49 protein-coding genes and 2 riboswitches (2 of these 51 cut by a window edge) are annotated in these 57,671 nt (G+C 35.4%); of the genes, 12 read left to right on the top strand and 37 right to left on the bottom strand.

Annotation, left to right across the window (positions count from 1 at the left end; all coding sequences use genetic code 11):
* The 3 genes from RBH94_RS08170 to RBH94_RS08160 form a co-directional block, all read right to left on the bottom strand.
* On the bottom strand, window positions 1–797 hold the 5' portion of the coding sequence (locus RBH94_RS08170; RefSeq protein ID WP_307880460.1) for a hypothetical protein. The gene continues 286 nt to the left of window position 1, outside the view; only the first 797 of its 1,083 coding nucleotides appear in the window; its start codon is at window positions 795–797; its stop codon lies beyond the left edge, outside the window.
* Between the two features lie 63 nt (window positions 798–860).
* Window positions 861–1,598, bottom strand: coding sequence for a hypothetical protein (locus RBH94_RS08165; protein ID WP_307880459.1), 738 nt, complete (start codon window positions 1,596–1,598; stop codon window positions 861–863).
* Window positions 1,585–2,160, bottom strand: coding sequence for an RNA polymerase sigma factor (locus RBH94_RS08160; RefSeq protein ID WP_307880458.1), 576 nt, complete (start codon window positions 2,158–2,160; stop codon window positions 1,585–1,587). Before RBH94_RS08160 ends, RBH94_RS08165 begins: the two co-directional genes overlap by 14 nt.
* Before the next feature lie 373 nt (window positions 2,161–2,533).
* On the opposite strand from RBH94_RS08160, the gene RBH94_RS08155 reads away from it, so the two are divergent.
* From RBH94_RS08155 to RBH94_RS08145, 3 genes are read left to right on the top strand one after another with little or no spacing between them, the layout of a single operon-like run.
* Window positions 2,534–3,976, top strand: coding sequence for a circularly permuted type 2 ATP-grasp protein (locus RBH94_RS08155; RefSeq protein WP_307880457.1), 1,443 nt, complete (start codon window positions 2,534–2,536; stop codon window positions 3,974–3,976).
* Between the two features lie 21 nt (window positions 3,977–3,997).
* Window positions 3,998–4,924, top strand: a complete 927-nt coding sequence (locus tag RBH94_RS08150) for an alpha-E domain-containing protein (RefSeq protein ID WP_307880456.1) — start codon at window positions 3,998–4,000, stop codon at window positions 4,922–4,924.
* Between the two features lie 10 nt (window positions 4,925–4,934).
* Window positions 4,935–5,885, top strand: a complete 951-nt coding sequence (locus tag RBH94_RS08145) for a transglutaminase family protein (RefSeq protein WP_307880455.1) — start codon at window positions 4,935–4,937, stop codon at window positions 5,883–5,885.
* Window positions 5,886–5,891: 6 nt separating this feature from the next.
* On the opposite strand, the gene RBH94_RS08140 is transcribed toward RBH94_RS08145, so the two are convergent.
* From RBH94_RS08140 to rsgA, 9 genes are all read right to left on the bottom strand, one after another.
* Window positions 5,892–6,869 carry a polyprenyl synthetase family protein gene (locus RBH94_RS08140; protein ID WP_307880454.1) on the bottom strand — a complete coding sequence of 326 codons (978 nt, stop codon included), beginning with the start codon at window positions 6,867–6,869 and terminating at the stop codon, window positions 5,892–5,894.
* 47 nt (window positions 6,870–6,916) lie between these two features.
* Window positions 6,917–7,957: a 23S rRNA (adenine(2503)-C(2))-methyltransferase RlmN gene (rlmN, locus tag RBH94_RS08135; protein ID WP_307880453.1), complete on the bottom strand. Its 1,041-nt coding sequence runs from the start codon at window positions 7,955–7,957 to the stop codon at window positions 6,917–6,919.
* A 209-nt stretch (window positions 7,958–8,166) separates the two neighbouring features.
* A complete protein-coding gene (gene queA, locus RBH94_RS08130) occupies window positions 8,167–9,216 on the bottom strand; it encodes a tRNA preQ1(34) S-adenosylmethionine ribosyltransferase-isomerase QueA (protein WP_188223979.1) in 1,050 nt (349 codons plus the stop codon).
* 95 nt (window positions 9,217–9,311) lie between these two features.
* A complete protein-coding gene (locus RBH94_RS08125) occupies window positions 9,312–10,535 on the bottom strand; it encodes a 3-phosphoshikimate 1-carboxyvinyltransferase (RefSeq protein ID WP_307880452.1) in 1,224 nt (407 codons plus the stop codon).
* A gap of 33 nt (window positions 10,536–10,568) precedes the next feature.
* Window positions 10,569–10,895 (bottom strand): nucleotide pyrophosphohydrolase, encoded by a 327-nt coding sequence (locus RBH94_RS08120; protein WP_307880451.1) that lies wholly within the window; start codon window positions 10,893–10,895, stop codon window positions 10,569–10,571.
* Window positions 10,895–12,844 (bottom strand): transglutaminase-like domain-containing protein, encoded by a 1,950-nt coding sequence (locus RBH94_RS08115; RefSeq protein ID WP_307880450.1) that lies wholly within the window; start codon window positions 12,842–12,844, stop codon window positions 10,895–10,897. Before RBH94_RS08115 ends, RBH94_RS08120 begins: the two co-directional genes overlap by 1 nt.
* 5 nt (window positions 12,845–12,849) lie before the next feature.
* The gene (locus RBH94_RS08110) at window positions 12,850–14,766 is read right to left on the bottom strand and encodes a DUF3857 domain-containing transglutaminase family protein (protein WP_307880449.1); all 1,917 of its coding nucleotides are present in this window, start codon (window positions 14,764–14,766) and stop codon (window positions 12,850–12,852) included.
* Window positions 14,767–15,016: 250 nt separating this feature from the next.
* On the bottom strand, window positions 15,017–15,469 hold the full coding sequence (gene dtd / locus RBH94_RS08105) for a D-aminoacyl-tRNA deacylase (protein ID WP_307880448.1): 453 nt from the start codon (window positions 15,467–15,469) through the stop codon (window positions 15,017–15,019).
* A 3-nt stretch (window positions 15,470–15,472) separates the two neighbouring features.
* A complete protein-coding gene (gene rsgA, locus RBH94_RS08100; RefSeq protein WP_307880447.1) occupies window positions 15,473–16,423 on the bottom strand; it encodes a ribosome small subunit-dependent GTPase A in 951 nt (316 codons plus the stop codon).
* Window positions 16,424–16,511: 88 nt separating this feature from the next.
* Here rsgA and RBH94_RS08095 point away from each other — a divergent pair, with 88 nt between their 5' ends.
* The gene (locus tag RBH94_RS08095) at window positions 16,512–16,964 is read left to right on the top strand and encodes a hypothetical protein (RefSeq protein ID WP_307880446.1); all 453 of its coding nucleotides are present in this window, start codon (window positions 16,512–16,514) and stop codon (window positions 16,962–16,964) included.
* 13 nt (window positions 16,965–16,977) lie between these two features.
* Window positions 16,978–17,646, top strand: a complete 669-nt coding sequence (locus RBH94_RS08090; RefSeq protein ID WP_307880445.1) for a hypothetical protein — start codon at window positions 16,978–16,980, stop codon at window positions 17,644–17,646.
* A 55-nt stretch (window positions 17,647–17,701) separates the two neighbouring features.
* On the opposite strand, the gene RBH94_RS08085 is transcribed toward RBH94_RS08090, so the two are convergent.
* The 4 genes from RBH94_RS08085 to RBH94_RS08070 all read right to left on the bottom strand — a co-directional run bounded on the left by RBH94_RS08085 (window position 17,702) and on the right by RBH94_RS08070 (window position 21,695).
* The gene (locus RBH94_RS08085) at window positions 17,702–18,784 is read right to left on the bottom strand and encodes a bifunctional 3-deoxy-7-phosphoheptulonate synthase/chorismate mutase type II (protein ID WP_307880444.1); all 1,083 of its coding nucleotides are present in this window, start codon (window positions 18,782–18,784) and stop codon (window positions 17,702–17,704) included.
* Window positions 18,785–18,872: 88 nt separating this feature from the next.
* Window positions 18,873–19,724 carry a prephenate dehydrogenase gene (locus RBH94_RS08080; RefSeq protein ID WP_307880443.1) on the bottom strand — a complete coding sequence of 284 codons (852 nt, stop codon included), beginning with the start codon at window positions 19,722–19,724 and terminating at the stop codon, window positions 18,873–18,875.
* A 2-nt stretch (window positions 19,725–19,726) separates the two neighbouring features.
* Window positions 19,727–20,872 carry a pyridoxal phosphate-dependent aminotransferase gene (locus RBH94_RS08075; RefSeq protein ID WP_307880442.1) on the bottom strand — a complete coding sequence of 382 codons (1,146 nt, stop codon included), beginning with the start codon at window positions 20,870–20,872 and terminating at the stop codon, window positions 19,727–19,729.
* Window positions 20,865–21,695, bottom strand: a complete 831-nt coding sequence (locus tag RBH94_RS08070; protein WP_307880441.1) for a prephenate dehydratase — start codon at window positions 21,693–21,695, stop codon at window positions 20,865–20,867. The genes RBH94_RS08075 and RBH94_RS08070 overlap by 8 nt, the downstream gene beginning before the upstream one ends.
* Window positions 21,696–21,981: 286 nt before the next feature.
* Here RBH94_RS08070 and gldA point away from each other — a divergent pair, with 286 nt between their 5' ends.
* From gldA to RBH94_RS08055, 3 genes are all read left to right on the top strand, one after another.
* The gene (gene gldA / locus RBH94_RS08065) at window positions 21,982–22,875 is read left to right on the top strand and encodes a gliding motility-associated ABC transporter ATP-binding subunit GldA (protein WP_307880440.1); all 894 of its coding nucleotides are present in this window, start codon (window positions 21,982–21,984) and stop codon (window positions 22,873–22,875) included.
* A gap of 171 nt (window positions 22,876–23,046) precedes the next feature.
* Complete coding sequence (pta, locus tag RBH94_RS08060) at window positions 23,047–25,137, top strand: phosphate acetyltransferase (RefSeq protein WP_307880439.1); 2,091 nt, start codon at window positions 23,047–23,049, stop codon at window positions 25,135–25,137.
* 4 nt (window positions 25,138–25,141) lie between these two features.
* Complete coding sequence (locus tag RBH94_RS08055) at window positions 25,142–26,329, top strand: acetate/propionate family kinase (protein WP_307880438.1); 1,188 nt, start codon at window positions 25,142–25,144, stop codon at window positions 26,327–26,329.
* Here the strand turns inward: RBH94_RS08055 and RBH94_RS08050 are convergent.
* From RBH94_RS08050 to RBH94_RS07975, 16 genes are all read right to left on the bottom strand, one after another.
* Window positions 26,315–27,061 (bottom strand): head GIN domain-containing protein, encoded by a 747-nt coding sequence (locus tag RBH94_RS08050; protein ID WP_307880437.1) that lies wholly within the window; start codon window positions 27,059–27,061, stop codon window positions 26,315–26,317. The two genes, RBH94_RS08055 and RBH94_RS08050, sit on opposite strands and share 15 nt — an antisense overlap.
* A 3-nt stretch (window positions 27,062–27,064) precedes the next feature.
* Window positions 27,065–28,162, bottom strand: a complete 1,098-nt coding sequence (locus RBH94_RS08045) for an acyloxyacyl hydrolase (protein ID WP_307880436.1) — start codon at window positions 28,160–28,162, stop codon at window positions 27,065–27,067.
* A gap of 126 nt (window positions 28,163–28,288) precedes the next feature.
* A complete protein-coding gene (gene metF / locus RBH94_RS08040; RefSeq protein WP_307880435.1) occupies window positions 28,289–29,245 on the bottom strand; it encodes a methylenetetrahydrofolate reductase [NAD(P)H] in 957 nt (318 codons plus the stop codon).
* Between the two features lie 305 nt (window positions 29,246–29,550).
* Window positions 29,551–32,226 (bottom strand): methionine synthase, encoded by a 2,676-nt coding sequence (metH, locus tag RBH94_RS08035; RefSeq protein ID WP_307880434.1) that lies wholly within the window; start codon window positions 32,224–32,226, stop codon window positions 29,551–29,553.
* A gap of 3 nt (window positions 32,227–32,229) precedes the next feature.
* Window positions 32,230–33,237: a homocysteine S-methyltransferase family protein gene (locus RBH94_RS08030; RefSeq protein WP_307880433.1), complete on the bottom strand. Its 1,008-nt coding sequence runs from the start codon at window positions 33,235–33,237 to the stop codon at window positions 32,230–32,232.
* Between the two features lie 47 nt (window positions 33,238–33,284).
* A riboswitch (SAM riboswitch) is annotated at window positions 33,285–33,411 on the bottom strand.
* Between the two features lie 88 nt (window positions 33,412–33,499).
* The gene (cysM, locus tag RBH94_RS08025) at window positions 33,500–34,390 is read right to left on the bottom strand and encodes a cysteine synthase CysM (protein WP_307880432.1); all 891 of its coding nucleotides are present in this window, start codon (window positions 34,388–34,390) and stop codon (window positions 33,500–33,502) included.
* On the bottom strand, window positions 34,377–35,147 hold the full coding sequence (gene epsC / locus RBH94_RS08020) for a serine O-acetyltransferase EpsC (RefSeq protein WP_307880431.1): 771 nt from the start codon (window positions 35,145–35,147) through the stop codon (window positions 34,377–34,379). The genes cysM and epsC overlap by 14 nt, the downstream gene beginning before the upstream one ends.
* 161 nt (window positions 35,148–35,308) lie before the next feature.
* Window positions 35,309–36,361, bottom strand: coding sequence for an NAD(P)/FAD-dependent oxidoreductase (locus RBH94_RS08015; RefSeq protein ID WP_188223958.1), 1,053 nt, complete (start codon window positions 36,359–36,361; stop codon window positions 35,309–35,311).
* Between the two features lie 18 nt (window positions 36,362–36,379).
* Window positions 36,380–36,958, bottom strand: coding sequence for a bifunctional precorrin-2 dehydrogenase/sirohydrochlorin ferrochelatase (locus tag RBH94_RS08010; RefSeq protein WP_307880430.1), 579 nt, complete (start codon window positions 36,956–36,958; stop codon window positions 36,380–36,382).
* A gap of 9 nt (window positions 36,959–36,967) precedes the next feature.
* Complete coding sequence (gene cobA, locus RBH94_RS08005; RefSeq protein WP_307880429.1) at window positions 36,968–37,732, bottom strand: uroporphyrinogen-III C-methyltransferase; 765 nt, start codon at window positions 37,730–37,732, stop codon at window positions 36,968–36,970.
* 22 nt (window positions 37,733–37,754) lie between these two features.
* Window positions 37,755–39,848 (bottom strand): HEPN domain-containing protein, encoded by a 2,094-nt coding sequence (locus RBH94_RS08000; protein WP_307880428.1) that lies wholly within the window; start codon window positions 39,846–39,848, stop codon window positions 37,755–37,757.
* 44 nt (window positions 39,849–39,892) lie between these two features.
* Entirely contained in the window at window positions 39,893–41,140 is a 1,248-nt protein-coding gene (locus tag RBH94_RS07995) for a sulfate adenylyltransferase subunit 1 (protein WP_307880427.1), read from the bottom strand.
* 92 nt (window positions 41,141–41,232) lie between these two features.
* Window positions 41,233–42,138 carry a sulfate adenylyltransferase subunit CysD gene (cysD, locus tag RBH94_RS07990; protein WP_307880426.1) on the bottom strand — a complete coding sequence of 302 codons (906 nt, stop codon included), beginning with the start codon at window positions 42,136–42,138 and terminating at the stop codon, window positions 41,233–41,235.
* Window positions 42,139–42,159: 21 nt separating this feature from the next.
* Window positions 42,160–42,780, bottom strand: a complete 621-nt coding sequence (locus tag RBH94_RS07985; RefSeq protein WP_307880425.1) for a phosphoadenosine phosphosulfate reductase family protein — start codon at window positions 42,778–42,780, stop codon at window positions 42,160–42,162.
* 8 nt (window positions 42,781–42,788) lie between these two features.
* Complete coding sequence (locus RBH94_RS07980) at window positions 42,789–43,052, bottom strand: DUF2061 domain-containing protein (RefSeq protein WP_188223951.1); 264 nt, start codon at window positions 43,050–43,052, stop codon at window positions 42,789–42,791.
* A 166-nt stretch (window positions 43,053–43,218) separates the two neighbouring features.
* On the bottom strand, window positions 43,219–43,635 hold the full coding sequence (locus RBH94_RS07975) for an Rrf2 family transcriptional regulator (RefSeq protein WP_188223950.1): 417 nt from the start codon (window positions 43,633–43,635) through the stop codon (window positions 43,219–43,221).
* A gap of 151 nt (window positions 43,636–43,786) precedes the next feature.
* Between RBH94_RS07975 and RBH94_RS07970 the strand changes: the two genes are divergently transcribed.
* A complete protein-coding gene (locus RBH94_RS07970) occupies window positions 43,787–44,989 on the top strand; it encodes a glycoside hydrolase family 88 protein (protein WP_307883119.1) in 1,203 nt (400 codons plus the stop codon).
* A gap of 3 nt (window positions 44,990–44,992) precedes the next feature.
* A complete protein-coding gene (locus tag RBH94_RS07965) occupies window positions 44,993–46,201 on the top strand; it encodes a DUF2264 domain-containing protein (RefSeq protein WP_307883118.1) in 1,209 nt (402 codons plus the stop codon).
* Window positions 46,202–46,275: 74 nt separating this feature from the next.
* On the opposite strand, the gene RBH94_RS07960 is transcribed toward RBH94_RS07965, so the two are convergent.
* The 3 genes from RBH94_RS07960 to RBH94_RS07950 form a co-directional block, all read right to left on the bottom strand.
* Entirely contained in the window at window positions 46,276–47,445 is a 1,170-nt protein-coding gene (locus RBH94_RS07960) for a PLP-dependent aspartate aminotransferase family protein (RefSeq protein WP_307883117.1), read from the bottom strand.
* An 80-nt stretch (window positions 47,446–47,525) separates the two neighbouring features.
* Window positions 47,526–50,927 (bottom strand): bifunctional aspartate kinase/homoserine dehydrogenase I, encoded by a 3,402-nt coding sequence (gene thrA / locus RBH94_RS07955; protein ID WP_307883116.1) that lies wholly within the window; start codon window positions 50,925–50,927, stop codon window positions 47,526–47,528.
* A gap of 107 nt (window positions 50,928–51,034) precedes the next feature.
* Window positions 51,035–51,159: riboswitch (SAM riboswitch) on the bottom strand.
* Between the two features lie 115 nt (window positions 51,160–51,274).
* A complete protein-coding gene (locus tag RBH94_RS07950) occupies window positions 51,275–52,825 on the bottom strand; it encodes a hypothetical protein (RefSeq protein WP_188223946.1) in 1,551 nt (516 codons plus the stop codon).
* A gap of 148 nt (window positions 52,826–52,973) precedes the next feature.
* Here RBH94_RS07950 and RBH94_RS07945 point away from each other — a divergent pair, with 148 nt between their 5' ends.
* Window positions 52,974–54,149 carry a 2-isopropylmalate synthase gene (locus tag RBH94_RS07945; RefSeq protein WP_307883115.1) on the top strand — a complete coding sequence of 392 codons (1,176 nt, stop codon included), beginning with the start codon at window positions 52,974–52,976 and terminating at the stop codon, window positions 54,147–54,149.
* 12 nt (window positions 54,150–54,161) lie between these two features.
* Window positions 54,162–55,280, top strand: coding sequence for a 3-isopropylmalate dehydrogenase (gene leuB / locus RBH94_RS07940; RefSeq protein WP_307883114.1), 1,119 nt, complete (start codon window positions 54,162–54,164; stop codon window positions 55,278–55,280).
* A gap of 84 nt (window positions 55,281–55,364) precedes the next feature.
* Here the strand turns inward: leuB and RBH94_RS07935 are convergent, their stop codons facing one another.
* A complete protein-coding gene (locus RBH94_RS07935; protein ID WP_307883113.1) occupies window positions 55,365–56,435 on the bottom strand; it encodes an acyltransferase in 1,071 nt (356 codons plus the stop codon).
* 132 nt (window positions 56,436–56,567) lie between these two features.
* Window positions 56,568–57,671 carry the 3' portion of an argininosuccinate lyase gene (gene argH, locus RBH94_RS07930; RefSeq protein WP_307883112.1) on the bottom strand. The gene runs 171 nt beyond the window's last position, so the window shows 1,104 of its 1,275 coding nt (coding positions 172–1,275); its start codon lies beyond the right edge, outside the window; its stop codon occupies window positions 56,568–56,570.

Raw genomic sequence — 57,671 nt, 5'->3', positions numbered from 1 at the left:
TTTTCGCGTTCTATTTTTTTAGATGGCCCAAACTCAAAATGAACAGGAAACACTAGATTAGAAACCGATAATTTTGCTTTTTTAAGATCATAAGGAAAAGGTTCTAAAAATGTTTGATCTCCATCCTGAACAAAATATTGATTATCGGCAGCTTTTAATCCGTTAATTTGCAACGACCATCCGTACTTTAATCTCATAAAATTAGATTCTTTAAATACTCTGGTTTTCCAGGCCCAACCCATTTCGAAAAAACGCGACCCTCCAAATTTATAAGGCGAATCGTCTAACTTCTCGCCTTCTATTATAGCATTGTTAAAACCAAATGCTAAAACAAAATCGCTTGTTGTACGTCTGTCGTATTTTCGTGGTTTGTCATCTTCTTTATCACCAACAAACACAATACTTTCGCTAGTCTCATCGCCGGTTCCAATACGAATTATAATGTTTTCATCTCCCTTCTCAATATCATAATCGTCTTCATTACGTTTAAGAAGTTCTATTTTATTATCGACGATAGCTACGCGATTTTCGATATTTAAAGCACGCTTTTTAGCAGCCTCTTTCTTTAATATATCGGCTTCCAAATTGGTCAATTCGCCTTTTTCAAGCCTAACATTTATTGCCTCCACTTCTTGTTTAAGCATGTCACGTTCCTGACTTTGAACAACCTCCTTTTCCTTTAATAAAAGTTCTATTTTCTCTTTGTTATTCACATTTTGAATTGTGTCCTGTGCATTGATGAATTGCACACTTAAACACAGTGCTGTAAGCACTAAGATTTTAGTAATGGTTTGCATAACTGTTCGTTTTTTGATCCCTAAACGGGCATTGATTTGTATAATTGATTTTGAATGATGATTTTATTGATTACGCTGTGCAACGGCTGTTTTCACCGTACCGAAACTGGTTTTAATAGCCTCAAACACTTTACTTCTAAACGATTGATCTAATTCGGTTTCTACATCCTGAAGTAGTAAATCGGCATCAACAATTCCAGTAGACTGATTGATAATTATCTCCTTATTAATACTACGTTGCGCCTCAATTAGCAAAGCTTCAATTTCATCTTCGGTGACGTTTTTATTCTGAGTCATTAAATCGTTAACCTTAGCAACAACTTCTTCTACTTTCTGGTCTTCAAAACTTAACTCCTTTTTAAGTTGGCGATTTACTTTTTGCAGATCTTCCGGAGTTACCGATTCTTCTTTAGCTATAATTACAGGCTCCTCTTGTTTAGGTATAATTTCATTTTGCTTTTTAAGCACAGACTCCTGAAGTGTTTTGTTAGAGTGATGTTCTTCAATCTTCAAAGTATCATCCTCATAAGCAATAACCTCGACCGGGTCGTCTTGTTTAATTTCCTTCGGGTTATCAACAATTACTGGTTCTGCATCTTCAGTTTTAATAAATAAGGTTACCAAAAACAAGATCCCTATAAAACTGGCAGCAATGCCTAGCCACCAATACCCTTTATTATTTGACTTTTTTTCATTGGCATCTAATCGTTCTGCAAGTGTATTCCATGCCTCTCTTGAAGGATGTATTTTTCTATCTTCAAGCTTTTCCTTTATATGCTTTTCAAAATCAGTTCGTGCCATAGCTTGTTGTGTTTCTATTCTTAATTTTTTCCTGTAAAAGCTTTCTAGCTTTAAATAACTGCGACTTAGATGTACTCTCGGCAATGTTTAACATGGTTGCAATCTCCTGATGTTTATACCCCTGTATCGCATACATTACAAATACTATTTTATAACCTTCAGGCAATTCGTCAATAAGTTGTTGTATCTCTTCTACCTCAATTTCGGTTTCTATATTATTAGTAAACTCATTTTTAAAGTCCACCTCTTCAACCGGAAATTCAATATTTTTTTGTTGCCTTAAATAACTTATACATTCTCTAACCATGATTCGTCTAACCCAACCTTCAAAACTTCCGTCGCTCCTAAAGCTTTTTAAATTCGTAAAGACTTTAAAAAATCCATTCATCATCACTTCCTCAGCCTGATACACATCTTTTATATAATATCGGCAAACACTTAACATTTTAGGCGCATGACTTTCAAACAAGGTGTGTTGCGCCTCTCGGTTATTTTTTACCGCTCGCTTTATGAGTGTCGACTCGTTCTTATGAAGTTGAATAACTTTCAATAATCTGTTCATTTGGTCTTCTATTTAAATAGACGAGAATTTTAATATAATGGTTGCCTGCGTTCTTATATTTTTTTGAAAAATTAAACAAACCACTACTTTTCAGCAATTTAATTTACACCTAACATTAATTTAATCTTAATTTTCTACATCTTTTAACATACAATCTATAAAAACACAATTTAATTACCCCAAAAGCAAACCAAATTAAATGGCAACCGATTGATGAGTATACAATTTAATTATAGACAAATTATGAAGCACATATATTTTTAGAAATATTTTTAACAAATACGAATAAACGCTAAGTTTAATTTACATATAACTTTAATTCGCTGTCTATTCTTCAATTTTTAAGTATATTTAAGTACATACTTATTAATTTATGAACAAGAACAATCTATTTTCTTCCTATGATAAGTTACCCAACACCTGGGATGAAATGTACAACGACAATGCTGAGTTTAGAGTTCAATACGAACAATTTGTTGAATACCTAAAAAACACCTCACCTGAAAAACTATCAACCAAAGAAGAACTAGCCAAACAGTTATTTATGAGTCAAGGGGTCACTTTTACCGTATATAATAACAATGAAGGCATTGAAAAAATATTCCCATTCGATATTGTTCCGAGAATTATAACCGCCGAAGAATGGGATAAAATAGAACGCGGTATTAAACAACGGCTTAAAGCCCTAAACTTGTTCATAAAAGATATTTACCATGAACAATTTATTATTAAAGATGGTATTATTCCTGGTGAATTAATTTTCTCCTGCCCATACTTCTTAAGGGAAATGAAGGGGGTTAATGTACCGCACGATATTTATGTACATATTTCGGGAGTCGATTTAATTCGCAATGAAGATGGCGAGTTTTATGTTCTTGAAGATAATTTAAGAACACCTTCTGGAGTGAGTTACATGCTTGAAAACAGAGAAATTTCCAAACGTCTTTTCCCTGGCATATTACCTAAAAACGGCGTACGATCCGTATCAAATTACCCTAACTTTTTATACCGAAAACTAAAAGAACTTTCTCCTATCGTTAATCCTAACGTAGTATTATTAACTCCAGGTATATACAATTCGGCGTACTACGAGCATACCACATTGGCCAGACTTATGGGGATTGAACTTGTAGAAGGAAACGACCTCGTAGTCAAAGACCATTTTGTGTATATGAAAACAACAAATGGCCTGAAACAAGTTGATGTTATTTATCGTCGTGTCGATGATGACTACTTGGATCCATTAGAGTTTAAAGCAGAAAGCATCTTAGGTGTAGCAGGTATCATGGCGGCATACCGTAAAGGAAATGTAATAATTGTAAATGCTCCGGGTACGGGAATAGCCGATGACAAAGCTATCTATATTTATGTCCCAGACATGATTCGGTATTATTTAGGCGAAGAGCCTATTTTGAAAAATATTAAAACCTATCAGCTTAGTAAACCTGACGAGCTAGAATATGTTACCCAGCACATTAGGGAAATGGTTATTAAAAAGACCGACGGAAGTGGTGGCTATGGTATGCTTATGGGGCATGAAGCCAGTGATGAAGAAATAAAAGATTATCTGGATACCGTAAAAAAGAAACCCGATGGATTTATAGCGCAACCCATTTTAAAACTATCTACGGCGCCTTGCTTTATTGATGGCAAATTATCACCACGATGCATAGACCTCAGACCTTTTGCTTTAAGTGGTGTAGACGGTGTCGACATTTGTCCGGGAGGCTTAACCAGGGTTGCTCTTAAAAAGGGCTCGTTGGTGGTTAATAGTTCTCAAGGTGGCGGTAGTAAAGACACATGGGTTTTAAAATAATTTAAAAAGAAGAACGAATATATGTTAAGTAGAGTAGCAAATAATCTCATTTGGATGAATAGGTACATGGCACGTGGTAACGGTATTCTAGCCCTGTTAAAAGTAAACTTTTATGCCAATCAGGACTCACCCGAACTCTTTTCATGGACTCCGGTCATTAAAAATTTCGCATCCTCCGAAACCGAGTTTTATACCGAAGACGCCATCGAGTGTATTGATTATATGATTTTCGAGACTGGTAATGATAATTCCATAATAAATATTGTTACCCGAGCCCGAGAAAACGCCAGAAGTGTCCAGGAGCATATTTCAAGAGAATCGTGGTTATGCATCAACAACTACTACTTATTTGTAACAAATAACAATTTAAGACAACGCCTTAAGGAAGAAGACCCTATTCGTCTTCTGGAAGAGCTGCTAGGACATCATTTAATGTTTTACGGCACCAACGATATTATGCAGGAACGTGGGCCTGCCTATTACTTTATGAATGTTGGGCGGTATTTAGAACGGGTAATTTTAATTTCAGATTTTACGACATTAAAACTTAAAGAAATAAGTGAAGCTACCGATGATTTAGAAAAAGGCCTGTACTGGAGAAACCTGTTACTGGTGGTAGGTGGCTATCAAAAATATTTAAAAACGTATAAATCTTCATTTAATGAAGACCAAATTGTAGATCTCATTTTCAGAGACAAACTCTTTCCGAGATCGGTTTATTACTGCATTAATAAATTAAACAGACACATCACCGAACTTATAGAAGCAGGCGAACTTGGAAATAACAATTTACAGTTTCTTTTAGGCAAACTGGAAAGTAGTATCAAATACACGACAATTGAAAATATAAAAGATCAAGGGCTTCAAAACTTTGTTGATGGCATAAAACAAGATATAGGTGATATTTCCGAAAATATAAATTCTGTCTACTATACACCAATCAATTAATCATCCATTTATGGCAACCTATTTCATTAAACACGTCACAAAATATAGTTATGATAATCCGGTAATTGATGCGGCTAACCAATTGCGTTTACACCCTATTAATGATGAATTTCAGAATGTCAACTCTCATTATCTGGTAATTACGAATAATGCCCATGTGCAAACTTACCTCGATTATTATAAAAATATTGTTGGTTCGTTTATGATTACCGAAGCCATTACGGAGCTGTATATTGAGTCTAACATTGAAGTAACAACCTTCTCTAAAATATTACCAGAAGATACGATTGCCCCAGAAACGCAATGGAAGGAATTAGAAAACATAAAATACGACGACCCGTTTGTTGATTTCCTAATTCATAAACCATTTAGTGGTACAAATGAATTAGCCCAAATTATTGATGAAAAAGAAGTTAAACATAAAACCGTTTATCAGGCTTTGCAGGAACTATGTGACTATGTTTATAACCTTATAAAATACACTAAAGGAGTTACTAAAGTAGACTCCTCTATTGATGAAGTTTGGAAAATAAAAGCAGGCGTATGTCAGGATTTTACAAACATCATGCTCCAAGCTTTACGAATGTGTGGTATTCCAGCGCGATACGTTAGTGGTTATATTTGTCCGAATAGCGATAATACTCGTGGAGAGGGTGCGACACATGCATGGATTGAAGCCTACATCCCCTTTTATGGCTGGCTTGGTTTCGACCCAACAAACAATACTATAGCCAACGATTGTCATGTTCGTCTTGCTGTTGGCAGAGATTATAGTGACTGTGCGCCCGTTAAAGGCGTCTTTAAAGGCGATGCAAATGCTGATTTGTTTGTAAAAGTAAATGTAAGTACGTCTAAAAGTGATGAAGATTTAATTTTACCTGAAACTCCAATGTCATCAATAAAGAATAACAGCTATAAACGCCATATGGAACGTATTCAGCAACAGCAGCAACAGCAGTAATTAAAACTACTTTTTTCTCTCGATAACGTAGTTCACCATTAACTCCAATGAATTTTTATAATCAGAATCCGGATAGGTGTTCAGAATATTCAAAGCATCGGTTTGAAACTGCTTCATTTTAGTAATCGCATACTCTAAACCGCCATTAGCCTTTACAAAAGCAATAACTTCTTTAACACGCTTTTTATCCTTATTATGGTTTTTTATAGAGTTAATTAACCACTTTTTATCTTTCTTTTCTGCGTTGTTAAGCACATAAATTAAAGGCAATGTCATTTTTTGTTCTTTGATATCGATACCTGTTGGTTTCCCAATCTGGTCTTCGCTATAATCAAATAAATCATCCTTAATTTGAAAAGCCATACCAATAAGTTCCCCGAATTTACGCATCTTTTCAACATGGTCTGATTCAGGCTTAACCGAAGCTGCCCCTAAACTACAACAAGCCGCTATTAATGTGGCTGTTTTTTGTCGAATGATTTCGTAATATACATCCTCAGTAATATCCAGCTTTCGAGCCTTTTCAATCTGAAGCAATTCACCTTCACTCATTTCTCTAACAGCGACAGAAATGATTTTAAGTAAATCGAAATCGTTATTATCGATACTGAGCAATAAACCTTTCGACAGCAGATAATCGCCAATAAGAACGGCTATTTTATTTTTCCAAAGGGCATTAACTGAAAAGAATCCACGACGGCGGTTACTATCATCAACCACATCGTCATGCACCAAAGTTGCGGTATGAATCAATTCTATAACTGAAGCTCCTCGATACGTACGCTCTATAGCCTCGCCGTTAGACACCATTTTAGCTACCAAAAACACAAACATAGGGCGCATTTGCTTCCCCTTTCGATTTACGATATATGTGGTAATCCTATTTAATAAAGCTACCTTACTAGACATTGAAAGTAGAAACTTTTGCTCGAAAAGATCCATTTCAAAGGCGATAGGTTGTTTTATTTGCTCTACTATTTTCAAATGCTTAAGCTAAGAGAATTCAAATATAAGTTTTAGCAATTTAATTTCTAATTTTTATTTGCTAATTGTCCGCATGCGGCATCAATATCTTTACCACGACTACGACGTACATTAACTACAATGTTGTGTTTTTCAAGACCAGAAATATAATTTTCTAATGCTTGATTCGACGCTTGCTGGAATTCACCATCGTCAATTGGGTTGTACTCTATAATATTTACTTTACACGGTACGTACTTGCAGAATTTCACAAAAGCATCAATATCACGCTGCGCATCATTAATACCATCCCAAACCACATATTCGTAAGTAATTCTTCGTTTGGTTTTAGCATACCAATATTCTAAAGCTTCACGTAAGTCGTTAAGCGGAAACGTTTCATTAAACGGCATAATCTTAGTTCTCACCTCATCTACCGCTGAATGCAAAGATACCGCTAAATTAAATTTCACCTCATCATCGGCCATTTTTTTGATCATTTTTGGCACTCCTGAAGTTGATAGTGTAATACGCTTTGGGGACATGCCTAAACCTTCATCAGAGGTTATTTTATCGATGGCTTTAATCACATTGTTATAGTTCATAAGCGGCTCACCCATACCCATAAAAACAATATTACTTAAGGGACGATCATGATATAATCGACTTTCGTTATCTATCGCCACGACCTGATCGTAAATTTCATCCGGGTTTAAGTTACGCATACGCTTTAAACGTGCTGTTGCACAAAAACGACAATCTAAACTACAGCCTACCTGACTAGATACACAAGCTGTTGTTCTTGTTGGCGTTGGTATCAATACAGACTCCACGACTAACCCATCATGTAAACGAACCGCATTTTTAACCGTACCATCGCTACTACGTTGCATGGTATCGACCTTAATGTTGTTAATCACAAAATTATCTTCCAGCATTTGGCGGGTTTCCTTCGAAATATTGGTCATATCATCGAAAGAATAAGCAGCCTTTTGCCATAACCATTCGTAAACCTGGTTACCACGAAATGCCTTATCACCTTGCTTTTCGAAAAATGCTCTTAACTGCTCTTTGGTTAGTGCGCGTATGTCTTTTTTTGTATTTGCCATAGATGATGCAAAAGTAATGATTTTGGGCTTAGATTATTAGACTTACTAAGACTAATTAGCCTAATAATCTATAGACAATCTATATCACTTATAATTTAAGTTTGGGGAGTTTACATTCAGGATTGAAAGAGGAATTTTAAACTTACCTGAAAGGATACCGAAAAAAATGAAGCAAAAAAAAGCCTTGTTTTCACAAGGCTTTTAAATTTTTATATGATTAACATGGCATCACCATAACTGTAAAACTTATAACCTTCTTTCACAGCTTCATCGTATGCTTTTTTCATAAAATCGTGACCAGCAAATGCAGAAATCATCATTAACAATGTTGATTTTGGCGTATGGAAATTAGTAATCATACAGTTGGCAATACTGAAATCGTAAGGAGGGAAAATAAATTTATTGGTCCAACCTTCAAACTCATTTAACTCGCCATTTGAAGATACCGAGCTCTCAATAGCACGCATAACCGTTGTACCTACAGCACAAACGCGCTTTTTATTACGGATTCCTTTATTTACAGTTTCAACTGCATTTTCATCAATTTTAAGCTCTTCGCTATCCATTTTGTGTTTCGATAAATCTTCTACCTCAACTGGATTAAATGTACCTAAACCTACGTGTAAAGTTACCTCTGCAAAGTTTACGCCTTTAATTTCTAAACGCTTCAATAAGTGCTTAGAGAAGTGAAGACCAGCAGTTGGTGCTGCAACCGCTCCTTCATTTTTAGCGTAAATTGTTTGGTAACGCTCTTCATCTTCTGGTTCTACATCTCTTTTGATGTATTTTGGAAGCGGTGTTTCCCCTAACTCGTTTAATTTTCTACGAAATTCTGCATAAGAACCATCATATAAGAAACGTAATGTACGACCTCTAGAAGTTGTATTATCGATAACCTCTGCCACTAACGTATCGTCATCACCGAAATATAATTTGTTACCAATTCTAATTTTACGAGCCGGATCTACAAGTACATCCCAAAGACGTTGCTCTTCGTTAAGCTCTCTTAATAAGAATACTTCAATTCTAGCTCCGGTTTTTTCTTTATTACCATAAAGACGTGCTGGAAATACTTTGGTGTTGTTCAGAATTAAAACATCATCTTCATCAAAATAGTCAACAATATCCTTAAACATCTTGTGTTCAATGGTTTGATTTTTTCTATCTAAAACCATTAAACGTGCCTCATCTCTGTTTTCTGCCGGATATTCCGCTAATAATTCATCTGGTAAGTTAAAACCAAAGTTTGATAATTTCATCTGTTTACTTTTATTGTTTTTTAATTTACTTCAATACTAAGAAGGCTGCAAATATACAATCTGCAGATAGGCCTTGTCAAGTAAATGGGTGATTATTATTTAGTTATTTTAAAACCTATAGATTCTAAATCGTCCCAAAATGTCGGGTACGACTTTGAAACCACCATGGCATCTTCTATAATTACCGATGTTTTAAGTGCTATTGGAGCAAAGGCCATAGCCATCCTGTGGTCGTGATATGTAGCAATAGCCACATCGCTTTTAATAGAATTAGCTTCAGCCAAATGAAGTGATGCATCGGTAATTTCAACCTGTCCACCTAACTTTTCAATTTCAGTTTTTAAAGCCACCAAACGGTCGGTTTCTTTAATTTTTAGTGTATGAAGTCCTGTTAAATCGCATTTTATACCCAAGGCAAAACAAGTTACAGCAATGGTCTGTGCTATATCTGGCGCATTGGTTAAATCGTAAGTGAATGGTAAAACGTCTTTATCGGTTTTTGTTAATGTCACCGAATTATTATTGAAAGCCGTTTCAACACCAAAATGTCTGTAAATTTCCACTAAAGCAGAATCACCCTGCAATGAATTTTCTTTATAAGATGATAATGTAATTTCTGTTCCTACAGCACTCAATGCTACCAAACTGAAATAATATGATGCCGATGACCAATCTGACTCTACCACCAAGGTTTTTGGTTCTAAATCTTTTGAGGCCGGTTTAACCACAATGGTATTTCCTTCAAACGAATTTTCAACCCCAATTTCAGTTAACAAACTCAAGGTCATATTAATGTAGGGCACCGAAGTTATTTTTCCTTCTAAATTTAATTCCAATCCGTTTTCTAAACGAGAGGCGATTAACAATAAAGCAGAAATATACTGGCTACTTACATTAGCCTGTAGAGACACTTTATTTTTAGTAAGCTTTTTACCTTTTATCTTAATAGGTGGATAACCACTGTTTTCAACATATTCTATATCGGCTCCAAGTTCCTGAAGTGCCTCAACCAAAATTTGAATTGGGCGTTCCTTCATACGTTTAGAACCGGTAAGCGTTACTTCTCGTCCTTCCTGAACCGCAAAAAAGGCTGTTAAAAAGCGCATAGCGGTACCTGCATGGTGAATATCAACCACATCAGACGACGAACTTAATGCTTTAGTCATTAAATTACTATCATCAGAATTTGAGATATTTTCAAGATTAAACTGCGGATATAAGGCCTTTAAAAGCAACAGCCTATTTGATTCACTTTTAGAACCTGTAATTTGAATAGACGACTGCTTTGCTATTTCAGATTTTTGAAGAGTAATTTGCATAAATAGTTGGTTTGTTTTTAACAAGCCGCTAATTTACTTTAATTTTTCGTTATTATGGTGTCTATCGTGGTCGCGTTTTCCCTTCTTAACCATTCTTTTATCGAAAGCCGCCTGCAAATCTACCCCGGTTTGGTTAGCCAAACACAAAACAACAAATAATACATCGGCTAATTCTTCGCCTAAATCTTTATCCTTATCGCTTTCCTTTTCGCTTTGTTCACCATAACGACGCGCAATAATACGGGCAACTTCACCAACTTCTTCTGTTAGTTGTGCCATATTTGTTAACTCGTTAAAATAACGAACCCCATGATTTTTAATCCACTCGTCTACTTCCTTTTGTGCGTTTTGAATATTCATTATACTTTAGTTAAAACTATTTGTTCGGATTGTTTTTCAATTAGTTTGCTAAAATACGCTTTTAAATGCTCATAATAAATAGGTGCGATAATAGATTGGTTAATCTCTGTATCTAAAGTAATATGAACCGATTTTCCGTCAGGGCTTGATTTTACAATGTATTTAAATGCTCCTAAATTGTCCGGTAACATCATTTGCACAGATTCGGGAGTACTTTCTACTTTAAAGTTCTCAGGGACTTTTATTACAAACTTGTATTTATTACTCTTCGGGTAACTAAAATCTACCGGGAATTCTCTTTTTTCTAATCTGAACGGGTTTTCACTGGTTTTCAAAAAGAATAATGGTGAAAAATAAATTTTGTTATTGATAACATCGGCTTGGCTTTCCAAAGAAAATTTAAAGGATTCTATAACGGGCTTAGTGATATCCTTTTCATTTTTAACATTAAAATCTGAAATCTGAATATTGCCAAATTTATTTTCAAGATTTTCTAAATAGGTATCCTGATCTGATTCAAAGTAATCGTCTCTATAATTCATTGCAAAATAATTACTTCTTACAAATCTTATACTTCCTTCTAAATCACCGGTTTCATTTAAATTAGCTAATAAAGACACCATATTCACCGACTTTTCCTTTGGATATAAATTTACCGTGCTGGAAGTCTTATTTTCTCTTACAATTCTACCTTCCCAGTTTAATGCTCTAACAGGCAACACATTTGGGAGTCCATGACTTGTAGTAGCATCTAAAAGCAATATTCCCTCTGGTGATTCTATTGCTGTTATAACATAATTATAACCATCAAGCGTAGGAAATAATGGGATACCATTATCTCTCGTACTTACTAAAACCGGGTTTGCATTTAATCCAGCATAGCGCAACATGGAGGTTAACATCAAATTTATATCGGCTACATTTCCTTCTTTTCTTAAATATGCCTTTTTAACTCCCTCCTGGGCATATTTACTCACATACCCATTCCATTTCATTGAGGATTTTACATAGTTATAAATTTTAGCAGCCTTCGCCAATGGCTGAGATTCACCTGCTATTAAAGCCTCAATATCCTCCTTATAATACGAGCTTTTCTTCAACTCATCACCAAAACCAGAGCTATCATAAATAGTTTTAACCACATCCTCCCAGGTTGTTGCAAAATATTTAATTGGTGTCATTGGCCAATTCACAAACGACAATTCATAACTTATTGCTGATCTGTAATTATCAATGTTATTTACATAAGGCTCGTCTTTTAATGCCGGCACATTAGTTAAATTAAACTCATCATAATCCCTTAGACAATCTAAAGTTCTGTCTGACTTTCGACCTGTCTCAGGTCGCACAGGAAAATACCCCTTAGACATCTTTTTAAAATTAAAATACTCTGGAGAATCAAATTGTGCTTCAACAATTTTTATTGGGATTTCATTTTGAAAATAAAAGTCGTTTACTGACCAAAAAAAAGGAGAGTTAATAGTATACTTATATTCAATTACGCTACCTTCCTTTAAGTTAGGCATTGTAAAAGTCACCTGATTTAGGTATTTATGTTTTTCTGTTTCAAAAATTGCATCTTTTTCAAGCTTAACATCTTCAACCTTATCATTTTCTAAATTATAAGTATAAGCCTTGAGTCCTATGATTTCATCTTCATCATTACCACTTACACTTAAATTTACTATTCTGGTTGCATAATCGAAGCCTTCCTTATTATAAATTTTTATACGTTCCTGAATATCGGTTGCCAAATAAAATTCACCCAACTGCACATCATACTCTACATGTGTTCGTCTGTACTTATAAAGATACGTAGCATTTGCAGAAGAGTCTAAGGGATTAATCTTTTCTTGAATTTCTTCTTTTGAAACTTTTCCGAATTTTACATTTTGAGCAAAAGCTGTAACAGAAAGACTTAAACAAAGAAAACAGGTCGTTAATTTCATTTCAATTAGTTTTTAGGAGTGTTTTTGGTTAGGGCTATTTTAGAGTTGTCATATTTCGAAATATTAATATAAAAATCCCTAAAATCGTTGTAATCTTCTTTAGGGAATTCGCCATCATTCATAACAAGTCTACGCTTATAAATCACCCCTTCGTCCTCAAGTATAAATTCTGCTTGATAACTCCCAAACTTATTCTCCACAGATACTTTTTCCGGCAACGCTTCTACCTTATAATTTTCAGGTAAAGTGATTTTCACCTCATCTTCATCTATAAACCCTCGTTTAACTTCTATGGGATATTTTCTTTCTTTATACTTATCAGGAACATGTGTATTTCTATTCAAGGCATTGATGGTAAGCAACATAATATTTCCCGCCTTCTTAGTATAATTAGGTACATTAAATCGAATATGCTCGGTAAAAGAAATATCAGTTTTATTATTATCTAATTCCATTTTTTCAATGGACATGGTATTTAAATAATCCCACCTGTCTTTATAGTACACATCCAAATCTCTATCGCTCAATGATTTTACTCCATACTTATTATCATATTGAATACCTTTTGAAACGATATTCACATCAACATTTATAGATCCTTCAGGACTAATTACGTAAGTTCCTTTTAAATATTGAGTATTTTCTTCAGTGCCATATTTTTTTGTGTGTTTTATTTGCCCTCCCTCTGGAGTAACAACAAGCACATCTCTATCATCTGTAAAATCGCCAATAAACCCAAATGGTAAATCTTGACTTGTACACTCTAACCAAATTGGTTCCTCCTCTGTAGGTATCGATAAAATAACATGGTTCCCCTGCATCAAAGCAAAATCCTGTTCCATGCATCTTTGTGAATTCCCCGCATAAATAACACAGTAATTAGAATTAACTCCAACAGCTTTTAATAAAGCCATGGTATAATTAGTTAAGCCTTTACAATCGCCATACCCCAATTCATCTACTTTTGATGCTTTAAAAGGTTTCCAGCCTCCAATGCCTACCTGAACACTAATATATCTTACCTTATCCTGTACATATTGATATATTATTTTTGCCTTTTCAATATCTGATGTTTCATTTTTTACTAATGCCTGGACTTTGGCAATAGTCTCGGCAGGTAAATCTACAGTATCGAATAACAAGTCTTTGTACATCCATGCGCCAAAATCAGTCCAATCCTCAACTTCGGCCTGCACACCCTCAAGACTAAATTCTCTAGACGCTACCAAAACTCTTGGAACAATATCGATTAAAGAAGGACAATAATCTTCAGACTTGTATGCTGCTTGATTCTTAAGTGTATAACTTATAAATCCTGATTCTTCTTTTTTTTCAATATCCAGACCTTCTAGATTCTTCTCCTTTTTCCTGATATTTATACTTTCCGGATAACTCAAACTATATTTACTTTCCTCTACGCTTAAATAATATTCATCAACAGGCATAAATGATGGGATAAACGCGGTATTACTTGTTTCTATTTCACAAATAAACTCTATCGTATAAGGATAAGCGGAAGGTGTATAATCTAAATACTTTATTCGACTATCTGAATACAAAGTGCCTCCGTCTACCGCACTAACATCTTTAAAGTTCTTTTCTTTTATCTTTTTAATTATAGCTCCAAACTTATTATAAACAACAGCCTCCAGAGTTTTAATTTTTACATTGTCATCATAATGCATAAAGGCATTTACACAAGTATTTCCGCTTTTATTTAAAACAGTAATGATTCGATTTTGAGAGACAAGCATCTCGTCGATATCCTCTAAAATAATTTTAGTATCGTCCAGTCGAATTACCGCATTCGCGCCATTACTTAAGGATTCAGAAATTTTCGAACTTGTAAATAAATTGGTTTGTGAAAAAAGAATAAAAGGAAATAAAAAGAAAGATAATTGTAAATAGTTTTTAAACGCCATCAACCTTAGTTTATAAATTCTCAATAATTATTTGCTACTCATTCTCTAAACAGAGAATACATTTTAAGAATTAATAGGTTGAGAGAACTAGCTAAGCTAAGGGTAATTATAATTCTTATCTCAAAGATAAAAAAAGTATGCAAATATCCTAATCCAATTCAGACAAACGAGATAGAATAGCACAAACTAGTTTTTCTTTATTTCAATAAAAATCAAGATTTTAAACCAGTGTTAAAATTTAAAAAAAAGATTACTCTTTATTCTTAGAATCTATTATAATGGTCACTGGTCCGTCGTTAAGTAGTTCGACTTTCATATCGGCACCAAATTCTCCGGTTTGTACTGTTTTACCTAAATCGGTTTCTATTTTTTTTACGAAGGCTTCATAAAGTGGAATAGCGATATCGGGCTTGGCAGCTTTTATATAACTCGGACGATTTCCTTTTTTCGTAGCAGCATGAAGTGTAAACTGACTCACAACTATGATATCTCCTTCGATATCTAAAAGGGATTTATTCATCACTTCATTTTCATCTTCAAAAACACGGAGGTTTACAATTTTTTTAGACAACCAATCGATATCTTCCTGAGCATCTTCATTTACTATACCCAACAACACCAATAATCCTTTATTTATGGAGGCTACTTTATGGCCTTCTATAGTTACACTTGCTTTTGAAACACGCTGAATAACAACTTTCATCTTTTATTCTTTTTCCCAGTTATCGGTTCGGTAATGCTCCTCGTCGCCCTCTATAATTTGCAAGTAACTGCGGTAACGTGAAAAGGAAATTTCATCGTTGTCTAAAGCTTCCTTAACGGCGCACTTCGGTTCCTTAACATGAAGACAATTATTAAACTTACAGTCTTGTTTTAAAGCAAAAATCTCTGGAAAATAATCACCTACTTCCTCCTTTTCCATATCAACCACACCAAAACCTTTAATACCCGGTGTGTCGATAATTTGACCACCAAAACTTAAATCGAACATTTCGGCAAACGTCGTAGTGTGTTGCCCTTGACTATGCAAGGTTGATATTTCTTTGGTTTTAATATTCAACCCTGGTTCGATAGCATTTACCAAAGTGGATTTCCCGACACCCGAATGCCCAGAAAACATACTCACTTTATCTTTCATTAAGGCCTTAACCTTATCCACGTTCTTTCCTGATTTCGCAGAAACACCAATACACTCATAACCTATTTGTCGATACACATGTGCCAGATATCTTACTTCATCCAGAGTCTCTTCATCGTAAGTATCGATCTTATTAAAAAGCAGTACCGTTTTAACCGAATACGCTTCAGCGGTTACCAAAAAACGATCGATAAAACTGGTTAATGTTGGTGGATTATTAATGGTAATCATTAGGAACACCTGATCGATATTTGAAGCGATAATATGCGTCTGTTTTGACAGGTTCACCGACTTACGAACTATGTAATTTTTTCGATCGTGAATCTTATGAATCACACCAGACACCTGATTGTTTTTAGTTTCCAGTTCAAAATCTACATAATCACCAACAGCAATAGGATTCGTACTTTTAATTCCCTTAATACGAAACTTACCTTTTATGCGGCAATCGTAGGTTTCACCGAGTTGCGTTTTAACGGTGTACCAGCTTCCTGTAGATTTATAAACGAGTCCAGTCATATCGGCTTCAAAAGTACTCTAAAAAAATTATTTTATAAGTAAGAATATCTCTATATTTAACTGTTTAACTACTTTATCCATTTAAAACATGAAACAGCTTTTATTTGCTTTTATTTTTGGATTCATATTTTTCAATGAAACACATGCACAGATCGAATACAAAGTTATTACATCTGTAGAATCGATTGTTCCTAACGGACTTGGACGTTCTCGCTTAATTTCTTCTGTTGAAGAAAAAAATTATAAAGACTTCACATCAGAACAAACCGAAGACGACAACACCAGAAATAAATCTAACCGTGGAGACATTCGTGTTAAAGATTTTGAAGAAACTAAACTTTTAAATTTTTACAATATTGGTGGGATTCGCTTTCAAAATATTGCAGCTAACGATGCTGTAATAAGCTCAAAAATTAACACCATGGTTGAAGAAGGCTGGGAACTAGCCTTTGTTACCAGTGCTGTGGAAAGTGATAGCGGTAAAGACGACGGGCAAGGTATTTTTATAACGCGTTATATATTTAAAAGAAACAAACTCTAATTATACATTTATTATGAAAAAGAACTTTTACTTTTATTCTGCCTACATCGTATTACTATCTGTTTTATCGTGTTCAAGTGTGAATGTTTTAAACTCATGGAAAGGTGACAACATCAATTCTATAAAAGATAAAAACGTACTCGTTATTGCCAGAACTAACAACACCACAGCACGAATTACTTTTGAGAATGAAATTGTTGAAGAACTAACAAAACGCGGCATTAAAGCTGCACCTAGTTTCAATAAATCGCCTGAGTTCAATCCCGATAAAAAAATTACGCAGGAAGATGAAAAGAAAATAAAATCTATTATTGAAGCTAATGGTTACGAAGGTGTTATTCTAACCGTGGTTAAAGACACTCAGGAATTAACAAAAACCGTGACCGATGGTGGTTATTATGCAGGAAGCACTTACTACGGCTATTACCCAAGATATTATCATGGGTTTTACGGGTATTACTACCACCCAATGGCCTACTCTACTTTAGGCAACTACGTTCCGGAAACCTCAACAACCTACACCTCTAAAAATTATATTTTAGAAACGGTTATTTATAACTTAGAAGAGCCGCAGGACAAACAACTTATTGGTGTTGTGACTTCTAAAGTTGAAGACCCTTCCGATCTTTCATCGGCATCAAAACAATATGTAAAAGCAATTGCTAAAAGCTTTGATAAGTAATCATCAATAATTAAATACATAAAAAAGGCTCACTATTAGCGAGCCTTTTTTAGTTTTATCCGTTAAGGATTTTTTCCTGGTGATTAATAGATTCCTGGTGAATTGCTTTAAACATTTTAAGAACAAACTCTTCACTTAATCCGTGAGCTTCACCTTCCAATACCATTTTACCTAAAATCTCATTCCATCGTTTCGATTGTAACACCGCAACATTCTTTTGCTTTTTAAGAGATCCAATACCATCGGCTACTTTCATACGCTTTCCTAAGGCTTCGATTATCTGGTTATCGATCACATCGATTTCAGCTCTTAAACGATCTAAAGATTTATTGTATTCTGCTTCAGAATCGGTTTCTTTTCTAATTTTTAAATCTTTCATAATCTGCACTAAGGTTGTTGGCGTAACCTGTTGTGCTGCATCACTCCAAGCGTTTTCCGGATCGTAATGTGTTTCAATCATTAATCCGTCGAAATTTAAATCTAATGCGGCTTGAGATACATCAAAAATCATATCACGCTTTCCTGTAATGTGCGACGGATCGTTAATTAAAGGAATGTCTGGATATTTGTTTTGGAAATCGATAGCCAATTGCCACTCCGGATTGTTTCTGAACTTTGTTTTTTCGTAAGTTGAGAATCCACGGTGAATGGCTCCTATATTTTTAACACCGGCATTGTAAATACGCTCGATACCTCCTAACCATAAGGCTAAATCTGGATTTACCGGATTTTTAATTAATACGGGCTTATCTGTTCCTTCTAAAGCATCTGCAATTTCCTGCATGATGAATGGACTTACTGTAGAACGAGCACCAATCCATAATAAATCGATATCGTGCTCTAAAGCTAATTTTACATGGGCAGCATTAGCAACCTCGGTACATACTTTCATACCGGTTTCTGCTTTTACTTTTTGTAACCATTTTAAACCTAACGCTCCTACTCCTTCAAACATACCCGGACGTGTTCTTGGTTTCCAAATACCTGCTCTAAAATAGCTAACATCGGTATCTTTTAGCTCGTGAGCTATTTTTAATACTTGCTCTTCTGTTTCAGCACTACATGGTCCTGCAATTACTAACGGATGATCTAATTGTAAATCATCTAACCAGGTTCTCATTTCTTTTTTGTTTTCCATTTTTGTTTAATTTACCTAAAATCTACTCGATGTGACAACTCACAAAGGTTCAATTTACTTTACTAATATTATTCTTAATTCGTTTTAGTTAATTTATACCGTTAAGTATTTCTTTTATATGATTGGTTTGTTTCATTTCGTTAAAAATCGCCTCAAAATCATCTCCCTTCATTAAGTCTTTAAAACGTGTGAGGTTATTAATGTATTCCTCTAGTGTTTCAATAACATTGGTTTTGTTTTGCTTAAAGATTGGTGTCCACATCTCTGGTGAACTCTTTGCCAAACGTACCGTTGAAGCAAATCCACTGCCTGCCATATCGAATATATCGCGTTCATTCTTTTCCTTTTCAATAACTGTTTTCCCTAACATAAATGAACTAATGTGTGATAAATGTGATACGTAAGCAATATGTTTATCATGAGCTTCAGGATTCATATAACGAATACGCATCCCGATATCTGTAAACAACTTCAAGGCTTTTTCCTGAAGTTTAAAGGTCGTTTTTTCTACCTCGCAAACAATATTGGTTTTACCAATAAAAAGCCCTTCTATAGCGGCACTTGGTCCAGAATACTCGGTACCTGCAATGGGATGCATCGCTAAAAAGTTGCGGCGTTTGGGGTGGTTTTCAACAACTTTACAGATATCTAATTTTGTTGACCCGACATCGACCACCAGTCCGTTATCTGAAATATTATCTAAAACCTTTGGCAATAATTTCACGGTAGCATCTACAGGAATAGATACGATAACCAAATCGGCCTGCTCTAAATCCTCCAAAGTTGCTTTTTTATCTATAAGTTTAAGAGCTAAGGCTTCATCTAAAGTATTTTCATTTCTACCAATACCATGAATAACCGCTTCCGGATTATTCTTCTTGATATCGATAGCTAAACTACCTCCAATTAAACCTACACCTATTACGTATATATTCTTCATTTTTATTTAAATCTTGCAATAGCTTCTTCTAAATCTTCTGTCGATCCGCATAAAGAAAACCTGATGTATCCTTCACCTTTACTTCCAAAAATGGTTCCCGGCGTAATAAACAAATGATTTTCTTTTAACACTTTATCAATGAATGGTTCTGCTTCTATGCCTTCTGGTAATTTTGCCCAAACAAATAATCCCGCTGCATCTTTATCGTAAGTACAGTTTAAGGTATCGGCTAATTGCCACACCAAATCACGACGTTTTTTATATACACTATTAAGTGTACTAAACCACATACCCGAGCAATTTAAAGCCTCGATAGCACCTTTTTGAATACCATAGAACATCCCGGAATCCATATTACTTTTCACTTTAAGCACATTGCTGATATGTTTTCCGTCACCCACAACCATTCCTACACGCCATCCAGCCATATTAAAGGTCTTACTTAAAGAATTTAGCTCCAGACAAACCTCTTTGGCTCCTTCAACACTTAGTATACTTCTTGGATCATCGTTTAATATGAACGTATACGGATTATCATTAACAATTAAAATATTATGCTTTTTACCAAATGCCACCAAATCTTTATACACCGATGCACTTGGTAATGCTCCCGTTGGCATATGCGGGTAATTCACCCACATAATTTTCACATTACTTAAATCCTGTTTTTCTAAAGCTTCAAAATCTGGCTGCCAGTTATTCGCTGCATTCAATTCGTAAAAAACAGGTTCTGCTCCAACCAATTTAGTCACCGACTGGTACGTTGGATAACCAGGATTCGGAATTAAAGCAGCATCTCCTTCATTTAAATAAGCCATAGAAATGTGCATGATACCTTCCTTACTTCCCATTAACGGCAACACTTCGGTTAGCGGGCTTAAGCTTACTGAAAAGTGATTTTTATAAAAACCACAAATAGCCTCTCTTAATTCTGGCAACCCCTGATAACTCTGATATTTATGAGCAACAGGACTTGAAAATCCCTCCACCAAAGCATCAATTACTTTTTTTGGTGGTTGTAAATCCGGACTTCCTATACCTAAATTAATTATTGGTTTTCCACTAGCGACTAATGCCGCTACCTCTCTCAGTTTTTTAGAGAAATAATACTCTTCAACTGTTTGCAACCTATTAGCTACTTCAATCATTTTTTCCTTTTTTATATTCCCCTAGCACTTTAAAATTATGTGCCATAATATCCATCAGTGACTTTGCCTTTTTAAAATCTTCGTAATTATCGAATGTAACATCTACGAAAAAGGCATATTTCCATGGTGTTTCAACAATTGGTAAGGATTGAATTTTTGTTAAATTCAACTTACAATCGCTCATTACATTTAATATAGCTGCCAGACTTCCACGTTTATGGTCGGCTTCAAATTTCACCGAAGCTTTACTAATATTAGCTTCATCAACTTCAGAATTATCACGCTTTACAATGACAAAACGGGTTTCGTTGTGTTGAATGGTTTGAATGCTTTTCGCCAAAATATCTAACTCAAACAATTCGGCTGCCATAACACTAGCTATGGCTGCAACGCCTTTTAATTGATGCTTTTGAATACGTTGCGCTACTTCAGCGGTATCTTTATCTTCTACCAGTTTAATGTGTGGATGCAGTTTAAAAAACTCCTTACACTGCAGCAACGCCATCGGGTGCGAATACACTTCCTTAATTTCTTTAATATTCTGCCCCGGTAATGCCAGTAAATTATGCTGAATATCTAAATAATGCTCTCCTACTATATGTAAACCATACTTATCTATTAACGCATAGTTTGGAATAATAGAACCAGCGATAGAATTCTCTAAAGCCATTATTGCGGCATCACATTCGCTAGTGATTAAAGAATCGACTACCTGATCGAATGTTAAACATTCGATCACTTCTACTGGTTTTTCAAAAAATTGCTGTGACACAATATGATGAAAAGAACCTAGTACCCCCTGTATTGCAACTGTATTTATCATGTATAAAAAAAGTCCCGATTTTCACCGAGACTTATATTCAAATTTATCTTATAAATTATACATACTATGCCTCGTTCCTCTTGCTAAAAAAGAAATAAAACCAAAAGCTAAAATATGTATAATATACTGTTGTTGTCATAATTACATTGCTAAAGTAAATAATATTTTAAGAAATCAAAATACTAAAAAAACTTTTTTTTAGGTATCAATAAAAGTTTTAAAGAATTTACAGGAAAACTCACTTTATGTTAGATAATCATTATTTTTGAACAAATATTTTCTTAATATGTCTATAGAGGTTTCGGGTATTACAAAGCTTTACGGCAACCAAAAAGCGTTAAATAACATATCGTTTAAAATTGACAAACCAGAAGTGGTTGGTTTTCTTGGACCTAATGGTGCTGGTAAATCTACTATGATGAAAATTTTAACGACTTACCTTAGTCCTACAGATGGACTCGCCAAAGTAAACGGCTTTGACGTAAACCTTGATAAGCAGCAAGTGCAACAAAGTGTTGGCTATTTACCTGAACACAATCCTTTATACCTAGACCTATATATTAAAGAATATTTAGCCTTTAACGCCAATATATATAATGTAGGTAAACAGCGCATTGATGAGGTTATCGAACTTACAGGATTAACACCGGAAGCTCACAAAAAAATTGGTCAACTATCAAAAGGGTACCGCCAGCGTGTTGGCTTAGCCAATGCCCTTTTACACGACCCTGATGTCTTAATTTTAGATGAACCTACTACGGGACTTGACCCTAATCAATTAGTGGATATTAGAAACCTGATTAAAACCATTGGTAAAACAAAAACTATTTTTCTATCTACGCACATTATGCAAGAAGTTGAAGCTATGTGCGATCGTGTCATTATTATTAACAAAGGAGAGATTGTTGCCAACAAAAAGCTAAAGGAACTTCGAGACGAAAAACAACAAGTCGTTATTGTAGAATTTGACTATCGTATAGAAGATGCTTTTCTACTAAAACTTCCAAAAGTAGAGCAAGTTGTTAACACTCATGATTTTGTTTATGAAATTACATTCGCTACTAATCAGGATATGCGATCACATGTTTTTGACTTTGCTCATGACAATGAATTAAAGATTCTGCAGCTGAATCAAAAAAACAGCAGCCTGGAAAATTTATTCAGAGACCTAACAAAGTAATGCATAGAGTTTGTAATTTTCTTAAAAAATCATAAATTACTAAGAGTTTTCATCCATTGGTTAAAACCATGACAAATGTCATTTGTAGTAAGATTATAGACACTAATTTTGCATAAGCTTATTAATAGTTATAAGCTACAACTTGATTTTACAAATAAAAACACATACACCATGAGTAAAGGAATTTATGTTGCAACCATAGAACCTAATAGTGGAAAATCTGTAGTAGTTTTAGGCTTAATGCGTATGCTTTTAGGTAAAACTGCAAAAGTAGGATACTTTCGTCCTATTATAGACGATCCAAAATCAGACGAAACAGACATCCATATTAACACGGTACTTTCGCATTTTGAAATTGACATTAATTATAAAAATGCCTATGCCTTTACTCGAAATGAGGTATTAGAATTATACAACAACGGTAAATCGGGTGATGTAATCGATAAAATTATTACCAAATACAAATATTTGGAAGAACGTTTTGATTACATATTAGTAGAGGGCACCGATTTTTCAAGCGAAAATTCAACTTTAGAGTTAGATCTTAATATGCTAATCTCTAAAAACTTGAGTTTACCTGTTATTATAGTTTCACAAGGAGTCAATAAAAGTGTTAAAGAGATTATTGATAATGTTCAATTAGCTCACGACACATTCAAACAAGAAGTTGATGTACTTTCCATTATAGCAAATAAAGTAAATCCTCAAGATGCAGAGCCTTTAAAAGAACTTTTACAATCTCGCATTCCTGAAAACACCGATGTTACGGTGATTCCTAGAATTCCGAGTTTAGCAAGTCCTACGGTCAAAGAAATTGTAAAATTACTTGACGGCACCGTTATTTTCGGAAAAGACCATTTAAATAACCTTATTGAAAATTATAGTGTTGGGGCAATGCAGTTGCGTAATTACCTGACACATTTAAAAGATAATTCACTGGTCATTACCCCTGGAGATCGCGCGGATATTATTTTAGGCGCTTTACAGGCAAACATCTCTAAAAACTACCCAAAAATTTCGGGTATTGTATTAACCGGAGGCTTAATCCCTGAAGACCCTATTTTAAAACTAATTGAAGGGCTTTCAAGTGTGGTACCAATCATCAGCGTAAAAGATGGCACCTATTATTCAACAAACCGCATAGGTAAAACAAAGTCTAAAATCTATGCTGAAAACACCGAAAAAATTACTTCGGCCATTTCAACTTTTGAAAAATATGCCAGCACCGAAGTTTTAGCTGATAAATTAATCACTTTTGAATCGGAAATATTCACGCCAAGAATGTTCCAGTATAACTTATTGCAACGCGCTTTAAAAGACAAAAAGCACATTGTACTTCCTGAGGGTTATGACGAACGTGTCTTACGTGCCACAGCCAAATTAATTGCTGCACAGGTTGTCGACATTACCTTAATTGGTGACAAAGACAAAATTAAAGAGCGTATTGAAAAATTAGACATTCCTTTAAATGTTGAAGATGTTAACATTGTATCGCCTACAACATCTCCGTATTACGACGATTATGTTAATACTTTTTACGAATTAAGAAAACATAAAAATGTAAATCTTGAAATGGCCAGAGATGCCATGGCCGATGTATCTTATTTTGGAACCATGATGATTTACAAAGGACACGCAGACGGCATGGTGTCTGGTGCGGTGCACACCACACAACACACCTTACGTCCTGCATTACAATTTATTAAAACAAAACCTGGTGTAAACATCGTATCTTCTATTTTCTTTATGTGCCTAGAAGATCGCGTTTCGGTATTTGGCGACTGCGCTATTAACCCGAATCCTGATGCTGCACAATTAGCAGAAATTGCTATCTCATCTGCAGAAACAGCTAAAAGCTTTGGCATCGAACCAAAAGTAGCTATGCTATCTTACTCGTCTGGCGCTTCAGGAAAAGGTGCTGAAGTAGATAAAGTAAGAGAAGCTACAGAAATTGTAAAAAGCAAAGCTTCTGAACTAAAAATCGAAGGACCAATACAATACGACGCCGCTGTAGACGAACGCATTGGTAAAGCTAAAATGCCAGAATCTGAAGTAGCCGGAAACGCTAGCGTTTTAATATTTCCAGATTTAAATACAGGAAATAACACTTATAAAGCTGTACAAAGAGAAACCGGAGCTTTGGCTATCGGACCAGTTTTACAAGGCTTAAACAAACCTGTTAACGACCTAAGTAGAGGCTGTACCGCCGAAGATATTTACAGTACAGTTATTATAACCGCAATTCAAGCTCAAGAAGAATAAAAACATGCAAGTATTAGTTTTAAACTCGGGAAGTTCATCCCTTAAATTTCAATTATTTTCCATGCCGGAAAAAACCATTATATGTTCAGGAATTGTTGAACGTATTGGTTTTAATGACGCCATTTTTAAATACGATAATCAGAAAAAAGCGATTGAAATTGAAACTTCAATCTTAAATCACCGAACAGCCTTAAAACTTGTATCGCAACATTTATTAAGTAAAGATGTTGGTGTTATTAAATCGCCGGAAGAAATTGCTGTTGTAGGTCATCGTGTGGTTCACGGAGGAAAATCGTTTAGTGACACTACAGAAATCACCAAGGAAGTAAAAGATAAAATTAAAGATTTAATTGCTTTAGCTCCTTTACACAATCCTGCGAATTTAGAAGGTATTGAAGTTGCTGAAGATATTTTTCCGAACGCTAAACAGGTCGCTGTTTTCGACACGGCATTCCACCAAACCATTCCAGAGAAGGCTTACAAGTTTGCAATTCCTAACGAGCTTCTAACCGAACATCGTATTCGCTTGTATGGTTTTCACGGAACAAGTCATAAGTACGTTTCAGAAAAAGCCATTGAATATTTAGACAAAAAAGAATCTAAAATCATTACCATTCATTTAGGTAATGGCTGTAGTATGACAGCTATTAAAAATGGTGAAAGCGTAGACCACTCCTTAGGCTTTTCTCCTATCTCAGGTCTAATAATGGGAACACGCTCCGGTGATATTGATGCATCCGTAATTTTTCATTTAAAAGATAAGTTAGGTTACGATTTAAAACAAATCAACACCCTTTTAAACAAGCAAAGTGGTATGCTAGGGTTAACTGGCTATAGCGATTTAAGAGATATTGAAACCATGGCTGCTAAAGGCAATAAAGATTGCCAATTGGCTTTAGAGATGAATGCCTACCGAATTAAAAAATATATTGGTGCTTATGCCGCTGTTTTAAACGGATTAGATGCCATCGTATTTACTGCTGGAATTGGTGAAAACTCTCAAACCATCCGTAAATTAGTTTGTGATGACATGGATTTCTTTGGTCTGAATTTGGATGAAACCAAAAACAGCATAAGATCTAAAGACATTAGAGAAATAAATACTGAGGATTCTAAAACCAAAATTTTAGTTATTCCTACAAACGAAGAATTAGAGATTGCTAAGCAGGCGGTTGAATTATTTAAAAATTAATCGCCCTTTATATTCTTCAACAACATCTACAATATCTGGTTTGGTTACGGCAATAACGTTTCCAACACCAGATATTTTTCCTTTTATTGATTGCTGCGGATTTAATATCATATCGTTAGAACTGCGATTCCAAATATTGACATCCTGAGCGATAAGACTTTCTCCTTCAAAACGCGACGTTCCAGAAGCAAACGTAACACTCAAATTATTTGTTTCCCCTGAAATATAACAATTCGAAGCATTATTGAATACTACTCGTAGTGTATTATTGTTAACTTCTAGTTTAAAATTAGCACTTGTAAACGTATCGGGTGCATTAAAACTTTCTGATAAAAGCGTTAAACCCGGATAGGTTAATACCCCATCTGAGCTAATATCATATTGTGTTGAACTTCTAATTTCAGTAATATTTGGGGACGTTACATAAACTTTTGTCACACCGTAATCACGAACATAATTGCAGGTATTATTATCTGTTAAAATTAATTGTCCATTATCAACTACAGCTTCAACATCGGTTATTAAATTTTCTCCAGTTTCAACAACAACTTTTTGTTCCACTCCTTGTTTTACAACCAATTCGATATCGCGATTTACCAATATTTTTGTAAACACGTCTACGATAAACTCTTGCTGAATAATAGCGCCTGTTTTTTGAAAACAATCGCCTGCATTTTCACTATCGCAAGCAAAAACAAAAATTAAAACGAATATGTATAAATAATTTTTCATCTTCTATAATCTTATCCCAATTCCAAATTCAACAGCCTCTGCTTTTGCCCCATGCGATTTTAAGGTCATGGCTCCAAAAATCTTCTTCCCAAAATAGCGCTTTAAACCAATACGCAAATAAGTGCGCCCTTCAAAATCAAACGGATAATACACATAATACCCAAATTGAGTTACAAGTGATATTCGATTTACAAATAATTCGTGACCAGCAAAAACACCTACACGTTTATAATCTTCATCGCCGGACACATCTTCTTCAGGGTAAGACACACTTTGATAATAAATCAATTCCTCTAAAAACTTAGAGAAAAACACATCGGTTCCTAATTGCAATGCACTTTTAATACCTATACGTTTACCGGCATAAGCTGATGCTACATAAAACGGAAACTGCCCAGAACCAACAACGTCACTTTCATTAATTCCTGTTCTAAATACCAGATTATATTTTATAGGCTCAGTAAATTTTTCCTTGACACCTTTTAATGTTGTTGAATATTCAGGTTCTACTTCATCAATATTATAAGTCACCCCTACATTTAAAGTCATGGAATTAGTACTTAAATTCGGCGCTTTAACATTCGCATTGGAATAATGAATTAAGGATAACCCGGCCTGCACACCAAAACGCCCGAAAAGACGTTCCTTTTTATAATTCACCATCGCAAACGTACTACTCATTATATGCGACCCGTACGCTATATTTCTATAATTATGCACCTTATTGTAAGGTCGATCTGTATAAGCAATACCTTGGGCTATTCGAAACATTAAGTTTCTTTTAAAAAAATAAAAATTGTAATGAGCATACGCCGAAGCAACCGTACCTAGCGCATCACTTTTTAAGTTTTGATACACATAGGTTACTCCATAATCCGGATAATTATAACGCTGTTCCCAATCGTTATAACCGTATGTTTTTTTATTCCAACTTAAAATATAACCTTCGGGATGCCCTTCAATTAAATGTAGAATATCATTGTTATGCAGAGCGACATTACCCCTAAAATAACTTAAATCGATATATGAAGAGTGTGTTTTTTGTTGCCCTAACACAACTAAAGAACACAGTAAAAGAATGTAGGTTAAAAATGGCTTCATTAAAACTTGTTACTTTTAAACCATTAGATTAAGACTGTTTCTATTTCCTAATGAAGATATAAAAACAGTCGTTAATCTTGATTTATTCGATACTCACTATGCGAGTAGGCAAAAGTAACAGAATTATTAGAACAATTCTGATGCAATTGCTTTTATATTATCACTTTTCCCCATCGAGTAGTAATGTAGAAATGGTACCCCAGCCTCTTTCAGTTCTTTAGACTGTTGAATCGCGAACTCGATACCAACCTGTCTCACGGCAGCATTATCTTTGCACCCCTCAACAGCATCAATCAGATCTTCAGGTAAATCGATTTTAAACACCTGAGGTAAAATTTGTAAATGACGTTTTACAGCAATAGGTTTAATACCAGGTATAATTGGCACAGTAATTCCTATTTCTCTTGCTTTCTCAACAAAATCAAAATACTTTTTATTATCGAAGAACATTTGTGTCACTACATAATCGGCACCTGCATCTACCTTTTCTTTTAAACGTTTTAAGTCAGTATTTAACGACGGAGCTTCCATGTGTTTTTCAGGATACCCTGCAACACCAACACAAAAATCGTAGTTATGTTCCACCTCGATTTCGTCATGCAAATACTTTCCGTTATTTAAATCAGAAATTTGTTGAACTAAACCTGTAGCATAAGCATGTCCGCCTTTAGTTGGTACAAAATAAGGCTCATCTTTTCTAGAATCACCACGCAAAGCCACCACGTTATCAATACCTAAATAATGACAATCAACAAGCACATATTCGGTTTCTTCTTTGGTAAAACCACCACATAATAAATGTGGAATCGCATCCACCTGGTACTTATGCATAATGGAAGCACAAATCCCCACTGTTCCCGGGCGCATTCGGGTAATTCGTTTATCAAGAAGTCCGTTACCTTTATCGACATACACGTACTCTTCACGAGAGGTGGTGACATCAATAAACGGCGGATTAAACTCCATTAACGGATCGATATTATTATATAAATCCTGAATATTTTTACCCTTTTGCGGCGGAATTACTTCAAAAGAAAATAAAGTCTTTCCGTTCGCCTTTTTAATGTGATCTGTTACTTTCATTTATGCTGAATTTCTATCAGTTTTATCTTAGGTAAAATAAGCCACCGTTAATCCAACAAACCCTAGAACAAAAAGCTGAAAGAAAAACACTAATGCTTCGCTTTGTATCTTTTTCATGTTTTTAATTTTGCTGCAAATGTCTTATTTATATCATTTCTATTTGTTGGGAAAAAAGTAATAAATTGTTAATTCTTCCTTTTATTCTTTTTTGGGCGTTACCCTTCGATAAAGCTCAGGGTCGCTCTTTCTGTTTTATCTTTTTATCGTCCCTCTAAAAAGGATGCCACGACAATCGCTAACGCAATCTACTGGTCTGCTATATTTGGGTGTAACCATTTATCGGCTTTAGCTTTGTCTATCCCTTTACGGTTCGCATAATCGGTTACCTGATCGTCGGTAATTTTCCCTAAACCAAAGTATTTCGCTTCAGGATTTGCAAAATAATACCCCGAAACCGCTGCCGCTGGCCACATGGCTAAACTTTCTGTTAATTTAACACCGATAATCTTTTCAACATCTAAAAGCTCCCAAATGGTTTCCTTTTCTAAATGGTCTGGACACGCCGGATAACCTGGAGCCGGACGAATACCTTTGTAACTTTCTTTTATTAAATCGTCGTTGGTAAAATCTTCTTCAGGAGCATACCCCCAATGCTTGGTTCTAATTTGCTTGTGTAAATATTCAGCGAAAGCTTCAGCAAAACGATCGGCGATAGCTTGCGCCATAATACCGTTGTAATCATCGCCTTTTGCACGATAATCATCAGCTAATTCCTGAGCTCCGAAAATCCCAACACAAAACGCCCCGATATAATCGGTTTTTCCACTGTCTTTAGGCGCAATAAAATCGGCCAAGGCATGATTAGGAATCCCTTCACGCTTGCTTAATTGCTGACGTAACGTTCTGAACACGGCTATTTCTTTTCCTTTCTTCTGAACCGAAATATCATCATCATTGATGCTATTTGCTTCAAACAATCCGAAAACCGCTTTTGGTTTTAAAAGTTGCTTCGCAATGATTTCTTCAATCATCTCCTGAGCCTCTTTATACATAATAGAAGCCTGCTCACCAACCACCTCATCGGTTAAAATATCCGGAAATTTACCATGTAAATCCCAGCTTCTAAAAAACGGACTCCAATCAATGTAAGGCACTAATTCTTTCAAGCTTAATTGCTTCAACATCTGAACACCTAATTCCTTAGGTTTTATAATTTCAGTCTGTTCCCAATCGATTTTGTATTTACGCTTACGCGCTTCTTCAATAGATATAAACGATTTTTGTTTTCCGCGTTTTAAGAACTTCTCACGGAATTCGTCGTAATCCTTTTTAAGTTTGGCTACGTATTCGTTAGATGTTTTCTTATTCAATAAATCTCCCACAACAGTTACTGCACGAGACGCATCATTAACATGCACCACAGCATTTTGGTATTGCGGATCTATTTTTACAGCCGTATGTGCTTTCGAGGTTGTTGCTCCACCAATTAGCAATGGTACATTGAAATTTTCACGTTGCATTTCTTTTGCTAAATACACCATCTCATCCAATGAAGGAGTAATTAACCCTGAAAGTCCGATAGCATCTACACGCTCTTTAATAGCTGTTTCAATAATTTTTTCCGGGGGTACCATAACCCCTAAATCTACAATTTCGTAGTTATTACAAGCCAGTACCACACTTACAATATTTTTTCCAATATCGTGAACATCACCTTTTACAGTTGCCATTAACACCTTACCCACAGGCTCTGAATCTTCGGTTTTTTCAGCTTCGATAAACGGGTTTAAATACGCCACAGCCTTCTTCATTACACGCGCTGATTTTACCACCTGAGGTAAGAACATTTTACCAGCACCAAACAAATCTCCAACCACATTCATACCAATCATTAAATGCCCTTCAATCACATCGATTGGTTTTTCAGATTCTAATCTGGCTGCTTCAACATCTTCAATAATAAAGGCATCAATTCCTTTTACTAAAGCATGGGTAATACGATCCTGCACTGGGTTTTCACGCCAAGATAAATCGACTGTTTTTTCTGCTTTTGTGCCTTTTACGGTTTCAGCGAAGTCCAATAAACGTTCGGTAGCATCGTCGCGACGGTCTAAAATAACGTCTTCAACATGTTCTAATAAATCCTTTGGAATATCGTCGTAAACCTCCAACATAGTCGGGTTTACAATTCCCATATTCATCCCCGCTTGAATGGCATGGTATAAAAACACCGAGTGCATTGCTTCGCGAACCGTATCGTTACCTCTAAATGAGAACGACACGTTACTCACACCACCACTCACGCTTACATTCTCCAAATTCTCACGAACCCAACGTGTAGCTTCAATAAAATCGATGGCGTTTTTACGATGTTCTTCCATTCCGGTTGCTACCGGAAATATATTTAAATCGAAAATGATATCTTCTGAGGGAAAGCCTACTTTATTTACCAAAATATCATAGCTTCTTTTAGCTATTTCTATACGGCGTTCGTAGTTATCGGCCTGACCAACCTCATCAAACGCCATTACGATAACCGCAGCTCCATAACGTTTAATTTGTTTTGCTTCCCAAATAAATTTCTCTTCACCTTCTTTTAAGGAAATGGAATTCACCACACATTTCCCCTGTACCACCTGTAAACCAGCTTCGATAATTTCCCATTTCGAACTATCAATCATCATGGGCACTCTTGAGATATCAGGCTCGGCTGCAATTAAATTAAGAAAACGCACCATAGACTCTTTTCCATCTATCAATCCGTCGTCCATATTAATATCGACAATTTGCGCACCACCATCTACCTGGTGACGTGCTATATCTAAGGCTTCATCAAATTTTTCTTCTTTTATTAAACGAAGAAATTTTCTAGACCCTGCAACATTCGTTCGCTCTCCTACATTTATGAAATTGCTGTTTTCGTTTAAAACCAAAGGTTCTAAACCAGATAATTTCATGTATTTTGTTTGCTTTACTTTCATGTATTAAAGTGTCGCTGTTTCAACTGCTTTTCTTGGTTTGTATTTTGCAGCTAAATCTGCAATAACTTTAATATGCTCCGGTGTGGTTCCGCAGCATCCACCAATTATGTTTATTAAATTTTTCTTTAAATATTCTTCAATTTGCTCACCCATTTCTTCTGGAGATTCATCATATTCTCCAAAGGCATTTGGTAATCCAGCATTGGGATGTGCGGAAATTGCAAAATCAGTTTTATTTGCAATCGCCTCTAAGTGCGGCTGTAATAAATTCGCTCCCAAAGCACAGTTAAATCCAATAGACAATAACGGAATATGAGATACTGAAATTAAAAAGGCTTCAGCCGTTTGTCCGGATAATGTTCTACCTGAAGCATCGGTTATGGTTCCACTTAGCATTACAGGAATTTCGATATTTCGTTCTTCTTTCACCTCTTCAATAGCGAATAATGCGGCTTTGGCATTTAAAGTATCGAACACCGTTTCTACTAATAATAAATCAGCACCACCATCTAACAATGCCTCTACTTGTTGCTTATATGCGATACGTAATTCATCAAAAGTCACTGCACGATATCCAGGATCGTTAACATCTGGAGACATGCTTGCCGTACGATTTGTTGGACCGATTGAACCTGCTACAAAACGCGGTTTATGTGGTTCTTTAGCGGTAAACTCATCAGCAACTTCCTTCGCTATTTTTGCAGATTCATAGTTCAACTCATACACCAAGTCTTCCATTTGATAATCGGCCATAGCGATAGTGGTCCCCGAAAAGGTATTGGTTTCTACGATATCGGCTCCTGCCTCAAAATATTTAGCATGAACTTCTTTTATAGCCTGCGGTTGGGTAATAGACAATAAGTCATTATTCCCCTGTAAAGGCGTTGGATAATCTTTAAAACGCTCGCCTCTAAAATCTTCTTCAGTAAATTTATAGCGTTGCAACATGGTTCCCATGGCTCCATCTAACACTAAAATACGCTCATCTAAGGCTTTGTGTATGTTTGACATTTTGATAATTTATATCTGTATGTCATCAAGAAAAGTAAAAAGACTTTCCGTTATCTTTCTGATTAGTTCCTGAAATAAATTCAGGACGAGCAGTAGAACGTAGCACCTTCTTTAAAAGATAAAGGGTTGCCAAGGCTTCAACGGGTCTATTCCCTCTACCTTTCTTGATAACATTAATTATTAAGTTTATGAACTAGGGCTGCAAAAATACTATATATATTTTTTTTATCCTCATGAAATGAGGAAAAATAAAAAGTTCCCGTTATTCGAATAATGAGGAAGACAAATATCGGTCACCACGATCGCAAATAATGGCCACAATTACGCCTTTGTCTATAGTTTTTGCTATTTCTAAAGCACAAAATACGGAACCTCCGCTACTCATTCCTGCAAAAACACCGGCTTCTTTAGCCAAACGTTGCGTTGTGTTTTTTGCATTTTCTTCACTCACATCAACAACTATATCGACTTTAGATCGGTCGAAAAATTTAGGCACATATTCTTCCGGCCATTTTCTAATTCCAGGAATTTTAGCCCCATCTTCAGGTTGCGCACCTACAATAGTAATGTCTTTATTTTGTTCTTTTAAAAACGTTGACACCCCCATAATGGTCCCTGTTGTTCCCATAGCCGACACAAAATGTGTTACCTCACCATAGCTATCTTTCCAGATTTCAGGCCCTGTAGTTTTGTAATGTGCTTTCCAATTATCGGTATTTTCAAACTGATTTAATAACACATAGCCTTTTTCATCACGCAGTTTAAATGCTAAATCGCGAGACCCTTCAATACCAACATCGGCTGGTGTTAAAATCACTTCTGCTCCGTAAGCGCGCATGGTTTTCACGCGTTCTTCAGTGGAATTTTCAGGCATTATTAAAATCATGTTCAATCCGAATAAATTCGCAATCAACGCCAAAGCAATACCTGTATTTCCACTTGTAGCTTCAACTAATGTGCCTCCTGGTTTAATATCACCTCGTTTTAAGGCCTCATTAATCATATTGAAAGCCGCACGATCTTTAACACTCCCACCCGGATTATCTCCTTCAAGTTTTAAATACAGTTTTACGCCTTCTTTACCTACCAAATGACTTGCCTCAACAAGTGGTGTGTTTCCTATATGATTTAAAATACCTTTAACGAATGCCATTCTTTTTGGGTCTGATTTTTATTTCGGTTTGATAGGTTACTAATGAATTTTCGGGAACAGATTGTGTAATCCAAACGTTTGCGCCAATGGTACTGTTTGCGCCGATTGAAATATCACCTCCAAGGATTGTTGCATTGGCGTAAATAGTCACATTATCTTCTATAGTTGGATGACGCTTGGTAGATTCCATGCTCTTTTTCACCTGAATACCCCCTAAGGTCACCCCTTGAAAAATCTTAACGTTATTTTTGATTATTGAGGTTTCCCCAATAACGATTCCTGTACCATGATCTAAGAAAAAAGATTCACCTATGGTCGCTCCAGGGTGAATATCGATACCGGTAATGCCATGCACATATTCACTCATCATTCTTGGAATAATCGGCACTTGCTGCACATACAATTCATGACTTAAACGATAAATAGAAATGGCATAAAACCCAGGACAAGCTAGATAGACTTCTTCTAAACTTTTAGTTGCCGGGTCGAAATTCACAACAGCCACCGCATCTAATTCCAGTTTTTGTTTAATGGTTGGAAATTTAGTTTGAAATTCATTCCATTCGGCTTCACCATTATCTATCTGAAAGTTGCAGGCAATCTCTAAAAATGTTGTTTTAAGACATTCTAACTCATCATCATGAGCGTCGAACAAATAATAAAATAAGTTTTTTGTAAAACTCTCTACAACATCCTTTAGGCGAACATTATATTTCTTGTTAACCAACTTATCATTTAACTCTTTGCACGGTTTCATTAGTTTATGGGTTTTAACGCTAAGATGCAATTCGCATAATTAATCGATTCTTTTCTTTTTGAACGTCTTAACTACATGAATTGCATCTTAAAAAATTAAAGTATACAGTTATGGTCGATATAATTTCATGAAGTTTACACTTCAATCAAATATACATTATCTTATTGAATAGACTGCACAACTGCCTTTGGTGCTTCTTTACGAGACCCATCGAATCCATCAATACCACTTACGGTTGTATATTTTAACACATATTTTTTACCTGGGTTGATGATGCGATATGCCGCCTGACACATTAATGTTGCTTCGTGGAATCCACAAAGAATTAATTTTAATTTTTCCGGATAAGTATTAACATCACCAATAGCAAAAATACCGTCAATATTGGTTTGGTAATTTCTTGAGTTATCTACTTTAATCGCATTTTTCTCAATTTCTAACCCCCAATTTCCAATCGGACCTAATTTTGGTGATAATCCGAATAATGGAATAAAGTGATCGGTTTCAATACGAGATTCTTCACCATCTTTAGTTACAGTTACAGCTTCTATTTTACCATCACCATGTAACCCTGTTACTTCAGCTGGTGTAATTAAGTTTATTTTTCCTAAAAGTTTTAACTCCCCTACTTTTTCAACAGAATCTAATGCGCCTCTAAACTCATTTCTTCTATGAATTAAGGTTACTTCTGAAGCAACATCGGCAAGGAAAATACTCCAATCTAAAGCAGAATCTCCACCACCTGAAATCACAACACGTTTGTTACGGTACACTTCAGGATCTTTAATCATGTACTCCACACCCTTATCTTCGTAATTTTCTAAACCTTCAATAGCTGGTTTTCTTGGTTCAAAAGACCCTAACCCTCCTGCGATTGCAACTACTGGCGCATGGTGTTTTGTACCTTTATTGGTTGTTACAATAAACGAACCGTCTTCTTGTTTTTCAATAGTTTCAGCACGCTCGCCTAAAGTGAATCCAGGTTCGAATTGTTTTCCTTGCTCTAACAAGTTTTTTGTTAAATCGCCCGCTAATACTTCTGGAAACCCAGGAATATCATAAATTGGCTTTTTAGGATATATTTCTGAACACTGTCCGCCAGGTTGAGCTAACGCATCAATTAAATGACATTTAAGTTTCAACAATCCTGCCTCAAAAACTGTAAATAATCCAGTTGGTCCCGCACCTATTATAAGTATGTCTGTTTTAATCATTTTATGACTTTTTAATAACTATCTTTTTTCAATTAATCCTTTGGTAAATTCGTTGAGTGTTTCCACCTTTTGTTCGAAATCACCTTTTATTGTTTTTCTATATTCGTTTAAATTCTTCACCAAATCGTCTACGTTTTCAGGAATCACATCCTCAAAAAACTGACGTAATCGTTTGGCTGTCGTTGGCGATTTACCGTTTGTTGAAATCCCTACTTTTACGTTTCCTTTCGTGACGATTCCGCCCATATAAAAATCGCAATATGGTGGATTATCAGCAACGTTTATTAATATACTGCGCTTACGACAATGCTTATGTACTTTCACATTAACTTCAGGCACATCGGTAGTTGCAATAACAATATGATGTCCTTTTAAAAAACGCTTTTTATACTTCGACTCTATTAATTTTACATTTCCCTTTTCTGCTAAAGCCAGCGTGCCTTCCCTAAACATTGGCGACACTATGGTAACATTCGCATCTGGACTTGATTTTAATAGAAATCCTAATTTTTCTTCAGCAACATTTCCCCCTCCTACGATGAGTACATTTAACTGGCTTGTCTTTAAAAAAATAGGATATAAATTATTCCTTTCCATATTTTAAAACTAAACCAATTTATTTACTTCTTCACTAACAGAAGATAATTCAACACGGTTTTCAACCACATCGCCAATAACAATAATTGCTGGCGAGGCTAATTGTTTTTCTGCTACGATAGCTTCAATGGTATTAACGGTTCCAACACCTACACTTTCATCTGCTCTTGTACCATTTTGAATGATTGCCATTGGCGTATCTGCTTTACCTTCCGATTTAAAAATTTCAACAATTTCCGCCAGTTTATGCATTCCCATCAAGATAACAACTGTTGCTGTTGACTTCGCTGCCAAAGGCACATCGGTTGACAAACTATGATTTTTAGTAGTCGCAGTAATCACCCAAAAACTTTCAGATGACCCGCGTTTTGTTAGTGGAATCCCTTGATAAGCTGGCACTGCAATTGCCGATGTAATTCCAGGCACTACAAACGTTTCCAATCCAAAACCTCTTACATAATCTATTTCTTCTGCACCACGACCAAAAATAAATGGATCACCTCCTTTTAATCGCACAACATGACCTTTTTCTTTCGCCTTAGCAACAATTAACTCGTTGATTTGTTCCTGTTGAAAAGCATAACATCCTTTTCGTTTACCCACAAAAATCAACTCGGCATCTACTGAAGCATACTTTAAAAGTTCTTCATTAATTAAGGCATCGTAAAGAATTACATTAGCCGCCTCTATAGCTTTAATGGCTTTTAATGTAATTAACTCTACATCTCCAGGTCCTGCACCTACAACTGTTAATTTTGGGGTTATTTCACTCATAGCTCTATTTTTTAAATAGCTATTAGGCTACTACACTTTTATCAGCTTCTCTAAAAGCTCTCACTTTATCTAAAAACTGATTGGCTTCAGCAATATACCTTACAGCAAACTCCTCTGTAGGAGCAAATTTATTAATTTGATAGATGATATCAGAGAATGAAGCTCCTAAATCTAATTTACCAGTTTCTACAAACAACTTATCGAAATCACTAATGATGCCTGCATGTGTATTTGTTTTTTTGTTTTCGGCTAACAAAATAGCTTTCGCTGAGTTAACCAAAGAACTATAGGCGTGATAAATAGCACTTGAATACACTCTATCTTTTAAAGATTCCTGTGCATTTTCAATTTTTTCTTCACTTTCTAAGAACAAGGTTGCCACTAAATCGATGACAACACCTGCACACTCTCCAATACCAATCTCTTTTTCATACTTTTCTTCGTTACCCCAATCAATAAAATCTTCTGGAGTTAAATTGGTTACATCTTGAAGATCGTTTAATAAATCGTAAAAATAACGATCTCCTGTGGCTTTATAATATTCAATAAACGATTTTCCGTTGGAATTTGCCTCAAAATCATTTAAAATTCGACGTAATGCCTCAGGACCTCTACGACTTGGCACTTTTACCACCTTATCTGCAAACAACCCGTTTCCGTCTCCTAAATTACCACCACCTAACAATACTTGTAATGCTGGTGCTACTAATTTATCTGGTGTACGAACAGACATCCCCTGGAACCCAATATTAGCCATATTGTGCTGACCACAGGCATTCATACAACCACTAATTTTAATTACAACATCTTCGTTGTTTACATATTGTGGATATTCAGCTTTAATAACGCGCTCTAACTCATCGGCAATACCCGTACTACTGGCAATACCTAAATTACAGGTATCGGTTCCTGGACACGCTGTGATATCTACTGCTTTATTGTAACCAACTTCTACAAAACCTAATTTTTCTAATTCGGTATAAAAAAACGGCACTAACTCTTCTTTAACAAAAGGGATTACAATGTTTTGACGTAGTGTTAAACGGATTTCTCCAGCGGCATACTTATCCACTAAATCTGCTAACAATCGTGCTTTATCTGTATAAAAATCACCTAAAAGCACTTTTATTCCAATCGCCACATAGCCTTGCTGCTTTTGAGGAATAAGGTTTGTCGCTACCCATGTCTGGTATGCTTGTTCGTCTTTTATTTCAACCTTTGGCGCTTCAACAGAAACCGGCACTGAAGCTTCGTAAGCATCAGCATCAATCGCAACCGTTTTAAATTCAATCGCATTTTGTTCTTCTTCAACTAAAACCTTGAAAGCATCTAACCCAATGTCTTTAATTAAAAATTTCATACGCGCTTTGGCACGGCTTTTACGCTCGCCATAACGATCGAAAATTCTTAAAACACCTTCCATAGTTGGGATGATTTTATCACTCGGAAGAAAATCGTAAAGTACATCGGCATGACGTGGTTGTGATCCAAGTCCACCACCAATCATTACTTTAAATCCGCGAACACCATTTTCAACTTTCGCAATAAAACCTAAATCGTGCATGTAAGCTAATCCGGTATCTTCATCGGTTGATGAAAACGATACTTTAAACTTACGCCCCATTTCCTGACAAATCGGGTTACGTAAAAAGAACTTATACAACGCATCGGCATAAGGCGACACATCGAAAGGTTCGTTTACATCAATACCTGCAGTTTCACTTGCCGTTACGTTACGCACCGTATTACCACAAGCCTCTCTTAACGTAACATCGTCTTTTTCAAGTTCTGCCCAAAGCTCAGGGGTCCTGTTCAAATCAACGTAGTGAATCTGGATATCTTGACGCGTTGTAATATGTAAACGTCCTCGAGAATACTCGTCACTTACATCAGAAATTCTTCGTAACTGGTTGCTCTTTACTTTTCCGTAAGGCAATTTAATACGAATCATTTGAACGCCTTCCTGACGCTGACCGTAAACACCACGAGCTAAACGAAGACTTCTGAATTTCTCTTCATCTATATTGCCATTATTAAATAGCTCAATCTTTTTCGCTAATTCAATAATATCTTTCTCTACAATTGGATTCTCTATTTCTGTTCTAAAACTTTGCATAACTTCATACCTGACCTTTCCGTTAAGAAAGAATTTTTATTTTTTTATTGAATAAACCCTGCGCCAACAGTATTGTTAGATTGCGAATCAATTAAAATGAACGAACCGTTTGTTCTGTGATTTTTAAATTGATCGTAAAAAATTGGTTTGTTTAATTTGAAGGTTACCGAAGCAATATCGTTTACTTTCAATTCAGTAACATCTTTTTCAATTCCAGAATAATCCGGATGTATTTTATGATTGATGCGATCTACTTTTGCTAACACCTTATTAACGCCATGCTGAACCACGTACTTGGTTCCTGGTGTTAAGGTCGTCGCATCCATCCAACATACGTTAGCTGTAAACTGCTTATCGATAGTTGGCAGATCGTTTTCTTTAACAATCATATCACCACGACTTACATTAATATCATCTTCCAAAGTAATAGTTACTGATGAACGTCTTGACGCCGTTTCATACTTTTCGTTATAAAAGTAAATGTCTTTTATTTTCGATCTGGTTTTAGATGGCAATACCATAACCTCATCTCCAACACTTAAATTACCTCCATATACCTTTCCTGCATAACCTCTGAAATCGTGGAACTCATCAGTTTTTGGACGAATTACATACTGCACAGGAAAACGTGGTGTACCTACATTGTAAATATCGGCTTTATTTAATTGCTCTAAATGCTCTAACAACGCTTCTCCCTTATACCAAGGCATCTGTTCTGATTTATGAACCACGTTATCGCCTTTTAAAGCACTTACAGGAATAAAGGTGATTTTTTGATCTTGGTAATCTCGTTTACTCATTAAAGCTTCAAAGTCTGCTTTAATTTTATTGTAAACTTCTTCCGAGTAATCAACCAAATCCATTTTGTTAATAGCAACAACAATATCTTTAATTCGTAATAAATTATTGATAAAAAAGTGACGGTTGGTTTGTTCGATAACCCCTTTTCTTGCATCGATTAAAATGATAGAAGCTTGCGACGTTGATGCTCCCGTAACCATGTTTCGTGTATACTCCACATGACCTGGTGTATCGGCAATAATGTAACTTTTCTTTTTTGTTGAAAAATAGATATGAGCTACATCAATAGTAATCCCCTGTTCTCTTTCTGCCACTAAACCATCGGTTGCTAACGAGAAATCTAAGTAATCATAACCGCGTTGTTTACTTGTTTTTTCTATAGCTTCTAACTTATCAGTAGTTAATGATTTTGTATCGTAAAGAATACGACCTATTAACGTACTTTTTCCGTCATCTACACTTCCTGCTGTTGCTATTTTTAATACTTCCATAAATTTTTATGCTGTAACTAATAGCCTGAACTATTAGCTTAATTTTTAATTCGTTTTAAAAAGTTTTTGTAGTTGTGGGTAAAAAATTGGTTTTAGAAATACCCCTGCTGCTTACGTTTTTCCATCGCAGCTTCCGATCGCTTATCATCAATACGTGCTCCACGCTCTGAAATGGTACTCTCGCGAATTTCTTCAACTACTTTTGAGATGGTTGTCGCTTCTGATAATACCGCTGCCGTACAACTCATATCACCTACAGTTCTAAAACGTACTAATTCTTCAATTACTTCTTCATGATCATCTCTGTAAACTACTTCATCCTCTGCAGACCAAATCATACCATCTCTTAAGAATACTTTACGTTTATGAGCAAAATAGATAGATGGAATCTCGATATCTTCTTCTTCTATATAAGACCATACATCTAACTCCGTCCAGTTTGAAATTGGGAACACACGAACGTTTTGCCCTAAATCGATTTGACCATTTAACATATCGAATAATTCCGGACGCTGGTTTTTCTCATCCCACTGACCAAAATCATCACGAACAGAGAAAATACGTTCTTTAGCTCTAGCTTTTTCTTCATCGCGACGTGCGCCACCAATACAAGCATCGAACTTAAATTCTTCAATAGCATCTAAAAGCGTTGTCGTTTGCAGTTGGTTTCTACTTGCGTAACGCCCTGTTTCTTCTTTCACTTTTCCTTCATCGATAGAATCCTGAACATTTCTAACAATAAGTTCAAGTCCTAATTCTTCAACCAAACGATCTCTAAATTCAATAGTTTCCGGAAAATTATGCCCGGTATCGATATGCATTAAAGGAAAAGGTACTTTTGCTGGATAAAAGGCCTTAACAGCCAATCTTACCAAGGTTATAGAATCTTTTCCTCCTGAAAATAACAACACAGGTCTTTCAAATTGGGCTGCTACTTCTCTAATAATGTATATCGCTTCGTTTTCTAATGAATTGATATTTGATGTGTCTTTGTTCATCGTAATTTTTTAATTTTTTTCTTAAGCATGTAAACCACACTCTCGGTTAGCTAATGCTTTAGTTGGATCGAAATATTTAAATTCATTCGGCAAATTGTGGTCTTGTAAATAAGCATCTAAATCGGCGTCAGACCAATAATAGAACGGACTTACTTTTAAAACCCCATCTTTACTCACACTAAATATACCAATACTATCTCTAAAAGCTGTTTGTCCCTGACGTAAATTTGTAAACCAAACTTTTGGCTTGTGTTCTTCCATGGCACGTCTAAAAGGTTCCAACTTCACTTGCTCTGTAAATAATGCGTGTTCTGGTGCATCGACACTTGGAATCCCCAATACGACATCGCGATGTGCAGTGGTTTGTTTTGGCACGTATAAAAACACGTTTAAATCCAAATCTTTAATAACCTGCTCGGCGTGTCTGTAAGTTTGTGGCGTATTGTATCCGGTATCGCACCATACCACCGGAATAGATGACGCTTCCTGTTTCACAGCATGTAAAATAGCTGCTTCGTAAGGTCTGAAATTGGTAGTAACGACAGCTTTTTCATGTAACTCTAAAGCTTTCTTGATAATTTCAGATGGCGATGCCTCTTTATATGACTTATTTAGTTCGTGTAATGTATCTTCTGTAATCATAATTCAAATTATTTTCCCCATTTAATAGAATTCCAAATGCGCTCATGAAAAAAGTAAAGCACCATTTTTGTTACCAGTTCTATAGAGCCTATAGAAAAGGCCAAGGTTAGTTCTCCGGTTACAATCCAGGAGATTAAAATAGTATCCAGAGTACCTACAGTTCTCCAGCTTAAAGACTTAACCACACTTCTAATTGGCTTTTCTGAAGCCGCATCTGTTTTGTAGGTAGTTTTTTCTTTCTGACTTGAATTTGTTAATACTTGCTCAATCATTTTTTTACTATTTACATTAACCCTATAGATTTAATAGGAATTACAAAAGTAAAACATTATTTAACATGACAAAGCACATTACTCAACTTTTTCGAATAATGTAAATTTTTATCAGTTTAACTGAAAAATATCTTTTAAAGCTTTGTAATTTTTTGAAAATTATTAGCTACCCAGAGAAAGACAAATCGGCTAAAGTGGTGTTCTTAAAGACATTAAGATTACTGTCTCTTACTTGAATCATGAGTTTATGCACGCTGCATTGAGCTTCATTAACACAATCGTCGCATTTTTCGTAGAAGTTTAAACTCACACATGGCACCATAGCAATTGGGCCTTCCAGCACACGCATTACGTCGGCCATGTTAATTTCAGAAGGTTCGTTCCTTAAGTAATATCCGCCGTGTTTTCCTTTTTTAGATCCTAAAACACCAGCTTTCCTTAAGGTTAGAAGAATGCTTTCTAAGAATTTCTGCGGGATTTGCTCTCCCTTAGCAATTTCCCCTACCTGCACAGGCACATCACCTTCTTGCCTCGCAATAAATGTAAGCGCCTTTAACCCGTATTTTGTTTTCTTAGATAACATGGTGTAAATATAGTTAATTAATTAAAATCTAATAAACATGGCCAAAAATTGCCAAAAGCTAAATTTATTAAAATAATTGTTATCGAACACACTTACTCATTTTAATAGAATTTCATACTTTAGAAACCTCTAAAAAAACTATTTCTAAAACATGATTAAAAACATTTTAAAGTCTCTAGCACTTTTATCCTGCATCTTACTTTTTCAAAGTTACAATAACAGTGACAGGCAACCTCCTAAGTCAAATAGCAAAGTTGTTAAAGCCTGTGCCGAACAATATACTTTTTTAAGCAAAAGCATCTACAACAAATTAAACACTAAACGCATGATGCCCAGATCCATCAAAAAAAATGGAGAAACAGGTTTAACTGGTATTTACGATTGGACTAGTGGATTCTACCCTGGCTCGCTTTGGTATTTAAACCTTTTAACCAACGATTCTAAATGGGAAAGCCTTGCTACAGAATATACAGTGCGGTTAGATAGTGTTCAATATTGGAGAGAAAATCACGATATCGGGTTTATGATAGAATGCAGCTATGGTAATGCCCTTAAAAAATCACCTTCAAAAGCTTATGATGATGTGATTGTACAAACAGCTAAATCTTTAGCTACGCGTTTTCACCCCAAAGCAGGCATTATTCAGTCGTGGAACGCAAGTAAAAAATGGAACTGCCCCGTAATTGTTGATAACATGATGAATCTGGAATTACTGTTCCACGCCACTAAAATTTCAGGAGACTCTACCTATTATAAAATTGCTGTTTCTCATGCCAATGCCACAATGAAAAATCATTTCAGAGACGATTACTCTTCTTACCATGTATTAAATTACGATACCGAAACGGGCGAAGTATTAGCTAAAAAAACACACCAAGGTTATGCCGACGATTCGTCTTGGGCACGTGGTCAAGCCTGGGGACTTTATGGTTTTACTATGTGTTACAGAGAAACCAAAGACCCTAAATATTTAGAACAAGCATTACATATTGCCGACTACATTAAAAATCACCCGAATTTACCCAAAGACAACATTCCGTATTGGGATTACAATGCTCCTGTAAACAGCGAAACACCTCGTGATGCTTCAGCGGCAGCGATTACAGCTTCAGCTTTATATGAACTATGCACGTTCTTAGATAAAAAAGAACGTAAGACTTATAAGAGTTTTGCCAATAGCATCATTAACTCTTTAAGTAGTCCAGATTACTTCGCTGAATCACAAACCAACAATGGCTTCTTATTAAAACATTCTGTAGGAAGTCTGCCTCACAATTCAGAAATCGATGTGCCATTAAATTACGCCGACTACTATTTCCTTGAGGCGCTTTACAGAAATAAAACTTTAAAATAAAACATGAAAAAACACATAATTACCCTATTAATTCTTTTAATATCTGTTCAGCTTACCTCAGCTCAAACCGACCGCGAACTTTGGGTTGAAGAGCTAACAAAAATGTCTGAACCTGTCTTAACCGCATTAGCAAAAGACAAACTTAAAGCTACCATGCCTACTGAGCAAAGCAGCTTTGACTATGGCGACCGCAGTAAATTTGCTGGTTTGGAAGCCTTCGGAAGACTTATGGCAGGGATTGCACCTTGGTTAGAATTAGGGCCAAGCAACACCAAAGAAGGTAAACTTCGTGAAACATATATTGAGTTAACACAAAAAGCCATTCACAATGCTGTTAACCCAAAATCTAAAGACTATTTAAATTTTGATAAAGGAGCACAACCGTTGGTAGATGCCGCTTTCCTTGCTCAAGGGTTTTTAAGAGCGCCTAAGCAATTATGGGAACCACTTTCTGAGGATACTAAACAAATGGTTATCGATGCCTTTAAAAAATCAAGAACCATTAAAAATGTCCCCTATAATAACTGGTTGCTATTTGCTGCAACAGTTGAAGCCTTTTTTGTGAAATTAACCGATGAAGCCGACTACTTGCGTATTGAATATGCTTTAAACAAACACATGGAATGGTATGTTGGTGACGGTTTGTATTCTGACGGAAAATATTACCACTGGGATTATTACAACTCATTCGTTATCCACCCTATGCTTATTGATGTGGTTACAACCATTAAAGAAGCCAATCATCCTTACAAAAGATTATATGACGACGTAATTAAAAGAGCGCAACGCTATTCTAAAATTTTAGAACGCCAGATTTCACCGGAAGGCACTTACCCTGTTGTTGGAAGATCATCAGTTTACAGATTCGGAAGTTTTCAATCACTTGCTCAAATAGCACTTTTAGAACAATTACCTAAAGATTTATCTGAAGGCCAGGTTCGTTCTGCTTTAACTGCTGTTTTAAAACGTGTGCTACAAGCCAAAGGCACTTACGATAAAAAAGGATGGTTACAATTAGGTGTTGTTGGTCATCAGCCAAAAATGGCGGAGCCTTACATAAACACAGGAAGTCTATACCTAACCTCTTTAGGGTTTCTTCCTTTAGGGTTACCTGAAGACCATTCGTTCTGGACCTCAAAATCCGAACCATGGACCATGGTTAAAATCTGGGGTGGCGACGATTCAGTCCTTCGAGATGCCTATCAGAATTAAATTTTAATATCGAATAAAAAAAAGCGTTACCCTAAAAAGTAACGCTTTTTTTTATTCTGATTTTATTGATAACACTAACCTAAAGCCTGTTTTAAATCGGCTATAATATCGTCAATATGCTCTAGTCCTGCCGAAATACGCACCGAACCATCTGTAATACCAACAGCTGCTTTTACTTCTGGCTCAACTTTGGCATGCGTTGTACTGGCTGGATGCGTTACAATCGTTCTGGTGTCTCCTAAGTTTGCTGACAGTGAACACATTTTTATATTATCGAAAAAGGCACGTCCGCCTTCTACACCGCCTTCAACTTCAAAGGCCACAATACTTCCCCCTAATCGCATTTGCTTTTTAGCAATTTCATACTGAGGATGTGATTTTAAAAACGGATATTTCACCCATTTTACTTTGGGATGACTTTCTAAAAACTCAGCTATTTTAAGTGCATTTTCGCAGTGCTTTTCGGTTCTAACGGCTAAAGTTTCTAAAGATTTTGATAATACCCAAGCGTTAAACGGACTCATTGCCGGACCTGTAAGACGTGAGAATAAATAAATTTCTCTAATCAACTCCTTCTTACCAACAGCAACACCACCTAATACACGACCTTGACCATCCATTAATTTGGTTGCCGAATGGATTACGATATCGGCTCCATGTTTAATCGGGTTCTGTAAGTAGGGCGTTGCAAAGCAATTATCAATGACTAAAAGGATATTGTGCTTTTTACAAATGGCACTTAAAAAATCTAAATCCAATACATCAACTCCTGGGTTGGTAGGAGTTTCGGCATATAAAAATTTAGTATTGGGTTTAATTAAACTTTCAATCTTATCCACATCGTCCACATTAAAATATGAACACTCAATATTCCATTTTGGAAAATACTTCGTGAATAAACCATGAGTTGCTCCAAAAACAGAACTACACGATACGACGTGATCGCCTGCATCTAATAAAGTAGCAAAGGTTGAAAATACTGCAGCCATTCCGCTTGCAAAAGCATAACCACTCTCTGCACCTTCCATAGCACAAACTTTTTCTACAAATTCGTTTACGTTAGGATTACTGTAACGACTATATAAATCACGTTGCTTCTCTTCAGCAAACGATGCTCGCATTTCTTCGGCATCATCAAACACAAATCCCGATGTTAAATACAGGGGTACTGAATGTTCTGAAAACTGTGTCGTTTCCGACTGCGTTCTCACTGCTAATGTTTCAAAATGTTTTTCTTGACTCATTTCTATATTTGTTTTGGTCATCTCATTAATATAGGACGACTATTTAAAAACCTATTAAGGCTTCAATATATTAATCTAATTTAATTTACGTGTTTCGACAATCTTAAAATATCTCCAAACACACCTCTCGCTGTTACTTCTGCTCCGGCTCCGGCTCCCTGAATCACAATTGGTTGCTCTCCATAGGATTCGGTAAAGATTTCAAAAATCGCATCCGATCCTTTTACGTGACCAAGTGTACTATCTTCTGGAATAGAAACCAGCTTCACCTCTAAAACGCCTTTATCTTGAGATAAATCGCCAGACAAGTCACCTACATAACGCAACACATGTCCCTGCTCTTGATTTGCCTTAATCTTTTGGAACTCGTCGTCTAAAACATTTAACTGCCCTAAAAATTCCTGAACTGAAATTTCTCGATATTCCTCTGGAATTAAATTCTGAACAGCTACATCTTCAAATTCATTTTTCAAATCTAATTCTCTGGCTAAAATCAATAATTTTCTAGCTACATCGTTTCCTGAAAAATCTTCGCGAGGGTCTGGTTCGGTAAATCCTTTATCGATAGTTTCCTGAACAATTTCACTAAATGGTTTATCCTGAACAGAAAAATTGTTGAATAAATAACTCAACGTTCCTGAGAAGACACCTCGTATTCTAGTGATATTCTCACCAGATTCGTGTAACAACTTAATGGTATCAATTAACGGTAATCCTGCTCCAACCGTAGTTTCATATAAATACTCCTTATTGTGCGCTTTTAATTGCGCGCGTAAATCGGAATAGAACTGATGTGAAATGGTATTAGCAATTTTATTAGACGACACTAAATCGAAACCTGCTTCAACAAATGGTATGTAATTATCATGAAACTTCGGGCTCGCTGTATTATCTACCGCAATTAAATTTTCTAAATGATTGTTTTTAGCAAAAGCAATCACATCCTGAATTGAACTTTCTAAAGGAGAATTAGCGATAGCATCCTTCCAATCTTCACCAACCCCCTTCTTGTTTAAAAGTAACTTTTTAGAGTTTGCAATAGCAAAAACATTTAAAAGCACTCCCTTACGCTTTTCTATTTCATTCTTAGATTTTAAAATCTGATTTATCAATGCACCACCGACACCACCGTGACCAAAAATAGCAATGTTAATTTTCTTAGAAATTCCAAAGATTTCTCCGTGAATAACATTCATCGCCTTATGCAGTTGGTCTTTTTTAACTACCAAACTCACATTCTTTCCAGTTACCGTATTATTGAATAATAATGGCGTAATCTGATTTCTAATTAATGCATTAAATGGTTTATGGAATGAACTCAACTCGATACCAATAATTGAAATTACCGAAACATCGTCAACAACACCAATTTTATTAACATCTTGTGAATAAAAATCATTTTCAAACTCCTTTTCTAAGGCCAACACAGCATTGGTTGCCTGATCTGCATTAATAATTAATCCGATACCACGTTCTGAAGACCCCTGAGAAATAATACTAACACTAATATCTTTTCTTCCTAATGCTCCAAAAATACGTGCATCAACACCACTTTTACCAAGTAATCCGCGACCTTCTAAATTAATCAATGCCACATCGTCTAATACAGACAACGACGTCACCTCTTTAGAGTTAGGTTTTGCAGTAATTAACGTTCCTTCATCATCAGCATTAAAGGTATTTAAAATACGTAAGTTGATGTTTTTCTCTACTAACGGAATAATGGTTTTTGCGTGTAAAACCGTGGTTCCGAAGTTTGCTAACTCATTGGCCTCACCAAATGATAACTCACGAATTTTTTTAGCATCTTCAACTAAATCCGGATTTGCAGTGTAAATACCATTAACGTGTGTATAGTTTTCTAATTCTTCAGCATCTAAAAAGTTTGCCAATAAGGCCGCCGTATAATTACTACCATTTCTACCTAAAGTTGTTGTTTCATTATTAGCATTAGAAGCAATAAATCCAGCAACAATATTTACCACACCATTTGGTGTGTTCTTATAAAAGTTTTTAACGTTGTCTTTCGATAATTGTGAAATAGGCTGTGCATTACCAAAAACACCATCAGTTTTGATTAACTCTCTGGAATCAACGGCAGCTGCCTTAATATTACGCTCGTTTAATAGACTTGAAATTAATTTCACTGAAAGCAATTCGCCTTGCGCCAGAATTTCGTCTTTGGTCTTTTTGCTATAATCACCAAGTAAACTAACTCCTTCAAATAATTTATCCAGTACCGCAAATTCTTTTGAAAAATCAATACTCGGTAACGGATCAACCTGATAATCTTTAAAGGCTTGTAAATCGGCTTGATACTCCTTTCCTTTTACCGCCTTCTCTAAAATAGACTCTAAATCATCGGTAGCCGAACCACGTGCGGATACCACAACAGTAATCTTTTCGTCGTTATTAATTTTATTTTCAATAATTGAAATAACAGTATTTAAACCGTTACCGTTTGCTAAAGATTTCCCTCCAAATTTTAATACTTTCATTCTTCTGTTTTTAGAGTTTGGCACAAAAATGCCTTCTACTATTTTTTCTAATTGCTCATATTCCATTAAAAAGGCATCATGCCCGTGAACCGAATGGATTTCGTTATAGGTCACATTCGGATTTGTAACCGCCAGTTGCTTATGTGTTTGTCTGTTTTCTTCGGCAGTGAAAAACAAATCGGAATCGACACCTACAATATGAATATTACCATGAATATTTTCCAACACATTAAAATCGGTTGGGCGGTTTTTAGTCACATCGATGGTTTTCAGTAATTGATTCATTAATTTATAAGCTGACAACTGAAAACGTTCCTGTAATTTTTTACCGTGGTGCAACAACCAGCTTTCTACGTTAAAGATTTCCAGCTCTTCATTTTTTGATCGCTGAAAACGTTCCTTAAAAGACTCTGGCGTGCGGTAACATAACATGGCGTGCATTCGTGCATCATGCACCGGATTCTTAGAATTAATTAAAAACTGCTCCTGAATCTGGCAGTTGGCAATTAGCCAGTCAGTCGATTTCCAATCGGTGGCCACCGGAATTAAATTCTCGGTAATATCGGGACTTAATACCGCCATTTCCCAGGCAATACCTCCACCAAGGGAACCTCCAACAATTGCAAAAAGCTTATTGATATTTAATTCCTTTAATCCGATTAAAAATAGTTTTGCAATATCTCGGGCTACGAAATCTTTATAGTTTTCAATTATAAAACCATCGTAACCATTTCCTGGAATATTAAAAGCCAGAATTGTGTAAATCTTGGTATCGATAACCTTATCGTCGCCAACCAAATCTTTCCACCAACCATCTTCACCTGCAACATTGCTATTACCTGTTAACGCATGATTGATTAAAATAATAGGCGCAGTACCTAAAGCCTTACCAAACTGCTGGTAGCTTAATTTAATTTCTGCATTAGACACACCACTTTCTGTAACGAAATCTTTTATATCAATATGATGCAACTTTGTACTCAAAATATGTTTTTGTTTTTGTTAATGACAAAACAGCTCGAAACAACATTACTTAGTAATGCGCTTAAAAAATGTTATAAAGAATAGATGTTTACCAGCGGTAATCTGTATAGTTATCTATCCATAAGGTTCTAATAAGTAAGCTTAGAACTGGGTAGAATTTAGCACCTTCTTTACAGGTAAAGGGTTGCTAAGGCTTCAAAGGGTCTAATCCCTCCACCTTTCTTGATAACATTTCAATAAGTGTTTGAACTTTGCGTTTGCAAATATTCAAATAGAAATCGATAAAAACCTAATTTTTAGTGATAAATTTTTCAAAAATTTGAAATTCTGCCCAAAATCATTTTTCGCTAACGATTAAATCGCATATCGTAAAATTTGTTCTTAATAACAAGGTCTATTGGTCTGTTCTGAATTTTAGATTCCAACCAAGAAATAATATCCAGATATAAAAAGGCACGACTTTGATGCGGATCGTTTTCATATTGCTTTAATTTCTTATGAAGTTTAATAAATTCATTTTTCACTTCATGCGGATAAATATCCCCTAACCCTCTTAAGAACTTAATAAATTCCTTTTGTACCTCGTATAAATCTTCCATCTTAATTAAAAACTTATAGGTACTTCTTATTAATGAATCCAGATTGTAATCCATTCCGGCTTCGTAATGCGCCACCAAATTCAAAATTCTTGAGAAACACAATAAATCCTCTCGCATTTGAAGCGATTTATTACTAATTATTTTCTCTAAAAAGTAAATGCATTTTTTGGTCTCACCCGCTCCAAAATACATACTTGCTATTTTGTAATAAAACACCATAACGTGATGCTCATCTATACGATCGCGATACTCTTTAAGTTTATCTAAAACTTCTTCAACTAACGGTAACCCTTCTTTAAAGGATCCTTCAATAAAATGAAGATTAAACTTATTGTTATAGATATACAGAAAGGTTAGCCCATCTACATTATCATCTCTAGTAAACCACTTTTCCTGAGTCACATTCTCTAAACGAACGAGTGTTTCTTTAAACTTTTCGTAATGTCTCAGATAAAATAATGCCTCTAACAGATAATGATTCCCCCTTAAAAAGAATACAGGGTTTAAAATCATCATATCTCTGTTATCATAAAATAAATCGACCCACTTGGTCGCGTATTTATAACTAGATAAAAAATCTAAGGTCAGGAAACTATACCATAAGTTTGCTTTGTAGAGCCAAAGTTTCTCCCTAAACCCAAGTTTATTAATATCATACTTAGGCATTCGGGCATTGTAGTACTTAATTATACGCGTGCTTTCCTTGGCATTTTTTACATAACCGGTTTTTAAAAACTGTCCGTATAATTGTAGCGACAAATTTGATAGTTTACTCGCAATTACGTTTTGCTGACTTAACTCCTTAGCCTGAATAGCCAACTCGTCGGCTCGGTTATTTAAACTTCGGGTGATGTATTGTGACTCGATGATTTTTTCAAATTCCACAATTTCGTAAGCTACATTTTTTTCTTCGTTAGCAATAGCTAAATTCTTGGCTTTATCTAAAATTTTTAAACTTTGCTTATACAATCCTTTATGATAAAGTATTGTTGCAAAATCTAATTGTTCTCGAATTTGAATACGAATAGTTTGATGCGACGGGTTTAAACGTAAACTAATAAGAATTTGTTTGTACAAATGCGCCTTTAAATTAGACAACTGCTCTTTCTTTACTACCCCTTTTTTTAAAATGGCAGCTTCATCGTAAGCAGGTAATTTTTCCAGGATGTTAAACAGGGTTAAAAATTTAGAATCTTCATTAACGCCTAATCGACCAACATAGAGCTTAAACTGGCGCTTTTCTGACTTTGAAAGCGACTTTACCAATACAAACAAATTATCTTTTTGTTCCTTTGTCATAGTTCTAAAAACCGTTTTAAAATACTGATTTACAATATATTAACAAAACAACCATTCAGTTAAACATCGTAAAAAAAAATCGACCCATTATCCATTTACAAAACCAAAGTATACATTCGTAATACAAAATGAAAATTTATTTTACTAAATGACTAATACGAACGTCCAAATTTTTGACACAACGCTTCGCGATGGCGAGCAAGTCCCAGGCTGCAAATTAAACACCGAACAAAAATTAATCATAGCTGAACAGCTTGATCATTTAGGTGTTGATATTATTGAGGCTGGTTTCCCTGTATCAAGCCCTGGCGATTTCAAATCGGTAGAAGCCATTTCTAAAATTGTAAAAAACGCTACAGTTTGTGGTTTAACACGCTCGGTTGAAAACGATATAAAAGTAGCTGCCGAAGCGCTAAAATACGCTAAAAAACCAAGAATTCACACTGGTATCGGAACTTCTGAATCTCATATTAAATTTAAATTTAAATCGAATCAGGACGACATTATAGAACGCGCAGTTAGAGCTGTTAAATATGCTAAATCTTTTGTTGAAGATGTTGAGTTCTATGCTGAAGATGCAGGAAGAACAGACAACGCTTATTTAGCACGTGTGTGTGAAGAAGTGATTAAAGCTGGAGCAACAGTATTAAATATTCCGGATACAACTGGATATTGTTTACCAAGCGAGTATGGTGCAAAAATTAAATATTTAAAAGAAAACGTAAAAGATATCGATAAAGCCATTTTATCTTGTCACTGTCACAACGATTTAGGTTTAGCAACCGCAAACTCTATTGAAGGTGTAATAAACGGTGCAAGACAGATTGAGTGTACTATTAACGGTATTGGTGAGCGTGCTGGAAATACAGCTTTAGAAGAAGTTGTAATGATTTTAAAACAACATCCTTATCTAAACCTTGACACTAACATCAACACTGAAATGCTTTATGGTTTAAGTCAGTTGGTTTCAGATAACATGGGCATTTACACGCAACCAAACAAAGCTATTGTTGGAGCAAATGCTTTTGCTCATAGTTCAGGGATTCACCAGGATGGTGTAATTAAAAACCGTGAAACTTACGAAATTATAGACCCTAAAGATGTAGGTGTTACCGAATCGGCTATCGTACTTACCGCTAGAAGTGGTAGAGCTGCTTTAGCTTACAGAGCAAAAAATGTTGGATACGAATTAACGAAACTTCAATTAGATGAAATCTATCAAAACTTTTTAGAATTCGCAGACAAGAAAAAAGAAGTTGAAGATAACGACATCCACTATATTATAGAAAACAGCAGAATATACAAAGAGATTGTTTCTGCTTAAAACACATAGCTTATGAAATTAAATATAGCTGTTTTACCAGGTGATGGTGCAGGTCCTGAAGTTACAGCTCAAGCCCTAAAGGTCTTGAAAGCTATCGCTATGGAGTTTAACCATGTATTTAATTTTACCGAAGGTTTAGTTGGTGCAAGTGCCATACAAAAAACTGGCATCCCTTTACCAGAAGAAACCTTAGATTTATGTGAAAACGCAGATGCCGTTTTATTTGGCGCTATAGGAAACACCTCTTACGATTTAGATCCTAATGCTAAAATTAGACCAGAACAAGGTCTTTTAGGATTACGCAAATCGTTAGGTTTATACGCCAATATAAGACCTGTAATTGCTTACGAAGAGTTACTAAATAAATCATCATTGAAAAAAAGGCAAATTAAGGATACTAACATTCTTATTTACCGTGAACTTACTGGTGGCATTTATTTTGGTGATAAAGTATTAAGTGATGATGGAAATAAAGCCTCGGACATTTGCGAATATAACCGCTTTGAAGTAGAGCGCATTACGCATCTGGCATTCAAAGCCGCACAGTCCAGAAAACGTAAATTAGCATTGGTAGATAAAGCCAATGTGTTGGAAAGTTCGCGTTTATGGCGTAGAGTAGTACAAGAGTTAGCCCCACAATACCCCGATGTAACTGTAGACTATTTATTTATTGATAATGCAGCCATGGAGCTTATTATCAATCCAAGACAGTTTGATGTTATTTTAACCGAAAACATGTTTGGTGATATTTTATCGGAAGAAGCCAGCGTTATTGTGGGATCAATAGGATTATTAGCCTCAGCATCCATTGGTGAAAAACATGCCATGTTCGAACCAATTCACGGTGCTTATACAAAAGGTGCTAATAAAGGCATTGCCAATCCTATTGCCTCAATTTTATCGGCAGCCATGTTGCTAGAACATTTTGGACTAGATGATGAAGCCGCATTGGTTCGTGAAGGTGTAGATAAATCTATTAAGCTACACATTACCACGCCCGATTTAAACACAAAATACGATCATATAACCACAACTAAGGTAGGAGACTTCATTGAGGATTTTATTAACAATCCTGATGAAACCAATCTAAACTTTACCAACATACATTTAGGGCAGTCCACAATCATTTAATTACTTTGAGTTAGTCACCAAAATTAAAATTATTGTAGTCCTTAAAAGCGCATAGTCTCCTATGCGCTTTTTTAATTCTATTAATTAAGCTCCAACTAAAAATCTTGAATAACTCTTAAAAAGCTTTTTGGAAATATAAACGGTAAGTAAACTCAAACCCACAGAATAGATTAAAAGCAATACTGCGCCTGAAATGATATTTAACGGTTCTATTTGATGAATATCTAACACAGCCTTAAACCATGATAAAGAACTAAACAATATAAAACCATGTAAAAAATAAATCGCAAAAGAATCTCGAGCGACAACATTCAACCATTTTATTCTTTTGTGTTCATACTTTTTAAACAGTAACAAAATTAGAACTGTAAAGCATAACTTTTGGATATAGAATAAGGATTCTCTTAGAGACACTTCACCTATAACATCAAATTGATAGGTGTATAAGAAGAATAATAAAACAGTACTTATAAAGGCTAAAATCAACACTAAAAACCTGTACCTTTTCATAAGGTTTAGCTTTATATTTAGATTGCTCCCTATCCACATACCAAAGGCATAAGCACCTGTAAAGTATAACATGGTTTCTAATTTTAAAAGATACTCATGAGCCATTTGAATTCTTGAAACCAATAAAGGCATTAAAACCATCAACAAAAACACTCCTTTTGTCAATTTACTTCTAGTTCGAAGCCAGTCTAAAGCTGGTGTAACCAAATACAAAAACACTAAAACAGGAATATACCACATTACGAAATTGGCCTTTCCGTAAATCAAATCCCGACCAACCTGATGTAGGTAATTCCAAACGTTTTCAAACAAAGTGTCGCTTAGAAACTTCATTTTAAAAAGTGTAAATACTAAAGTCAAAAATAAATAGGGTATTATGATGAACTTTAGCTTATTCATATAAAATCGCCTATATCCTTTTACCCTTAAAACACTGGTAAACAACAGCCCTGACATCACAGCAAAATAAATCGTACTATCATGGTATAAAACCTCGCTAATCATAACTAAAGGATACGATTCATCGAACACCCCTTTAGCCCCAATTACTGCACCTGCAACAGCATGACCAAAGACAATAATTAAAATAGCCAGACCACGAAAACAATGAACATGATTTAAAAATGTAGCCTCCTTATTTGCCATAATTATTGAATTAACTAAAACAATATACGAAGCTTTTAAACGCAACGGACAGCCTCCTTTAAATAAAAAATCACATTAAAAAGGAAACCCCTCTCTAATGTGATTTTATTTTATTCTCTGATTTATTGAATTTTACTCAGGAAACTTATCTCTAATTTGAGCTAAACATAAGTTATGAATACTTCCTTCGTGCGTGTGCTTTTTAGAAGTATCGGGCTCATAAGACCCGTCCTGAACCTGTCCTCCAATTTTTTGATATGCCTCTCTAAATGTCATACCATTTTCAACCAACGTATTGATATTATCTACTGTAAACAAGTATTTATATTTATCATCATTGATATCAATATCCTTTACAATAACCTGTTGAATTGAGAAATTGAAAATATCAAGAATATCCTTAATTTCTTCAAAAGCCGCAATCATATTCTCTTTTAACAACTGAAAATCTCTATGATATCCACTTGGTAAATTATTGGTAATTAATACCATTTCGGTTTGCAACGCTTGTATTTTATTACATTTCCCTCGAATTAATTCGAAGACATCCGGATTCTTTTTATGCGGCATAATACTACTTCCGGTTGTTAATTCATCTGGGAAAGAAATAAATCCGAAATTCTGACTCATATACAAGCAAGTGTCCATAGCGAAACGTGCCAAAGTATTGGCCAAACTACCTAAGGCCGCTGAAATAATGCGTTCGTTTTTGCCGCGTCCCATTTGTGCTGCTACCACATTGTATTTTAATGTCGTAAAGTCCATTTCTTTTGTGGTAAATTCACGGTCGATTGGAAACGAACTTCCATAACCAGCAGCCGATCCTAACGGATTTTGATCCACAGTTTTTATAGCAGCGTCTATTAAAAAGACATCGTCAATCATTTGTTCGGCATAAGCCGAAAACCATAACCCAAAAGACGATGGCATCGCCACTTGTAAATGTGTATAGCCTGGCAACACTTTATCTTTATAAACCTCAGCCTGACTTAATAACGTATCAAAAAGCGTCTTTACCTTTTCTCTTACTAAACAAAGATTTTCTTTGTAGTATAAATGACAAGCTACTAAAACCTGATCGTTTCTTGAACGTGCCGTATGAATCTTTTTTCCAACATCGCCTAAATTAGCGGTTAATTCATATTCAATTTTAGAATGTACATCTTCAAACTGAGCATCGATAACAAATTCCCCTGCTTCAATTTCATTCGCTAAAAGGTCTAAACCTCCAAGTAA

The organism is Aestuariibaculum sp. YM273 (assembly GCF_030908365.1).
Lineage (GTDB): Bacteria > Bacteroidota > Bacteroidia > Flavobacteriales > Flavobacteriaceae > Aestuariibaculum > Aestuariibaculum marinum.
This window is presented reverse-complemented; position numbering and strand designations above follow the sequence as displayed.

Coding starts and splice junctions, on each gene's coding strand:
- RBH94_RS08165 (WP_307880459.1), bottom strand. CDS start 1,598: ATGGCACGAACTGATTTTGAAAAGCATATAAAGGAAAAGCTTGAAGAT.
- RBH94_RS08160 (WP_307880458.1), bottom strand. CDS start 2,160: ATGAACAGATTATTGAAAGTTATTCAACTTCATAAGAACGAGTCGACA.
- RBH94_RS08155 (WP_307880457.1), top strand. CDS start 2,534: ATGAACAAGAACAATCTATTTTCTTCCTATGATAAGTTACCCAACACC.
- RBH94_RS08150 (WP_307880456.1), top strand. CDS start 3,998: ATGTTAAGTAGAGTAGCAAATAATCTCATTTGGATGAATAGGTACATG.
- RBH94_RS08145 (WP_307880455.1), top strand. CDS start 4,935: ATGGCAACCTATTTCATTAAACACGTCACAAAATATAGTTATGATAAT.
- rlmN (WP_307880453.1), bottom strand. CDS start 7,957: ATGGCAAATACAAAAAAAGACATACGCGCACTAACCAAAGAGCAGTTA.
- queA (WP_188223979.1), bottom strand. CDS start 9,216: ATGAAATTATCAAACTTTGGTTTTAACTTACCAGATGAATTATTAGCG.
- RBH94_RS08125 (WP_307880452.1), bottom strand. CDS start 10,535: ATGCAAATTACTCTTCAAAAATCTGAAATAGCAAAGCAGTCGTCTATT.
- RBH94_RS08120 (WP_307880451.1), bottom strand. CDS start 10,895: ATGAATATTCAAAACGCACAAAAGGAAGTAGACGAGTGGATTAAAAAT.
- RBH94_RS08115 (WP_307880450.1), bottom strand. CDS start 12,844: ATGAAATTAACGACCTGTTTTCTTTGTTTAAGTCTTTCTGTTACAGCT.
- RBH94_RS08110 (WP_307880449.1), bottom strand. CDS start 14,766: ATGGCGTTTAAAAACTATTTACAATTATCTTTCTTTTTATTTCCTTTT.
- dtd (WP_307880448.1), bottom strand. CDS start 15,469: ATGAAAGTTGTTATTCAGCGTGTTTCAAAAGCAAGTGTAACTATAGAA.
- rsgA (WP_307880447.1), bottom strand. CDS start 16,423: ATGACTGGACTCGTTTATAAATCTACAGGAAGCTGGTACACCGTTAAA.
- RBH94_RS08095 (WP_307880446.1), top strand. CDS start 16,512: ATGAAACAGCTTTTATTTGCTTTTATTTTTGGATTCATATTTTTCAAT.
- RBH94_RS08090 (WP_307880445.1), top strand. CDS start 16,978: ATGAAAAAGAACTTTTACTTTTATTCTGCCTACATCGTATTACTATCT.
- RBH94_RS08085 (WP_307880444.1), bottom strand. CDS start 18,784: ATGGAAAACAAAAAAGAAATGAGAACCTGGTTAGATGATTTACAATTA.
- RBH94_RS08080 (WP_307880443.1), bottom strand. CDS start 19,724: ATGAAGAATATATACGTAATAGGTGTAGGTTTAATTGGAGGTAGTTTA.
- RBH94_RS08075 (WP_307880442.1), bottom strand. CDS start 20,872: ATGATTGAAGTAGCTAATAGGTTGCAAACAGTTGAAGAGTATTATTTC.
- RBH94_RS08070 (WP_307880441.1), bottom strand. CDS start 21,695: ATGATAAATACAGTTGCAATACAGGGGGTACTAGGTTCTTTTCATCAT.
- gldA (WP_307880440.1), top strand. CDS start 21,982: ATGTCTATAGAGGTTTCGGGTATTACAAAGCTTTACGGCAACCAAAAA.
- pta (WP_307880439.1), top strand. CDS start 23,047: ATGAGTAAAGGAATTTATGTTGCAACCATAGAACCTAATAGTGGAAAA.
- RBH94_RS08055 (WP_307880438.1), top strand. CDS start 25,142: ATGCAAGTATTAGTTTTAAACTCGGGAAGTTCATCCCTTAAATTTCAA.
- RBH94_RS08050 (WP_307880437.1), bottom strand. CDS start 27,061: ATGAAAAATTATTTATACATATTCGTTTTAATTTTTGTTTTTGCTTGC.
- RBH94_RS08045 (WP_307880436.1), bottom strand. CDS start 28,162: ATGAAGCCATTTTTAACCTACATTCTTTTACTGTGTTCTTTAGTTGTG.
- metF (WP_307880435.1), bottom strand. CDS start 29,245: ATGAAAGTAACAGATCACATTAAAAAGGCGAACGGAAAGACTTTATTT.
- metH (WP_307880434.1), bottom strand. CDS start 32,226: ATGAAAGTAAAGCAAACAAAATACATGAAATTATCTGGTTTAGAACCT.
- RBH94_RS08030 (WP_307880433.1), bottom strand. CDS start 33,237: ATGTCAAACATACACAAAGCCTTAGATGAGCGTATTTTAGTGTTAGAT.
- cysM (WP_307880432.1), bottom strand. CDS start 34,390: ATGGCATTCGTTAAAGGTATTTTAAATCATATAGGAAACACACCACTT.
- epsC (WP_307880431.1), bottom strand. CDS start 35,147: ATGAAACCGTGCAAAGAGTTAAATGATAAGTTGGTTAACAAGAAATAT.
- RBH94_RS08015 (WP_188223958.1), bottom strand. CDS start 36,361: ATGATTAAAACAGACATACTTATAATAGGTGCGGGACCAACTGGATTA.
- RBH94_RS08010 (WP_307880430.1), bottom strand. CDS start 36,958: ATGGAAAGGAATAATTTATATCCTATTTTTTTAAAGACAAGCCAGTTA.
- cobA (WP_307880429.1), bottom strand. CDS start 37,732: ATGAGTGAAATAACCCCAAAATTAACAGTTGTAGGTGCAGGACCTGGA.
- RBH94_RS08000 (WP_307880428.1), bottom strand. CDS start 39,848: ATGCAAAGTTTTAGAACAGAAATAGAGAATCCAATTGTAGAGAAAGAT.
- RBH94_RS07995 (WP_307880427.1), bottom strand. CDS start 41,140: ATGGAAGTATTAAAAATAGCAACAGCAGGAAGTGTAGATGACGGAAAA.
- cysD (WP_307880426.1), bottom strand. CDS start 42,138: ATGAACAAAGACACATCAAATATCAATTCATTAGAAAACGAAGCGATA.
- RBH94_RS07985 (WP_307880425.1), bottom strand. CDS start 42,780: ATGATTACAGAAGATACATTACACGAACTAAATAAGTCATATAAAGAG.
- RBH94_RS07980 (WP_188223951.1), bottom strand. CDS start 43,052: ATGATTGAGCAAGTATTAACAAATTCAAGTCAGAAAGAAAAAACTACC.
- RBH94_RS07975 (WP_188223950.1), bottom strand. CDS start 43,635: ATGTTATCTAAGAAAACAAAATACGGGTTAAAGGCGCTTACATTTATT.
- RBH94_RS07970 (WP_307883119.1), top strand. CDS start 43,787: ATGATTAAAAACATTTTAAAGTCTCTAGCACTTTTATCCTGCATCTTA.
- RBH94_RS07965 (WP_307883118.1), top strand. CDS start 44,993: ATGAAAAAACACATAATTACCCTATTAATTCTTTTAATATCTGTTCAG.
- RBH94_RS07960 (WP_307883117.1), bottom strand. CDS start 47,445: ATGAGTCAAGAAAAACATTTTGAAACATTAGCAGTGAGAACGCAGTCG.
- RBH94_RS07950 (WP_188223946.1), bottom strand. CDS start 52,825: ATGACAAAGGAACAAAAAGATAATTTGTTTGTATTGGTAAAGTCGCTT.
- RBH94_RS07945 (WP_307883115.1), top strand. CDS start 52,974: ATGACTAATACGAACGTCCAAATTTTTGACACAACGCTTCGCGATGGC.
- leuB (WP_307883114.1), top strand. CDS start 54,162: ATGAAATTAAATATAGCTGTTTTACCAGGTGATGGTGCAGGTCCTGAA.
- RBH94_RS07935 (WP_307883113.1), bottom strand. CDS start 56,435: ATGGCAAATAAGGAGGCTACATTTTTAAATCATGTTCATTGTTTTCGT.